52 protein-coding genes and 6 pseudogenes (2 of these 58 running past the window's edge) are annotated in these 56,040 nt (G+C 60.0%); 38 read left to right on the top strand and 20 right to left on the bottom strand.

Annotated elements, in window-relative coordinates:
- Nucleotides 1-685, bottom strand: partial view of a 6-phosphogluconolactonase gene (locus KX729_RS22690; RefSeq protein WP_219744766.1) — the 5' portion only. It extends 104 nt beyond the left edge of the window; the window shows 685 of its 789 coding nt (coding positions 1-685); its start codon is at nucleotides 683-685; the stop codon falls past the left edge of the window.
- A 217-nt stretch (nucleotides 686-902) separates the two neighbouring features.
- Between KX729_RS22690 and KX729_RS22685 the strand changes: the two genes are divergently transcribed.
- The 3 genes and pseudogenes from KX729_RS22685 to KX729_RS33615 all read left to right on the top strand — a co-directional run.
- The gene (locus KX729_RS22685; RefSeq protein WP_219744898.1) at nucleotides 903-1,892 is read left to right on the top strand and encodes a LacI family DNA-binding transcriptional regulator; all 990 of its coding nucleotides are present in this window, start codon (nucleotides 903-905) and stop codon (nucleotides 1,890-1,892) included.
- 172 nt (nucleotides 1,893-2,064) lie between these two features.
- On the top strand, nucleotides 2,065-2,685 hold the full coding sequence (locus KX729_RS22680; protein WP_219744765.1) for a hypothetical protein: 621 nt from the start codon (nucleotides 2,065-2,067) through the stop codon (nucleotides 2,683-2,685).
- Between the two features lie 48 nt (nucleotides 2,686-2,733).
- Nucleotides 2,734-2,843 (top strand): annotated as a pseudogene (locus tag KX729_RS33615) (PepSY domain-containing protein); the annotation flags it as partial.
- 175 nt (nucleotides 2,844-3,018) lie between these two features.
- On the opposite strand, the gene KX729_RS22675 reads toward KX729_RS33615, so the two are convergent.
- Nucleotides 3,019-3,786 carry an alpha/beta fold hydrolase gene (locus tag KX729_RS22675; protein WP_219744764.1) on the bottom strand — a complete coding sequence of 256 codons (768 nt, stop codon included), beginning with the start codon at nucleotides 3,784-3,786 and terminating at the stop codon, nucleotides 3,019-3,021.
- Nucleotides 3,787-3,933: 147 nt separating this feature from the next.
- Between KX729_RS22675 and KX729_RS22670 the strand changes: the two genes are divergently transcribed.
- Nucleotides 3,934-4,389 carry a MarR family winged helix-turn-helix transcriptional regulator gene (locus KX729_RS22670; RefSeq protein WP_219744763.1) on the top strand — a complete coding sequence of 152 codons (456 nt, stop codon included), beginning with the start codon at nucleotides 3,934-3,936 and terminating at the stop codon, nucleotides 4,387-4,389.
- A gap of 65 nt (nucleotides 4,390-4,454) precedes the next feature.
- Here KX729_RS22670 and KX729_RS22665 read toward each other — a convergent pair whose 3' ends face one another.
- The 3 genes from KX729_RS22665 to KX729_RS22655 all read right to left on the bottom strand — a co-directional run bounded on the left by KX729_RS22665 (nucleotide 4,455) and on the right by KX729_RS22655 (nucleotide 10,254).
- Nucleotides 4,455-7,658 carry an efflux RND transporter permease subunit gene (locus KX729_RS22665; RefSeq protein ID WP_219744762.1) on the bottom strand — a complete coding sequence of 1,068 codons (3,204 nt, stop codon included), beginning with the start codon at nucleotides 7,656-7,658 and terminating at the stop codon, nucleotides 4,455-4,457.
- Entirely contained in the window at nucleotides 7,655-8,830 is a 1,176-nt protein-coding gene (locus KX729_RS22660; RefSeq protein ID WP_219744761.1) for an efflux RND transporter periplasmic adaptor subunit, read from the bottom strand. Before KX729_RS22660 ends, KX729_RS22665 begins: the two co-directional genes overlap by 4 nt.
- 1,001 nt (nucleotides 8,831-9,831) lie before the next feature.
- Complete coding sequence (locus KX729_RS22655; protein WP_219744760.1) at nucleotides 9,832-10,254, bottom strand: NUDIX domain-containing protein; 423 nt, start codon at nucleotides 10,252-10,254, stop codon at nucleotides 9,832-9,834.
- Nucleotides 10,255-10,314: 60 nt separating this feature from the next.
- Here KX729_RS22655 and KX729_RS22650 point away from each other — a divergent pair, with 60 nt between their 5' ends.
- The gene (locus tag KX729_RS22650; RefSeq protein WP_246617775.1) at nucleotides 10,315-11,100 is read left to right on the top strand and encodes an MOSC domain-containing protein; all 786 of its coding nucleotides are present in this window, start codon (nucleotides 10,315-10,317) and stop codon (nucleotides 11,098-11,100) included.
- Here the strand turns inward: KX729_RS22650 and KX729_RS22645 are convergent.
- Both KX729_RS22645 and KX729_RS22640 read right to left on the bottom strand, forming a co-directional pair.
- A complete protein-coding gene (locus KX729_RS22645; protein WP_219744759.1) occupies nucleotides 11,076-12,761 on the bottom strand; it encodes an FAD/NAD(P)-binding protein in 1,686 nt (561 codons plus the stop codon). The two genes, KX729_RS22650 and KX729_RS22645, sit on opposite strands and share 25 nt — an antisense overlap.
- A gap of 401 nt (nucleotides 12,762-13,162) precedes the next feature.
- Nucleotides 13,163-13,463 (bottom strand): annotated as a pseudogene (locus KX729_RS22640) (hypothetical protein).
- A gap of 163 nt (nucleotides 13,464-13,626) precedes the next feature.
- Between KX729_RS22640 and dinB the strand changes: the two are divergent.
- Both dinB and KX729_RS22630 read left to right on the top strand, forming a co-directional pair.
- Nucleotides 13,627-14,715, top strand: a complete 1,089-nt coding sequence (gene dinB, locus KX729_RS22635; RefSeq protein WP_219744896.1) for a DNA polymerase IV — start codon at nucleotides 13,627-13,629, stop codon at nucleotides 14,713-14,715.
- Entirely contained in the window at nucleotides 14,712-15,512 is an 801-nt protein-coding gene (locus tag KX729_RS22630; protein ID WP_246617773.1) for a DNA polymerase III subunit epsilon, read from the top strand. The genes dinB and KX729_RS22630 overlap by 4 nt, the downstream gene beginning before the upstream one ends.
- Before the next feature lie 485 nt (nucleotides 15,513-15,997).
- Here the strand turns inward: KX729_RS22630 and KX729_RS34430 are convergent.
- Nucleotides 15,998-16,150, bottom strand: a pseudogene (locus KX729_RS34430) (glycerophosphodiester phosphodiesterase family protein); the annotation flags it as partial.
- Nucleotides 16,151-16,173: 23 nt separating this feature from the next.
- On the opposite strand from KX729_RS34430, the gene KX729_RS33605 reads away from it, so the two are divergent.
- Together KX729_RS33605 and KX729_RS33600 are read left to right on the top strand one after the other, a co-directional pair.
- Nucleotides 16,174-16,332 carry a hypothetical protein gene (locus KX729_RS33605; protein ID WP_246617772.1) on the top strand — a complete coding sequence of 53 codons (159 nt, stop codon included), beginning with the start codon at nucleotides 16,174-16,176 and terminating at the stop codon, nucleotides 16,330-16,332.
- Nucleotides 16,326-16,469 (top strand): hypothetical protein, encoded by a 144-nt coding sequence (locus tag KX729_RS33600; RefSeq protein ID WP_246617771.1) that lies wholly within the window; start codon nucleotides 16,326-16,328, stop codon nucleotides 16,467-16,469. The genes KX729_RS33605 and KX729_RS33600 overlap by 7 nt, the downstream gene beginning before the upstream one ends.
- A 76-nt stretch (nucleotides 16,470-16,545) precedes the next feature.
- Here the strand turns inward: KX729_RS33600 and KX729_RS22615 are convergent, their stop codons facing one another.
- The gene (locus KX729_RS22615) at nucleotides 16,546-16,989 is read right to left on the bottom strand and encodes an SRPBCC family protein (protein ID WP_219744758.1); all 444 of its coding nucleotides are present in this window, start codon (nucleotides 16,987-16,989) and stop codon (nucleotides 16,546-16,548) included.
- Between the two features lie 225 nt (nucleotides 16,990-17,214).
- Here KX729_RS22615 and KX729_RS22610 point away from each other — a divergent pair, with 225 nt between their 5' ends.
- The 8 genes and pseudogenes from KX729_RS22610 (at nucleotide 17,215) to KX729_RS22575 (ending at nucleotide 23,774) form a co-directional block, all read left to right on the top strand.
- Nucleotides 17,215-18,474, top strand: a complete 1,260-nt coding sequence (locus KX729_RS22610; protein ID WP_219744757.1) for an ABC transporter substrate-binding protein — start codon at nucleotides 17,215-17,217, stop codon at nucleotides 18,472-18,474.
- Between the two features lie 62 nt (nucleotides 18,475-18,536).
- Nucleotides 18,537-19,406 carry a carbohydrate ABC transporter permease gene (locus KX729_RS22605; RefSeq protein ID WP_219744756.1) on the top strand — a complete coding sequence of 290 codons (870 nt, stop codon included), beginning with the start codon at nucleotides 18,537-18,539 and terminating at the stop codon, nucleotides 19,404-19,406.
- Complete coding sequence (locus KX729_RS22600) at nucleotides 19,396-20,205, top strand: carbohydrate ABC transporter permease (RefSeq protein WP_219744755.1); 810 nt, start codon at nucleotides 19,396-19,398, stop codon at nucleotides 20,203-20,205. The genes KX729_RS22605 and KX729_RS22600 overlap by 11 nt, the downstream gene beginning before the upstream one ends.
- 21 nt (nucleotides 20,206-20,226) lie before the next feature.
- Nucleotides 20,227-20,976, top strand: a complete 750-nt coding sequence (locus KX729_RS22595) for a glycerophosphodiester phosphodiesterase family protein (RefSeq protein ID WP_219744754.1) — start codon at nucleotides 20,227-20,229, stop codon at nucleotides 20,974-20,976.
- The gene (locus tag KX729_RS22590; RefSeq protein ID WP_219744753.1) at nucleotides 20,973-22,058 is read left to right on the top strand and encodes an ABC transporter ATP-binding protein; all 1,086 of its coding nucleotides are present in this window, start codon (nucleotides 20,973-20,975) and stop codon (nucleotides 22,056-22,058) included. Before KX729_RS22595 ends, KX729_RS22590 begins: the two co-directional genes overlap by 4 nt.
- A 3-nt stretch (nucleotides 22,059-22,061) precedes the next feature.
- Nucleotides 22,062-22,949: a MurR/RpiR family transcriptional regulator gene (locus KX729_RS22585; RefSeq protein ID WP_219744752.1), complete on the top strand. Its 888-nt coding sequence runs from the start codon at nucleotides 22,062-22,064 to the stop codon at nucleotides 22,947-22,949.
- A 392-nt stretch (nucleotides 22,950-23,341) separates the two neighbouring features.
- Nucleotides 23,342-23,537 (top strand): annotated as a pseudogene (locus tag KX729_RS22580) (IS6 family transposase); the annotation flags it as partial.
- 81 nt (nucleotides 23,538-23,618) lie between these two features.
- A complete protein-coding gene (locus KX729_RS22575) occupies nucleotides 23,619-23,774 on the top strand; it encodes a DUF892 family protein (protein ID WP_376776048.1) in 156 nt (51 codons plus the stop codon).
- A 75-nt stretch (nucleotides 23,775-23,849) separates the two neighbouring features.
- Here the strand turns inward: KX729_RS22575 and KX729_RS22570 are convergent.
- Nucleotides 23,850-24,105, bottom strand: a pseudogene (locus KX729_RS22570) (IS3 family transposase); the annotation flags it as partial.
- A gap of 272 nt (nucleotides 24,106-24,377) precedes the next feature.
- On the opposite strand from KX729_RS22570, the gene KX729_RS22565 reads away from it, so the two are divergent.
- The 3 genes from KX729_RS22565 (at nucleotide 24,378) to KX729_RS22555 (ending at nucleotide 27,021) form a co-directional block, all read left to right on the top strand.
- Entirely contained in the window at nucleotides 24,378-25,856 is a 1,479-nt protein-coding gene (locus KX729_RS22565; RefSeq protein WP_219744750.1) for a sensor histidine kinase, read from the top strand.
- Nucleotides 25,853-26,434 (top strand): response regulator transcription factor, encoded by a 582-nt coding sequence (locus tag KX729_RS22560; RefSeq protein ID WP_219744749.1) that lies wholly within the window; start codon nucleotides 25,853-25,855, stop codon nucleotides 26,432-26,434. The genes KX729_RS22565 and KX729_RS22560 overlap by 4 nt, the downstream gene beginning before the upstream one ends.
- A gap of 98 nt (nucleotides 26,435-26,532) precedes the next feature.
- Nucleotides 26,533-27,021: a GlcG/HbpS family heme-binding protein gene (locus KX729_RS22555; RefSeq protein WP_219744748.1), complete on the top strand. Its 489-nt coding sequence runs from the start codon at nucleotides 26,533-26,535 to the stop codon at nucleotides 27,019-27,021.
- An 86-nt stretch (nucleotides 27,022-27,107) separates the two neighbouring features.
- Here the strand turns inward: KX729_RS22555 and puuE are convergent, their stop codons facing one another.
- Nucleotides 27,108-28,022 carry an allantoinase PuuE gene (gene puuE, locus KX729_RS22550; RefSeq protein ID WP_219744747.1) on the bottom strand — a complete coding sequence of 305 codons (915 nt, stop codon included), beginning with the start codon at nucleotides 28,020-28,022 and terminating at the stop codon, nucleotides 27,108-27,110.
- 69 nt (nucleotides 28,023-28,091) lie between these two features.
- Nucleotides 28,092-29,570, bottom strand: coding sequence for an amidohydrolase family protein (locus KX729_RS22545; RefSeq protein WP_219744746.1), 1,479 nt, complete (start codon nucleotides 29,568-29,570; stop codon nucleotides 28,092-28,094).
- Between the two features lie 176 nt (nucleotides 29,571-29,746).
- On the opposite strand from KX729_RS22545, the gene KX729_RS22540 reads away from it, so the two are divergent.
- From KX729_RS22540 to KX729_RS22510, 7 genes are all read left to right on the top strand, one after another.
- Nucleotides 29,747-31,312 (top strand): ABC transporter substrate-binding protein, encoded by a 1,566-nt coding sequence (locus KX729_RS22540; protein ID WP_219744745.1) that lies wholly within the window; start codon nucleotides 29,747-29,749, stop codon nucleotides 31,310-31,312.
- A gap of 415 nt (nucleotides 31,313-31,727) precedes the next feature.
- Nucleotides 31,728-32,696, top strand: a complete 969-nt coding sequence (locus KX729_RS22535; protein ID WP_219744744.1) for an ABC transporter permease — start codon at nucleotides 31,728-31,730, stop codon at nucleotides 32,694-32,696.
- 17 nt (nucleotides 32,697-32,713) lie between these two features.
- On the top strand, nucleotides 32,714-33,676 hold the full coding sequence (locus KX729_RS22530) for an ABC transporter permease (RefSeq protein ID WP_219744743.1): 963 nt from the start codon (nucleotides 32,714-32,716) through the stop codon (nucleotides 33,674-33,676).
- 4 nt (nucleotides 33,677-33,680) lie between these two features.
- On the top strand, nucleotides 33,681-34,874 hold the full coding sequence (locus KX729_RS22525; protein WP_219744742.1) for an amidohydrolase family protein: 1,194 nt from the start codon (nucleotides 33,681-33,683) through the stop codon (nucleotides 34,872-34,874).
- Nucleotides 34,874-36,364 (top strand): amidohydrolase family protein, encoded by a 1,491-nt coding sequence (locus KX729_RS22520; protein WP_219744741.1) that lies wholly within the window; start codon nucleotides 34,874-34,876, stop codon nucleotides 36,362-36,364. The genes KX729_RS22525 and KX729_RS22520 overlap by 1 nt, the downstream gene beginning before the upstream one ends.
- Complete coding sequence (locus KX729_RS22515) at nucleotides 36,357-37,343, top strand: ABC transporter ATP-binding protein (protein WP_219744740.1); 987 nt, start codon at nucleotides 36,357-36,359, stop codon at nucleotides 37,341-37,343. Before KX729_RS22520 ends, KX729_RS22515 begins: the two co-directional genes overlap by 8 nt.
- On the top strand, nucleotides 37,340-38,368 hold the full coding sequence (locus KX729_RS22510) for an ABC transporter ATP-binding protein (RefSeq protein WP_219744739.1): 1,029 nt from the start codon (nucleotides 37,340-37,342) through the stop codon (nucleotides 38,366-38,368). The genes KX729_RS22515 and KX729_RS22510 overlap by 4 nt, the downstream gene beginning before the upstream one ends.
- Here KX729_RS22510 and KX729_RS22505 read toward each other — a convergent pair.
- Nucleotides 38,341-39,018, bottom strand: a complete 678-nt coding sequence (locus tag KX729_RS22505) for a GntR family transcriptional regulator (RefSeq protein WP_219744738.1) — start codon at nucleotides 39,016-39,018, stop codon at nucleotides 38,341-38,343. The genes KX729_RS22510 and KX729_RS22505 overlap by 28 nt on opposite strands.
- A 128-nt stretch (nucleotides 39,019-39,146) precedes the next feature.
- Between KX729_RS22505 and KX729_RS22500 the strand changes: the two genes are divergently transcribed.
- Both KX729_RS22500 and KX729_RS22495 read left to right on the top strand, forming a co-directional pair.
- Nucleotides 39,147-39,776, top strand: a complete 630-nt coding sequence (locus KX729_RS22500; protein ID WP_219744737.1) for a flavin reductase family protein — start codon at nucleotides 39,147-39,149, stop codon at nucleotides 39,774-39,776.
- Nucleotides 39,777-39,798: 22 nt separating this feature from the next.
- Nucleotides 39,799-40,524, top strand: a complete 726-nt coding sequence (locus tag KX729_RS22495; RefSeq protein WP_219744736.1) for an aspartate/glutamate racemase family protein — start codon at nucleotides 39,799-39,801, stop codon at nucleotides 40,522-40,524.
- 179 nt (nucleotides 40,525-40,703) lie between these two features.
- Here the strand turns inward: KX729_RS22495 and KX729_RS22490 are convergent.
- Nucleotides 40,704-40,959 (bottom strand): annotated as a pseudogene (locus tag KX729_RS22490) (hypothetical protein); the annotation flags it as partial.
- 90 nt (nucleotides 40,960-41,049) lie between these two features.
- Between KX729_RS22490 and KX729_RS34575 the strand changes: the two are divergent.
- Both KX729_RS34575 and mctP read left to right on the top strand, forming a co-directional pair.
- Complete coding sequence (locus KX729_RS34575) at nucleotides 41,050-41,265, top strand: DUF3311 domain-containing protein (protein WP_219744735.1); 216 nt, start codon at nucleotides 41,050-41,052, stop codon at nucleotides 41,263-41,265.
- Nucleotides 41,262-42,806: a monocarboxylate uptake permease MctP gene (gene mctP, locus KX729_RS22480; RefSeq protein WP_219744734.1), complete on the top strand. Its 1,545-nt coding sequence runs from the start codon at nucleotides 41,262-41,264 to the stop codon at nucleotides 42,804-42,806. The genes KX729_RS34575 and mctP overlap by 4 nt, the downstream gene beginning before the upstream one ends.
- A gap of 8 nt (nucleotides 42,807-42,814) precedes the next feature.
- Here mctP and KX729_RS22475 read toward each other — a convergent pair whose 3' ends face one another.
- Genes KX729_RS22475 through KX729_RS22465 form a run of 3 tightly spaced genes read right to left on the bottom strand, consistent with a single transcriptional unit; the run spans nucleotide 42,815 to nucleotide 45,205 of the window.
- Nucleotides 42,815-43,606, bottom strand: coding sequence for an SDR family NAD(P)-dependent oxidoreductase (locus KX729_RS22475; RefSeq protein ID WP_219744733.1), 792 nt, complete (start codon nucleotides 43,604-43,606; stop codon nucleotides 42,815-42,817).
- A 10-nt stretch (nucleotides 43,607-43,616) separates the two neighbouring features.
- On the bottom strand, nucleotides 43,617-44,228 hold the full coding sequence (locus KX729_RS22470) for a hydrolase (RefSeq protein WP_219744732.1): 612 nt from the start codon (nucleotides 44,226-44,228) through the stop codon (nucleotides 43,617-43,619).
- A 50-nt stretch (nucleotides 44,229-44,278) separates the two neighbouring features.
- Nucleotides 44,279-45,205: an alpha/beta fold hydrolase gene (locus KX729_RS22465; RefSeq protein WP_219744731.1), complete on the bottom strand. Its 927-nt coding sequence runs from the start codon at nucleotides 45,203-45,205 to the stop codon at nucleotides 44,279-44,281.
- 258 nt (nucleotides 45,206-45,463) lie between these two features.
- Here KX729_RS22465 and KX729_RS22460 point away from each other — a divergent pair, with 258 nt between their 5' ends.
- From KX729_RS22460 to KX729_RS22430, 7 genes are all read left to right on the top strand, one after another.
- Complete coding sequence (locus KX729_RS22460) at nucleotides 45,464-46,384, top strand: helix-turn-helix domain-containing protein (protein WP_219744730.1); 921 nt, start codon at nucleotides 45,464-45,466, stop codon at nucleotides 46,382-46,384.
- Nucleotides 46,385-46,411: 27 nt separating this feature from the next.
- Entirely contained in the window at nucleotides 46,412-47,314 is a 903-nt protein-coding gene (locus KX729_RS34425; protein ID WP_219744729.1) for a helix-turn-helix transcriptional regulator, read from the top strand.
- Between the two features lie 164 nt (nucleotides 47,315-47,478).
- A complete protein-coding gene (locus tag KX729_RS22450) occupies nucleotides 47,479-47,685 on the top strand; it encodes a hypothetical protein (protein WP_219744728.1) in 207 nt (68 codons plus the stop codon).
- A 291-nt stretch (nucleotides 47,686-47,976) separates the two neighbouring features.
- Nucleotides 47,977-48,975, top strand: a complete 999-nt coding sequence (locus KX729_RS22445) for an aliphatic sulfonate ABC transporter substrate-binding protein (protein WP_219744727.1) — start codon at nucleotides 47,977-47,979, stop codon at nucleotides 48,973-48,975.
- A complete protein-coding gene (locus KX729_RS22440; RefSeq protein ID WP_219744726.1) occupies nucleotides 48,972-49,841 on the top strand; it encodes an ABC transporter permease in 870 nt (289 codons plus the stop codon). The genes KX729_RS22445 and KX729_RS22440 overlap by 4 nt, the downstream gene beginning before the upstream one ends.
- On the top strand, nucleotides 49,838-50,572 hold the full coding sequence (locus KX729_RS22435; protein WP_219744725.1) for an ABC transporter ATP-binding protein: 735 nt from the start codon (nucleotides 49,838-49,840) through the stop codon (nucleotides 50,570-50,572). The genes KX729_RS22440 and KX729_RS22435 overlap by 4 nt, the downstream gene beginning before the upstream one ends.
- 75 nt (nucleotides 50,573-50,647) lie before the next feature.
- A complete protein-coding gene (locus KX729_RS22430) occupies nucleotides 50,648-52,096 on the top strand; it encodes an FAD/NAD(P)-binding protein (RefSeq protein WP_219744724.1) in 1,449 nt (482 codons plus the stop codon).
- 158 nt (nucleotides 52,097-52,254) lie between these two features.
- Here the strand turns inward: KX729_RS22430 and KX729_RS22425 are convergent, their stop codons facing one another.
- The 3 genes in view from KX729_RS22425 to KX729_RS22415 are tightly spaced (at most 2 nt apart) and all read right to left on the bottom strand, a layout consistent with a single transcriptional unit that may run on beyond the window.
- Complete coding sequence (locus tag KX729_RS22425; RefSeq protein ID WP_219744723.1) at nucleotides 52,255-53,736, bottom strand: HAL/PAL/TAL family ammonia-lyase; 1,482 nt, start codon at nucleotides 53,734-53,736, stop codon at nucleotides 52,255-52,257.
- A complete protein-coding gene (locus KX729_RS22420; protein WP_219744894.1) occupies nucleotides 53,733-54,734 on the bottom strand; it encodes an ornithine cyclodeaminase family protein in 1,002 nt (333 codons plus the stop codon). The genes KX729_RS22425 and KX729_RS22420 overlap by 4 nt, the downstream gene beginning before the upstream one ends.
- Nucleotides 54,735-54,736: 2 nt before the next feature.
- On the bottom strand, nucleotides 54,737-56,040 hold the 3' portion of the coding sequence (locus KX729_RS22415) for an LLM class flavin-dependent oxidoreductase (protein ID WP_219744722.1). The gene runs 25 nt beyond the window's last position; only the last 1,304 of its 1,329 coding nucleotides appear in the window; its start codon lies beyond the right edge, outside the window — the gene reads right to left on this strand; the stop codon is at nucleotides 54,737-54,739.

Genomic DNA, 56,040 nt, shown 5'->3' with positions numbered 1-56,040 from the left:
TATGAACGGCATCACGCTTGATCGCGCCCGGAACGACGCAGAAAAGACGATCGGCACGCATCAATCGAGGGACGGTCAGCGTTACCGCGTGATGAGGCACCGAAGCCAGATCCGGGAAGCAGTCGTCATCGACCTGCTGCTGCCGGCAGATATCATCCAGTTCGACGATTTTCACGTCCAGCGGATCGCTGAAGTCCGCGACCGGTGGGTCGTTGAAGGCGATGTGCCCGTTCACGCCGATGCCAAGGCAGATAAAATCGATCGGCGCCTCGTTCATGAGTGCCGCATAACGAGCGACTTCGGCTTCGGCATCCGGCTCCGGCGTCATGCGATGCACGGCTGCGAACGGCAGTTTTTTAAAGACATGCGCATCGAGCCAGTTCGCAAACCGCGCAGGCGACGCGGCGTCGAGACCGATATATTCATCCATATGAAAGGCAGTGACCCGGCTCCAATCGAGACCTGGCATGGCAGCGAGTGCTGCCAGCATATCTGCCTGGCTCGGAGCCGCTGCAAAGACCATGCGAACGTGAGGCCGTGTCGCCAGTCGCTCTGCGAGAGCCGCTGCGACATCTGCTGCCGCTGCCGCCCCCATTTCAGCCCGCGAGGCAAAGCTTTCGACGACGAGCCGGTCAAAAGTCCGCCGGGTATTCGGCGAAGGGCGAAGAGGGGTGGCAAGGCTCATGTGGTCTCCATGTCCGGGGGACTTTCCCATACGGAAACCCTTGGCGCAGAACCATATTGCATGGCCGCATCCGTTGCAGTTCCCCGTGTTCTTGTTAACGAAAGACTTTCATGCAACCGGTTGCATGTCAAGCGGACGAATGCCAGTTTGTGCTTCGATTGATGAGGCGGCGGACTTCATGATAAGCGAAGCCAAGAACCGAGAGTTTTCTGACATCATGATCAAGCGTGCCAAGGGCGTTACCATCAGCCAGGTCGCGGATGCGGCCGGCGTGGCGCGTTCCAGCGTCTCGCGTGCGTTCACCCGTCCCGATATGCTGTTGCCGGAGACTGTCGAACGGATCATGAAGGTTGCGGAAGCGCTGGGCTACGTTCCCAATTATACCGCCCGCGCGCTGAGTACCGGCCGCCATGGCAATATCGGGCTCATCGTGCCCGATATTGCCAACCCGTTCTTCCCACCTCTTATCCAGGCTGCCCAGCTTGAAGCGGATCGTTCGGACTTTTGCATCTTCCTTGGAAACACAGAGGAAAATCCGAAACAGGAGGATAAGCTTGTCGGTCGTTTCGCCGGTCAGGTTGAAGGTCTGGTTCTCGCCTCATCCCGCCTTTCCGACGAGCGTATCCGTGCCCATGCCGGGCAAATGCCATTGATCCTGATCAACCGCGATATCGATGGCATTCCCCGTGTGCTGATCGATAGCGGATCCGGTGTGCGGCAAGCGGTCGAGCATCTTGCCAAGCTCGGCCACCGTAAAATTGTCTATATCAGCGGTCCTTCGAATTCCTGGTCGAACAAGCAGCGGCGGACCGCGATACGCAGTGCCGCTGCCGGGTTCGAGGTGACTGTCGAAACGGTGCCTGCGGTGACGGCGAGCTACAATTCCGGTCGAACTGCCGTTGGTGCGATCCTTGCAACGGGCGCAACGGCTGCGGTTGCTTTCGACGATCTGACAGCACAGGGCGTGCTAGCGGGCCTCGCGGAGAAAAATGTCTCCGTACCTGGCGCCTTCAGTCTGGTTGGCTGCGACGATGTTCTCGGTGCGGTGACCTATCCCGCACTGACATCCGTGTCCAACCGCTCAACGGAAGCCGGCCGGGTCGCTGTTTCCTTGTTGCTTGAGATGATGCAGTCGCGGGCGGTACGGGATGTCCGTTACGTGCTTGAAACGCATCTCGTGGTGCGTCAGTCCACCGGCCATTCGTGAACCTCGTGGGTGGGCCAGTTCGGAGAATAACAGCATTCAGATGCGGCCATCTTCCAGCTGAAACGCCAGCACCTATAGTGCAGGTTTGCGTAAGCGTTCGGCCAAACGTGAGACGGCGTGAGTCCGTCGCTTTCCTGTTGAAGCATCCGGTTACCCGACCCATTTGAGGGCCATGGCAAAAAAAGCGATGAGCAGTATTGAGCTTCTGAAGACTTGGATCCTCCCGCCCGAAGCTACGCTCGGGTCATCCGTGCGGGCAAAGCGCATATTGCTTGAGATTCGCGCCAGGCTACCGATAGACTCCAGGAAATCGCTTGAACTCGATGCAGTTGAATTGACTTTGGCTATGCCTGCCGAAGAGAAAGCCGAGTTTAAAGCAGCGTCCGCGATCGTCACAATCGTCCTTCAGGACATTGAACGCTTGCCGATCATACCGCACGAAATCGAAGACATTCTGTCGATCAAGGCAAGCGAGCGCCACCGTTGGTTGGGCGATGGTCGCCTTCCGAGCGCGGGGACGCGGACCGTCAACCTTCGAGGGCGCGCCAAGAAGATCACGTTTCACGTCTACGATCCCAAGGTAGTCGTCGACCTACTCGATCGAGGTTCCGCAGACTTATGGCGGGAAGAGGATGCAGCAACAAAGGTGGAGAACCGAAGGCGGGCAGCTCACAAGGCAAAGCTGGCTCGATCATTGAAACAGGCGAGTACCGTCAAACCTGAGCGGACTGCTGACGCCGCCACGAAATTGCGCGGCTGGGACGATTTCGACATCGATGGTCTGCTCAGATAGGAGCGCCCCAAACTGCCTTCTGCGTATTGTGCTGACGCGGCTCGCGCGGTGACGGGTCTCAAGCTAGACGACAAGGGTGTCTGGCAGGCAACCGACACGAAGGACGGTAAACAGGTTGCCACCTCACCCATTACCAAGGCAACACTGTCGCCAAATAAGCAGCATCTCCGCTCCTTTTCCGCGAATGTGCAACAGCTACCGATGTCACCAAAATCCTGGTTGAAATCGAAGATTCAAGGCACAAAGCGGCGCAAATAGGAGAAGTAAACTCTTCAAACCGTTGAGCTAAGGCCGCCACCCTTTCAAGCGGCGGCCTTTAGCGGATATCAGCCTTTACTTCGCAGCCTCTTCAATCAGGTTCGCGACGGCCTGGGGCTGGGAGACCATGACGACATGGGATGCCCCCTCGACCACGACCGTGTGTTTAGAGCCTGCTCGTTCGGCCATGAAGCCCAGCGCCTGTGCGGGGATGTTCTTATCGCCGTCGCCGTAGATGAAGTAGGAGGGCAGCGTCTTCCAGGCCGGAGCGCCCGCCTTTTCCGTCAAGGCTGCCTCTGTGATAGGACGCTGGCCGGCGGCCATCAACGCGGCATCATCGACCGACACGTCGTGCGCAAACTGGTCGTGAAACTTCGCCTGGTCGATGGAGAGATCGACACCGCCATTTGCCAGCTTGACCGGCGCAGCGAGCGCCTGACCGAGTGTGCCGCCCGGGAACTTGCCGGCGAGATCGGCGGCGGCTTCGCCAGCTTCCGGAGCAAAGGCTGCAACATAGACAAGCGACTTGATATGGTCCTTGCCATTGGTGACAGCCGAGATCACCTGACCACCATAGGAATGGCCGACCAGAACGACCGGTCCTTTGATGCTGGAGACGATGTCGGAGACATAGGCCGCATCGCCGGCAACGCTGCGGAGCGGATTGGCAGCGGCGACGACGGTGTAGCCGTCCTTCTGCAGGATCTTCGTGACGCCATTCCAGCTGGAGGAATCGGCAAAGGCGCCATGGACGAGGACGACGGTGGGCTTTGCGGGCTGGGCAATTGCAGTGCCGGACAGCAGAGCGGCGGCAAAGGCGACGGCGGTAGCAAACTTGAGCATTTCAATATCCTCTCGTGGTTGGGTTGGCAGGCGCCAATCATTTGTTGGCGATTAATTTGTACACAACACATATGAGCGTGAGATCACATTGTCAACCGCTTGCAAATAGATCGCGCACAAATTATTTTAAGGAGGAAGGAGATTGTGATGAAGAAGCCAGACGATAATTTCGGAGTCGACGGAATGCTCTGCTTTTCCCTCTATTCCGCGAGCCATGCATTCACCCAGCTTTACCGACCCCTGCTTGACAAGCTCGGCCTCACCTACCCGCAATATCTGGTCATGGTGTCGCTCTGGAACCGCGATGGTCAAAACGTCAAGGAACTGGGGAAGACACTCTTTCTGGATTCCAGCACGCTGACACCTTTGCTCAAGCGACTGAACGCTGCCGAGCTGATCACCAGAACACGCAACCCGCAGGACGAACGCGAGGTGCTTCTGCATTTGACGGAAAAAGGCCGCGCCCTCCAAAAACAGGCGGGCGACGTCATGCAATGTATCGGCGAAGCGGCTGCGCTGGATGCAAAGACCCTCGACAACCTGAGATCAACAATCGACAGCTTGCGCGGCAGGCTTCATGTCGCTGCACGTAGTGAGATGTAATTCGGCACTGAAGTTTGCCCCCTTTAGGCGTTGAAGGGCAACTCCCGGGCCTGCTCATGCTGACATCATATTTTGTCGCCGTATTTACTGAACGACTTCTCGGGCTGCGACGGCGTTGCATCGACCGGCACCGCCTTGTTGCGGTAGCGAGCGCGCAACAGCACGTAGAAGACTGGCGTCAGGAACAAGCCGAAGATCGTCACACCCAGCATGCCTGAGAAGACGGCCGTACCGAGCGACTGGCGCATTTCCGCGCCGGGGCCGGTCGCGATCATCAGCGGCACGACGCCGAAAATAAACGCGAAGGCGGTCATTAGGATCGGCCGCAGACGCAGGTGGCTGGCCTCGATGGCAGCCTCGATCGCCGTCTTGCCTTCCTCCTCCGCCTGTCTGGCGAACTCGACGATCAGGATGGCGTTCTTGGCCGCCAGGCCGATCAGCACGATCAGGCCGATCTGCGTCAGGATATTGTTGTCCATTCCACGCAGATGCACTCCGGTGAGCGCGGCGAGGATGGCGAGCGGGACGATCAGGATGATCGCCAGCGGCAGCACCCAGCTTTCATACTGGGCCGAAAGCGCGAGGAACACGAAGATCACCGAGAGCGCAAAGATATAGATCGCCGTGTTGCCGGTGTTCTTTTCCTGGAAAGCGAGTTCGGTCCATTCGAAGGTGGTGCCCGCGGGAAGGATGCTCTTGGCCACACCCTCCATGGTGTTGAGGGCACTGCCGGTCGAGACGCCGGGGGCGGCATTGCCCTGCAGCGGCACCGAGACATACATATTATAATGCTGGACGAGCGAGGGGCCTGACGTGTCCTTGATCTCGACCAGCGTGCCGAGCGGCACCAGTGCCCCGGTCGCAGAGCGAACCTTCAGAGCCAGAATGTTGTCACGCTCGACGCGGTATTGCTGATCAGCCTGCGCGCGGACCTGATAGACGCGGCCGAAGGCGTTGAAGTCGTTGACGTAGGACGTACCGAGGTTGATCGATAGTGTATCGAAGATATTGGGGATCGGTACGTTGAGGGCGCGCGCCTTGTCGCGGTCGATCTCCAGGAAATATTGTGGGCTGGAGGCTGAAAAGGTCGTGAAGACACCGGTAAGTCCTGCTGTCTGGTTGGCCTTGCCCATGATCTGGTAGGCGGCACCAAGAACCCGGCGCATGTCCGAGCCCTCACGGTCCACCAGCTGCATTTTAAAGCCGCCGGCATTGCCGATGCCTGAGATCGGCGGCGGCGGGATGGCGATGATGAAGGCCTCCTGGATGCTCTGCAGGCCGCCATAGAGCTGGCCAATGATCTGGCCTGCATTCTGGTGATGCTCCAGGCGGTTCTCGAATGTGTCGAATGCGGCGAAGACCACGCCGGCATTCGAGGCATTAGTGAAGGTCGCGCCGCTAAAGCCGGAGAAGGCAACGGCGTTCTTGACACCAGGCGTGTTGCGGATGATCTCGGAGGCACGCTGCACGACGGCATCGGTGCGGGCAAGTGAGGCACCGTCAGGCAGCTGCACAACGACGATCGCATAGCCCTGATCCAGGACCGGCACGAAGCCGCGCGGCACGATATTGCCCATGTAATAAGTGAGGCCCAGCAATCCGGCGAAGATGAAGAGGGCGACACCTATCGCAGTCCAGGTGCGGACCAGGCGGCTGACCACCCAGGAATAGCCGGCGCTCATCTTGTCGAAGCCACGGTTAAAGCCGTTGGCGAGCGCATTGCCGACACGCGAGACAGGGTTTCTAGGCCTGTGATGTGCGTCATGCGGTTTCAGCACGATGGCAGCAAGCGCCGGCGACAGGGTCAGCGAGTTCAAGGCCGAGATTGCCGTTGCCACCGAGATGGTGACGGCGAATTGCCGGTAGAACTGGCCGGAAATGCCCGGAATGAAGGCTGTCGGCACGAAGACGGCGATCAGCACCAGCGAGATGGCAAGGACGGCGGTTCCGACTTCGTCCATCGTCACATGCGCCGCCTCGCGCGGGCTCATGCCTCTGGCGAGGTTTCGCTCGACGTTCTCAACCACGACAATCGCGTCGTCGACCACGATGCCGATCGCCAGCACCAGGCCGAATAGCGTCAGCATATTGAGTGAGAAGCCGAAGGCGAGCAGGAAGGCGAAGGTGCCGATCAGCGAGACCGGAATGGCAACGATCGGGATGATCGCGGTACGCCAGGACTGCAGGAAGATCAACACGACGAGGGCAACCAGGATCGCTGCTTCGGCAATCGTCTTGTAAACCTCGTTGATCGATTCCGCGATGAACTCCGTCGGATTGTAGACGATGTCGTAGGAGAGGCCGTCCGGGAAATCCTGCTTGGCGGTCTCCATCGCCTGTTTGATCGAGGCCGCCGCCGCCAGCGCATTGGTGCCGGGGCGGGAGAAGATGCCGAGCGCGACGGCAGGCTTGCCGTTCAGGTAGCTGTTGGTGACGTAGTCTTTGGCGCCGAGCTCGATGCGGGCAATATCCTGCAGCTGCACGAGGCGCCCGCTGTCCGTCGCCTTGACGATGACGTAGCGGAACTGACGGGCATCGGAGAAACGGCCTTCGGTCGTGACCGTATATTGGAAGGCATTGGTGCCCGAGGTTGGCGGCCCGCCGATCGAGCCGCCGGAAACCTGAACGTTTTGATCGCGTAGCGCCTGGACGACATCGCTTGACGTCATGCCGTAGGCCGAGAGCTTTTCCGGATCGAGCCAGATGCGCAGCGAATATTCGCGTTCGCCGAAGATAATGACGTCGCCGACGCCATCAAGACGCACCAGCGTATCGCGGATGCGGCTGCGGGCGTAATTGGAGACGTAGAGCTGGTCGTAACGCGAATTCGGCGACAGGAGGTGCACGACCATCATCAGGTCGGGCGAGCTCTTCGCCGTAGTAATGCCGATACGGCGCACTTCCTCGGGAAGCCGCGGTTCGGCGATTGCCACGCGGTTCTGGACGAGGACCTGCGCCTTGTCGAGGTCGGTGCCGAGCTTGAAGGTGATGGTCAGCGCCATCGAGCCGTCGGCGGTTGAGTAAGAAGACATGTAGAGCATGTCTTCGACGCCGTTGATTTCCTGCTCGATCGGCGTCGCCACAGTCGTCGCGATCGTCTCGGCATCGGCGCCCGGATACGCAGTACGCACAACGATTGTCGGCGGGGCGATCTCCGGATATTGCGCGGCGGGAAGCTGGAAATATGCGAGCCCGCCGACGATGAGCAACACGATGGATAGGACCGATGCGAAGATCGGCCGGTCTACAAAGAAATGAGCGAACCTCATTGCGCCATCTCCAAGCCAGCGGCCTCCGGCGCTATATCTTCACGGCTTTGAGGCAGCTCGGTTATCTGCGGCGAGATCTTCGAGCCCGGGCGGGCGCGCATCAGGCCGTTGACGACGATCGTTTCAGTGCCGGTCAGGCCTTCGCGGATTGCTCTATAGCCATAAAGCCGCGGTCCGGTTCTCACCGGCTTGGTCGAGACCGTGCCGTCGGCGCCGACGACGTAGACAACGCGCTGGTTCTGGTCGTAGCCGATCGCCTCGTCAGGTACGAGGATTGCCTTGTAGGTATTCGAGGCCTCAACCTGAACGCGGCCAAACAAGCCGGGTTGCAGAATTAGTTCACGATTATCAAAGCGGGCGCGCATGCGAATAGTGCCGGACGCATTGTCGACGCGGTTTTCGGCGAAGTTCAGCCTACCAATGAAGGGTTTCTGCGTCGAATCGGTGATGCGGACACGAACGGGCACGCCACCACCGCCCTGTTGAAGATCGCTGCCGCGCGAGCGCGCTGCGTCTGCGAAGTTCAGAAGGCGGCGCTCGTCGACGTCAAAGTAAAAATCGATCGGATTGAGCGAAACGATGGTCGTCAGCACCGACTGGTCAGCCTGAACGAGGTTACCTGCCGAAAGTAGGCGACGATCAATGCGGCCGCTGATCGGCGCAGTGACCCTCGTATATTCGAGGTCAAGGGCGGCGCGATCCGCACCCGCCTGCGCGCCTCGAACGCTGGCCTGCGCCGAGACCCACTCTCGGCGGCGGTCATCGAGGGTTGACACCGACTGGCTGCCGTTATTAGCCAAGGCTTCGGCACGCTTGAACTGCGCCTCCGCATACCCCAGGGTAGCCTTTGCAACCTCAAGAGCGGCAGTCGCCTCGTTGACGGCAGTCACGAAGGGACGCTGATCGACGACAAACAGCAAGTCGCCCTGCTTGACCATCGCACCATCGGTGAAATGCACTTCCTGCAGATAGCCGCCGACCCGCGCGCGGACGGAAACTGCGTCGACCGCTTCGAAGCGGCCGATGAACTCGTCATTATCGACGACGTCGCGGACAATGGGCTTTGCAACGGTAACGGGAGGCGGGGCCGCCGCCTGCTGAGCCTTGGCGGCGAGCGGCGCGAAAATGAATATGGCGCCGAGCGCAATGGCGGTGCGAAGAGAGTAAGGCATAGCGATCCCCTTCTGGGCAGGCCTGTACGGCGCCCTACTTCATATTGAAATGATGCGTCTCATCCACTTCTTCGAACGCGGTGGGGCGTTCGCAACTTTTGATTCCATGCTTCGCAGCAGGTCGGCGGCCCTCGCCGCGCCAACCCAATAAAGCCGCACTATAATCGTCACGCTGAAAGAATTGCAACGACGATGGAGTACAACAGCGCATGGCCTTGAAAAGCTGCCCCTGTGTCGAGGGCTCGTGTGCGATCGAGACAGGCGCTGCTCTCACTGCACTTATGGATTTCGCACGAATGCTCTTACCGCCCTGCCCGCCTTGGAGGTTGGCTAATTATAGCCACCATGATGCCGTGCTTCGCGGAGCTTGTGCAACTTGGACACTTTAAGACAGGATCCTCACGGGTACGCCGAGGCGCGGGTTCGTTGACCCACTATAGCGATCCTGCAGCATAGGATTGATTATGAGCTTGGGCTGGCAGCCTGACATATCGCGATGTACGAAATAGCGCCGGTTTCTAGGCCGGACTCGCGCACTGTTTCACCCGAAAGCCCTAGCAGGTCGTTATCCAAAAGCGATGTCGTTGCTCTGCGGCAACATTTTTTCCGAAATTCGGCCGCGTCCTAACAGGCGTTGTTCCGTCGCTTAGCCGGATGTGGAAGGTCTAGAATAAATCAACCACTGAACATGATACTGCTCTTCAAACGCTACTCGGCAGCGCCGTTGCAACCGGCGTAATTCACCTCGACGCAAGCCATGCTGTTAGCGTCATAGTCGAACAAAATGGGCCGTCACCGACCTCTGATTTCCATTTGGAAAATCCTGTAATTTTTCGGAGGTTCCGTCATGCAAGAACGTCAGAATGGCAGCGTTCCGCATATGATCCCGGGAAGTGCCATCATCAGTACGACCTTAATCCAGTCGCGCCAGCTCTCCGCAACTTCTTGCCTAGAGGGAGCGCTGTTAAAGCTGCTTCTTCACCCAATCGAGTCCTTCTGCTCTATGAGGGAGACCGCGTTTGGTACTGGGAACTCAGCGCCTGCATGACGACATTCCGGTATTCATCCAGCGCGAGATCTATCTCGGCGATCTCGGCCGGCTTGAACCAGGCAAGCTCGGAATGCTCGGTCCCGAGCAGTTTTGGGGATCCACCGGCCCATGTCGGGATTGCGTAGATATGGAAGGGAGACTTCCGGTCACGGTCGTCGTCTTCGAACCTCGTCGCCAGATGATTGAAGGCAAGTGGCGTCAATCCAACCTCTTCCAGGCATTCGCGCACGAGTGCGACGTCGATTGCTTCACCTTTATCGACGTGCCCGCCGACTAGATCCCAAAGACCTGCTCCCCATTTACGATGTGGTGCGCGCCTGACGAATAGGACCTGGTCCTGCTTGATAAATGCTGCACAAACGATCTCTGCCAAACCTTGCTCTCCGTACGGCTTTTGAAATGAGGAACCCCGATCCGGCTCACGAGTTCCCGCTTGGATTTTTGCCGGGAGATAATATTGGTACCAGTTGGTTGGGTTGCGGAAATTTGGCGTTATCCGGTAAGTTCGCTTGGCGGCGAACGGCTTGCCTCGGTCGATCTGATCGCGACCGGTGTTCCCGGAGACCGGGCCTGGGCGGTTGTCGATGCGCAGACCGGCAAGCCTGCTGCGCCTGAAAAAGAACCGCGATGGCGGTCGGCACTTTTTCTCTCATCGAGATTGCGGCATGACATACCGGAGATCGGCTTTCCCGACCGCGAATGGATTCCAGTCGACGCGCTGGATATGGACAAACGCCTTAGCCATCATTTTGGCTTCGACGTGTCAGTACGCCCTTATGAGCTGTCAGCTTGGGGTACTTTCGTTGCGAGTGCCGTCGCGGAAAGTCGCTACGCTCTCAGCCCCCTTCATCTCGTCACATCGAGCTCGATGGAGTGGCTTGCAAACCTGCTTGGAACAGACGAGATCGATTGCAGGCGCTTCCGGCCCAATATCGTTCTGAACACCTCGGGGATGGTAGGGCTTCCAGAAACAGCATGGCTCGGCTGCTGCTTGAAGATGGGAAGTGCCACCATGCTGGCGACGGAGGAAACGAAAAGGTGCGGCATGACACTGATCGCCCAACCGGGCCTCTCCGAAAATCCGGATATCCTGCGCTCGATCCTGCGCCAAAACCGTCGCAATTTTGGAATTTACGGATTTGTCGGTACTGAAGGCGCAATCTCCGTCGGCGATGCCGCCATTCTTGTTCGCGATCAGACCAAAGCCATGCTCGGATGAATGAGATCGCTGTTCGAAGCCTCCTCGACGATGGCCTGGGCAATGATTTCACCGATCTCCCGAGCGCTGGTGATGCCTTGCACGAAGGGCAGCTTGTGGAGAAGAAACGAGATCGACCCGCAATAGAGACAGTTCGAGAGATTGTCCTCGAAGATCGGACGGAACTTGTTGTCGAGGTCAATGCCACCCGTGCGAACAATGCCATCGTCGGCTCCGCCCAATGATCCGGCAGCTTTTGTGGCGGCTTTCTTCAAAACCCCCTGCGCCTTGAGGGTTGGAAATGGAATATCGCGCGCTGACAAGGCGTGTTGACCGGTCGCGTCGATGAAGGCGTCGAACGCAAAGCTTTCGCCATCGAAGCGCACGATAGCCCCGCGCTCCACCTCAGCATCGTCGATCTCGCTGTCATTGCCAAGCGCGAGGATATCGAGCTTGCCGACACGATGGAGCGCCAAAAGGCGACGGATCGATTCATGCGGGACGGTTGCGTAGTCGTCGACAAACACCGTCTTGAAATGCTTGTGGAAGCGCTCAAGGTCTTTCTCGTCGAGATGCGGGATTGCGCGCGCGATGACCTCGTGCATCCGAAGAATGGCGTACCGCCATTCGACCGTGTGTCTGCGCTTCTTGTTCGTCTCGGCCTCCGCGAGGCTTCGAGCTGCCCACGTGAAGGGATCCGCCTCTTCCCGCGCCCTGAAATAGGCCGGCGCAATCGTCTCGACGGTCAGCAGCCCCAGCCCTATGCGTGCCGCATAATCCGGATCGCAGGCGACGAGCTCGGATCTGAAGAGGTCGAAGATAGCATTGAGGAGCCCGAGGCTGCCGGCCGCGATCAGTTGACCCATGGCATTGGGCGTGCAGATCGCGAGTGGTCGGTACGGTATCTCGCAGTAGAAATCAGCCTCGGGCAACACGCCCTTGCGCGACATCATCGTTGCGTGAAAAGCGTCGGTGTCAGGCAAAGGCTGATATTGGAGATCGCCGTGCTCATCGAGAAGAAAGGCTCCGTATTTTGTCGCCACCGTGATCAGCGCGTCGATGCCGCTCAAGGACGTGCCGAGAATGCCGAGCTTTGACGGCGGGATGCTTTTCAGAACGGGCGCCGGCCAAGGTGATATGAAATAACCGGGTTTGACCTCAGTCGTTTCCGGCCAGTCATGGCCGGTCGCCAGGACAACGTGATCGAACAGGTATTGAGTCGCGCGATCGTCTGCCGATCGAACTGTCAAGCTGATCTGTTGCCGCTGGAGTTCAATATCGGAGACCCTGTGGGAAGCCTTGACGTCGATGCTGTGACCCTTCGCCAGACCAGCTTCGACCAATTGCAAAAATTGTGACTGCAGATATTCTCCCAATACAACCCGCGGATAAAATTCCCGCTCGCCGATGGTGGTGCGCTCGACACCCAAGAGCTGTAGGTTGCGATCCGACTGCCTATGCAGCCAGCCTGTCAAAGTTTCGCAGATCGCCGGAAGCTCGATGCTGGCGATATTCGAAAGCATGGCACGATCGTTGATGTCGGGGTGGTAAGGAGTTCCCTTGCCAGGTTCTGCTTCTGTCTCGAAGATCGTGATCGCCAATGGCTCGGTCGATTGGATCAGACCCTTCAGGGTATAGATACCGGTCGGGCCGGAGCCCACAATAGCAATCTTCAACGGCATAAAGCGATTTTCCTAAGGGGAAGGCAGTCGAGGTGAGTCTAGAAACTTGCATAGGCCCGTCAGGTTCCAGCATCGGCTGCGATATCGCCAACCAATCACTGCCTGCTGCTTCGGGAACGATCTACCGGCAAATCCCCATCCATTCCAAATCCCGGCCGAACGACCGCCAGTTCGCAACGTGTCCTGCTGGAGACCAACAACACGTGAATGACTTCCTAGAGATCGAATCGTGCAAGATGCAAAACTTTCCAGTCGACGATCGATATGTCGCGGCAGCGTCCACTCCGATGTGGTCAACGCGCCGCACAGCTATTTATCTTTAGGCCTGCCGCCGGCCCGCATATCATTTCGATGCCAACTCCCCACCTAATACGAGAACCCAGTTCAACCGGCTCCTCCTTTCAGCGGCCTGAAACGCGGATTGCGTCAAGGTCTCCAAAGGCGCGTTGGACTGCAGCGATTCTGCTAATATTAATGTCGGCCGAGACCTCAATTTCCCCGTCCAAAGGCGCGTCGGTTCGCACATCGCCCCTGCTCCAGCATGTCACCGCCAGTGCCGACCGAATTATTGGAAGCGACCGGCTGCACGAAAATGTCCGGCCGAGAGATCCCATGCTGCTGGACAAGGTGTTCGACCGCCAGATCAGCTGCCGCACGCGTTTTGAAGGTCGCGCGGAGCGTTGTGGTACTATCATCGGCCATGGGGTTTCTCCTTCTAAATTGTCCATGCAGCCCAAACGTCGCTGAAGTCGTCTTATTTCGCCCGTCTTTTTTAAAACTGATCTCGTCGGGTTGGATTTGCGCCGCCAGGCTGTTATGTTCTCTTTTTGTTTCCGCTAGCCACCGAACGAAATTCACAAATGTCATGGTAGCCTTATCCATCCGTAAGATCATTCACGTCGACATGGATGCCTTTTACGCTTCCGTAGAGCAGCGGGACAATCCCGAACTGCGAGGTAAGCCTGTGGCGGTGGGTGGGGCTGCCGCCCGCGGTGTGGTCGCAGCGGCGAGCTATGAGGCACGAGAGTTTGGCGTTCGTTCGGCTATGCCCTCGGTGACGGCCGCTCGAAAATGCCCGGGTCTGATTTTCGTTCCGCCCCGCTTCGATGTCTACAAAGCGGTGTCCCAGCAGATCCGCGCTGTCTTTGCCGAATATACATCGATGATTGAGCCACTTTCGTTGGACGAGGCCTATCTCGACGTTACAGAAAACTTGAAGGGAATGGAGATCGCCACGGAAATTGCGCTCGAAATCCGAGCCAAGATCAAACAGGTGACTGGCCTCAACGCCTCGGCCGGTATTTCTTATAACAAGTTCCTCGCCAAAATGGCCTCCGACCTCAACAAGCCGAACGGTCAGGCCGTCATCACGCCGAAGAATGGGCCACGCTTCATCGAGCAGCTTCCCATCAAGAAATTCCATGGCGTCGGCCCGGCCACGGCCGAGAAAATGCTGCGGCTCGGCATTGAGACCGGCGCGGATCTCAAATCCAGGTCGTTGCAGTTTCTGGTAGAGCATTTCGGCAAATCAGGGCCCTATTTCTATGGGATTGCCCGCGGTACCGACGAGCGGCAGGTGCGTCCCGATCGGATCCGCAAATCGGTGGGCGCCGAGGATACGTTCAGCGTGGATATCAATGACCTTGATCTGGCGACTGCCGAATTGAGACCGCTGGCAGAAAAGGTCTGGCGCTACTGCGAGGCACAGCGCGTCACCGGCAAGACAGTGACGATTAAGGTGAAATATTCGGATTTCACCCAGGCGACACGTAGCCGCACAAGTACGCTGCCTGTCGCCGGTGTGGCGCAAATCCTAGAGGCCGCCTCGGCATTACTTGGGGCGGTCTATCCTTTCCGTCGATCGGTCAGGCTGCTTGGAGTGACACTTTCGTCGCTCACCAACGACCAGAGCGTCGACGACGAGGAACAACCGCAGCTCGATCTCGCTTTATGATCGGGCAAACGAAACAAGGCACGCCGATCGAAACTCTTCCGATAGACACCTCACCGCCAAGAGTTCGCGTTATCGACCTTGAGACTGGCGGCAATGGACTGAACGATGTCTGCGAGATCGGCTGGCAAGACGTCGTTCTCGATGATGATCGCCAATGGCAGCTGACGGAGGAGCGCGGCGCGCTGCTGGTCAATCCCGGTCGACCGATGACACCGGACACAATCGCGGTACACCACATTCTCGACGTCCATGTCACCGACGCGCCCTTCTGGAAGGAGATTGCCGCGAGCGTGCTTCGTCCGCCTGGCCGCCTTGATGCATTAGCCGCTCATCGCGCAGGTTTCGAACAGCGATATTGCACGCCACGTTTCAATGGAGGAACGCCATGGATCTGCACCTGGAAATCCGCTTTACGCGTCTGGCCGGAGATGCCACGTTTTTCCAACCAGATGCTCCGTTATCAGCGCATGCCAAAAGGTCTCATTCATGAGATTGGCCTGCCCGCGCACCGTGCCATGCCGGACGCTTATGTCACCGCTCACCATCTTCGCGACCTTTTGAACGAAACATCGCTTGAACAGCTATTGGACTGGAGCCGAGAGCCCGGCCTGTTGCCGCGCATACCATCCGGGCCCGACCGCGGCAAAGGCTGGGATCGGCTATCCGATGAGAAGCTTCAGGAATTCGCTCGAGATCGCGATATCGATCTCCGTTTCAGCGCCGAGACCGAAATCCGGCGACGCGGCGACAATCCCAAACCGGAATCGATCGAACCGGCACAGCGGACCCTGCTATGATACGGAGGCGCGGACGAAGGTGTAGCGCGGCATTGCGACGGAAGGGTAACGTTCGATCGCTGAAGACGCTTCTGCCACTCAGCCTTACCGCACACGTCGCCGCGATGACATCGAACCGTTCAAACGCCTGCAACAGGAACACCTCCCACACGCTCGCAATTTCCTTCGAGCACATTCGACGATATTTCACCAATTGGGAGGCGAATACTCCAAGCGGATCAATAACGAGTTGCGGCTTACGAGCAACGGTTATCACCTAGATGGCCTAAGCAACGCTAGACTTCGAATAGTGCGGGAGCAACTTCCTTCCAGCAAGTTTCATTGGGCGCAGTCAGCAAATGACCCCTCGTCATCGCCGGCCGATACGTCTCACCACCCACGACAACCGCATATCCGCCAGCCACCGATGCATCTTCCGGGACCGCCTCCTCGCCTACGATGGCAATGCTCGGGAAACGCGCGTTCAGCCGCTCGCTGAGGACCATGCGCAGAAGCGTGTCGTCATGCATCAGGAAGAGTTCGCCATCGGCGCTCTTGCGTACATCGAGTTCGACGATATTGACGCCGATTGCGATCGCCCTTTCGATTGCCGCCAGGCTGTTTTCCGGCGCGCCGTGCCAGGCGCCGCGATGGGCAAGTCAATGTTCCCTCGATCCACTACATGCGCCGGCACTTCGACCCGAAATTGCCGGGCGTTCTGGAATGGGTGGAAGAGGTGACCCCGGCCTATAACCGCCTCGTCAACGCGATCCGTGCCGCGATCGATCCGCAGGGGATCGTCTTCGGCGGCCAGATCCGGCCGGTCTTGCCCAGATGCTGATCGACCGGACACAGATATTCGACCGCCCGCGCTACGGCATTCACCGCGCCAGCCCGAAGCTGATCATATCCGAGATATCCAGCGACGCGCCGGCCATGGGCGCGGCGGTCATGCCCTTCCGCTGGACGTTCTATTGAGTGCCAATCGGCAAGGAAAAGCGGCCTGAAGCGCGTGACTTCATGGCCGCCTTGAACCTGCGATATTGCGGACTGCTTACTGGTTGATCTCCGGCTCGACGAGCTTTGCTAGATTGATCAGCGATTCCTGCCAGCCGAGATAGCAGGCTTCGGCCGGAATAGCGTCGGGAATGCCCGCCTGGGTGATGTTGACCTCGGTACCGACGGACACCTTCTTGAGCACGACCGTCACGACGATCTCGCCCGGCAGGTTCGGATCGTCGAACCGATCCGTATAGACAAGGCGTTCGCCCTGAACGAGTTCACGATACTCGCCGCCGAAGGAATGGCTATGGCCGGTGGTGAAGTTGTGGAAAGACATCCGGAACTTGCCGCCGACGGTCGCATCGAGATCGTGCACGGTGCAGGTAAAGCCGTTCGGCGGCAGCCATTTCGCAAGCGCATCGACCTCGGTGAATGCGCGGTAGACCTTGTCCGGGCTCGTTGTGAAAACCCGGTGCAACTGGATAGTGCTTGGCATTGTCGTGATCCTTCCTGATCATGGGCTTAGACCACCCAAGGACGAGACGGGGCGCTGCCATCCTACAGCAATCGCGAAAAATCGGTCCTTTTATCGACTAGGCCAGGTTTCGAGTCTGCAACAGAACAGTCATCCAAAATTCACATAGCCTTTACGAAACTGTCTCGACCTCCGGCTAAACGTCGACAAAACGGCATGCAATTTTTTTTGCAAAGGAGAGACTATATGTCATTTAAATTGCAGAACGCAGTTCTTGCAGGTGCTGTTGCCCTGTTCTCCATGGTCGGTTCGGCGGAAGCCGCAACGACCGTGAAATTCTGGCACAGCTTCAACAAGGCATCCGGCGAAGCACTCAACAAGATCATCGCCGATTTCAAAACCGCAAATCCGGGCATCGACGTGCAGGCCGAATTCATCGGCGACTACAATGATATCGTCGCCAAGCTGCAGGCCGCCATTCCGGCCAACCGCGCTCCCGACGCCGTCATCCTCGAAGTCACCCGCTACGGCCTCTTTGCCGAACGCGGCGCCCTGATCGACCTGACGCCCTATTTCGACACCGACCCGCTGAAGGCCGACCTTTACGATTATGCCCGCGAAGTGGGCGTCTACAAGGGCAAGAACTATATCGTTCCCTTCAACTCCTCGACGCCGGTCCTCTATTACAACAAGGACATCATGGCGCGCGCCGGCATTACCGGCGAACCGGCTTTGAAGACCTTTGCCGATATCCTCGCCACCTCCAAAACGATCACCGAAAAGCTCGGCAAGGATGGCATTACCGGCATCGCCGCCCCTGGCCAGTTCGCCCGCTGGGGCGTCGTCATGGCCAATGACAGTGAGCTGATCGACCGCAAGACCAATAACATCCTGCTGGACTCGCCGAACACGATCGAAGCCTATCAGTGGATGGCGTCGCTGGTCTCCAAGGAAAAGGTCGCCTCGCCGGACGGCGTGACCGAAGAAGACAATGGCCGTGACGCGTTCCTCGCCGGCAAGGTCGGCATCATGATGAACTCGACCGGTAATTATACCGGCTCTAAAAAGGCGCTCGGCGACAAGCTGGAAGTCCGCCCGATGCCCTGCAACAAGGTCTGCTCGGTTCCGATCGGCGGCGCCGGCATCGGCATCCTCGCCTCCTCCTCAAAGGAAGTTCAGGACGCCGCATACAAATTCGTCAGCTACGCCGCGTCGCCGGAAGCGAATGCCACTTGGTTCGCCGCCACCGGCTACCTGCCGATCAACAAAAAGAGCGCGGCTCTTCCGGTCGCTGCCAAGGCGCTCGCCACCCAGCCGGGCATCGATACCGCCATCAAGAGCCTCGACTATGCCTATGGCCGCGCCCGCCCGCCGGTCGTCACCTGGATGCGCACCACCGAATACAAGATGTGGGAAGCCATGGCACTCGGCCAACGTCCGGTCGATGAGACCATGAAGGACTTCGCCGCCCAGACCCGCGCCGAAGCCAAGCGCGCCGGCAACTGAGCCTTGTGACAATCCAAGACGGCGGGTCGGTTACGACCCGTCGTTCAACCGTATCAAAGCCCATGTTCCGTGCCCTGACCCCATATCTGCTTGTTGCGCCGCTGATCATCTTCATCGAGGTCTTCACCTATGTTCCGATCCTGTCGAGCCTCAATCTCAGCGTCCGGCACTGGGATTTCCTGTCGCCGACCATGCCATTCGTCGGGTTGGAGAATTACGAAACACTGCTTTCGTCGCGCGATTTCTGGAATTCGCTGAAGGTCACGACGATCTTTGCCGTGCTGTCGGTGCCGCTGCGTTTGGCGCTGGCACTGGCGGTCGCAAGCTATCTCGTGCGCGAAACACTACCCTCGCGGCTCCTGCGCGCCGCATTCTTCCTGCCGTCCGTCACGTCCGCCGTCTCGATCGCCGTCGTTTTCTCCTGGGTGTTTTCCACCGACTACGGCATGGTCAATGCTGCGCTGGCCACGCTTGGCTTCGGAAAGGTTCCGTGGCTGCAGGACCCAAGCCTTGCACTGTGGGTGCTGATCTTCGTCAACACCTGGAAACAGCTCGGTTATGACGTCGTCATCTATATTGCCGGCCTGCAGGCCGTGCCGCAGGAACTCTACGATGCCGCAGCCGTCGATGGCGGGCGCAAGCTCCACGTCTTCCGGCGCGTCACCGTGCCGCTCGTCATGCCGACCACCTATTTCCTGCTGGTGATCTCGGTGATCGAAGCCTTCCAGGTCTTCACCATCGTCAACATCATGACCAAGGGCGGCCCGGCGGGTGCAACCGACATGCTGGTCAACCTGCTCTACCGCGTCGGCTTCACGCTTTTCGATATCGGCCAGGGCTCGGCGCTTGCCGTCCTGTTGTTCGTCTTCCTGATCGTGCTGTCGCTGATCAAATCCCGTGTCATCGGCCGGAAGGTGCATTATGAAGCGTGAGAACCCGTTCATGGTCGGGCTGGCACTTGTCGTTGGCCTGCTCTTCCTGTCGCCGGTCCTTTATTCCATCTGGATATCGTTCGAGACGGCACAGGCCTATTACACCGGCAGTCCCGAATTTACGCTGGACAACTACGTCCGTGCTGTCTCGGAATACAATTTCGCCCGTTATCTCATGAACAGCATCATCGTCTCAGGCCTCGTGACGCTGCTCGGCATCACCATCGCCACCATGGCCGCCTTCGCCTTCGCACGCTTCCAGTTCCGCGGCGGCGATCTGCTGTTTGGAGCAACCGTCGCAACGCTGATGATCCCGAGCCATATCAGCCTCATCCCGAATTACCTGACGCTCGCCAAGGCCGGCCTGCTCGATACCTATGCGGGGCTGATCCTGCCTGCCGTGTCGAACGGTTTCGCGGCCTTCTTCCTGCGCCAGTACATCCGCGGCATTCCGAAGGCGCTTGACGAGGCCGCCTATATGGACGGCGCGACGCCGATGCAGGTGCTGTGGCGGGTGATCGTGCCGATCGCGCGGCCGGCGATTTTCTCGATGGGGCTCTACATCTTCATCACCGAATGGAACAACTACATCTGGCCGCTGATCGCCGTCGGCAAGGACGACCTCTTCACGCTGCAGATCGGGCTCGCGCGTCTTTATCGCATCAATCCCGGCGAAGGCCTGGTCGACTGGCCGCTGGTCATGGCCGCCTCGACCATCACCATCCTGCCGGTGCTCGCCGGTTTCCTGCTCGTGGAACGCCACCTCGTGCGCGGCATCACCATGGGCGCGATCAAGTAAATCCTGAAAGGCATGACAAGCATGACACGCATAGCATCACATCGGGGCGGCACGCTGGAATTCGGCGACAGCACGCCCAGAGGTTTTTCCGCCACGGCGCAGATGCCGCTGGAGGAAGTGGAATTCGACGTTCACCCAACGATCGACGGCGCCATCATGGTGCATCACGACGCTACGCTCGAAGGCACGACCGACCGCAGCGGTGCGATCGCCACGCTGACGGAGGCTGAAGTCCGCTCCGCCGTGATCAATTACGGCGCCGGCGGCAACCCAATCTCGCTCGACGAACTTTGCGCCATCCATGCCGAAAGCATGGTCGATTTCCGCTGCGAGATCAAACCGGGCGCCGATGGCCGGCCGTATCCTGATTTCGTGCCGCGCGTTGTGGACCTGCTCACCCGTCACGACATGCTGGAGCGGACGACATTCTCCTCCTTCCTGGTCGAGTCTCTCGATGCGATCGCCGCTGCGACCGACCGGCCGATGCTCTGGCTGGTCAGTCCGCCGGTGCTGCGCCAGGTTGGGCCTGCCGCCGTCATCGAACTCTGCAAGAGCCACGAAATCTCGGAAATCGGCGTTCATGTGGACACTGCCGATGCGGCGCTGATGGCGCAGGTGCAGGATGCCGGGCTCGATTTCGGATGCTGGTCGGCGCATACCGCGACACAGATCGAAAAGGTGCTGACGCTTGGCGTCAAGGTCTTCACCACGGACCGGCCGACGCTCGCCATCGCCATCCGCACCCGTTGGCGCGAAGGAGCGACACGATGAGCGGCATCACCCTTCGCGATATCCGCAAGTCCTATCCGAACGGGCCGGAAATCCTGCATGGCGTCTCGATGGACATCAAACCCGGCGAGTTCATCGTCATCGTCGGCCCCTCCGGCTGCGGCAAGTCCACGTTGCTGCGCCTGATTGCAGGGCTGGAGCGCTGCGAACAGGGCGATATCGAGATCGGCGGCAAGCGGGCCAACAATCTTGCCCCGCAGAATCGCGACATCGCGATGATCTTCCAAAACTATGCGCTTTATCCGCATATGACGGTGCGCGAAAACATCGCCTTCGGGCTGGAACTGCGCGGCATGCCTAAAGCCGAGCGCAATGCGCGGGCGGAAAGCGTCGCGAAGACCCTGCAGCTCGACCCTTATCTCGACCGCAAACCCGGCGCGCTTTCCGGCGGCCAGCGGCAGCGCGTCGCGATGGGCCGCGCCATGGCGCGCAACACCTCGATCTTCTTGATGGACGAGCCGTTGTCGAACCTCGACAATTCGTTGCGTGTCACCATGCGCACCGAGATCAAGGAGCTGCACCGTCAGCTCGGTGCCACGATCGTCTACGTCACTCACGACCAGACGGAGGCGCTGTCGCTCGCCGACCGGATCGCGGTCATGAAGGACGGCGACCTCCTGCAGTTCGATACGCCCGAGGCGATCTACGATCGGCCGAACAACCGTTTCGTCGCCGGCTTCCTCGGCGTGCCGCCGATGAATTTCCTGCCCGTCGCGCAACTGCCGGGCTGGCAGGGCCGCCAAGACCTGATGGTCGGCCTGCGCCCCGAAGCCATGTCCGTCCATCTCGACCAGCCGCGGGAGGCGGCACTTCCGGTCCGTCTTGTGTTGTCTGAAATGACCGGCTCCGACCTGATCCTGCATTGCGACAGCGCTGCCGGCCGGATCACGCTGACCAGCGGTCGCAAGGATAGGCCGCGCGACACGAGCAACTTCTGGGTGAGCTACGATCTTGACCAGGCGGTTTTTTTCGATAACCACAGCGGCACCCGGGTTGATCTCGCATCTGCGATCGGCCCGTCCAAGCGGTGCGCTGAATTTCGGAACGGGTCATCCCGGCAGTGAATGATGGACAAGACTAGCGATATCCCACAGCCTCTCGGCGACCTGATAAGCCGCCATTCGACACGGCTCACCGATGCCGATACGCGGCTTCTCGACGTGCTGATGCAGGACCCGATCCGCGCCGCGATGGAAAACGGCACGGAGGTCTCGTTTCGCGCCGGCGTCCACCCGGCTTCGGCGGTGCGGCTCGCCCGCCGTCTCGGCTTCAAAGGTTATCCGGAATTCAGAACCTTCCTTCAAAGCAATCTGATGGAAGGCGGCAGCGATTTCGAAAGCCCGGCCGCCCGCATGGCCGCCCGTCTGGTCAAGGCCGAAGAAGGCGGGCTGCTCGACTCTGTCATCGAAAGCGAGATCACCGCCCTTCGACAGGCGCGCAACGGCGTCTCCGACGGCGATGTCCGCGCGTTCGCCGAACGAATCCGCGACTGCCGGCGAGTCTTCGTTTTCGGCCGCGGTCATTTCGCAGCGCTCTCCGCGCTGATCGCGCTGCGCCTCAACCGGTCGGGTTACGAAGCCATCGATCTTGCCAGTCAGGTCCATCAACTGGCCGAGGTGTTGAAGACGATGACATCCGATGATGTCGTCTTGCTCCTGGCGTTTCGCCGACTGCCGGCGTTGATGCAGGAAGTGCGCGAGATCGCCGCCGGATGCGGCGCCACGACGCTCGCCATCACCGATATCGGCGGCGCGCGCATCGATCCGGCTCCCGATCACCAAATCCTTGTTTCCCGCGGCGATCCCGGCGAATCCCAGTCGCTGGTCGTGCCGATGACGATCTCCAACGCCGTCATCCTCGACCTCGCCGCCATCGACGATGGCCGGTCGCTCCGGTCGCTCGGCGCGTTCAAGGCTTTCCGGGCGACAAGCGGCCTGTCACAGGTGCTTCTGTAGGTCAGTTCGGCCAGTCCCCGAATTTGCATCGAGCTTGGGGGTATAGTCAGGCCTGTGCTTGTGCAGCACGGCCGGCATCTTTTCCCGCAAGCGTTCCTTTACGTGACTGGGGTCAGCCTTTCGGCGCCGATGGTAGGGTCAACGCTACGCCGGAACACAGCGATCTCGCCGGCATTCTGATGATAGCCGTAGAACGCAAAATCCCTACGAAGGGCTTTGTTGGGATTGCAAGTAAAAATGGTTTCGGGGCAGGATTTGTCCCGTTCGCGCAGCTCACCCTTGAGGTTATGGTCCGCAGGACGAGGAGCTACGATCGGCAGGAGAAGCGAAGCTTTTCCGCCAGACGAACTCGCCGACGATCAGTTACAAGAACCCACCGCTTTCCACAGCAGATCATCGCCCATGGTCTGGCTGTATTTCAGGTTTCCTTTGAGAATTCGGCTGGTGAAGGGAATGCTGTTGGAGCGCGGCATTGTCGTGTCTTACGAAACGATCAGGCGGTGGGGCCGGAAGTTCGGAGCGACTTACGCCAAACAGTTGCGCAGAAAGAAGCCGCCGCGAAAAGATATCTGGCATATGGACGAGGTGGCATACGAAACCTCGACGCACATTAAACAACGCCAATCCGTTGAATCTAAGTAATGAAATAAGTTCAAGGGTTCACCGACGCTGGACGCCGGGCTCGTCGCGTCTGGCCAGGCGGTCGAGCACTACGAGATCGCCCGGTATAGAACGCTGAAGAGCCGGGCCGGCCAGCGCTGCCTGGAGGAGGCGGTTGCCCTCCTGACGCGAATTTGCAGGAAGAGATCAAGGCTGACAGGCTGATGACCCAGCTTGGCGAGGCCTCTGCCAATCCAAAAGGCAAGAAGGCCGCTTAACCAGCGCCTCCAGGCGTGGCTAGCCCAATGCTCTCATTGTTGAAGAGATCCAGCGATGGTGAGGGGCCGTATTGCTCAAGCGTAGCCTGCTTCTGGGCCTCGGAAAACTTCGGCGCGCGAGCCACAGAATGGATGCGCAGATCTCGATGCAGCTCGTATCGCGGGTACCAGTTCCTCAGCGCATTCTTGGCCGGATAATCTAATTGGCGAATCCTCGCCTTATCCCGCTTGCCTATATACAGCTCGACCACGCAAATTCTGTCTGCATGGGAATACATGAACCACCTCTTGGTGGTACGAATCTTCGTCCATATCCCTTTATGCCTAACCGGGTCAGCTCCGCGTGGAACCGACAGTGTTCACGACCTGTTGAGGTTTGCCACGCACCGTTTCAAAATTCATATACAACCTAGTGGCCGGGTTTCCCCGGGATGCATTAGCACGCTAGTGGCGATGCTATCTTGAATAGAGATTCGCCAACTGAAAATCGCTAAGAACTAAGCAGCCGCTATTCATGATGAAACATCTTTCGATCGTGCCGATGACCTTAATGAGGCCACTCGTAACCTGGCTCGTCGCAAGCGTGCTTGCCGTCGCCTTGTTGGCAGCCTTTCAGTACAGGGCGGGCCTATCAGAGCTTTCGAACTGGGCGCGGCAGACCGATACGTTGCTTGCCGAAAAGCTGGCGCAACATGATGCACATATGACTGCACTTGCCGCAGTGATCCGCATGGCGCCGGACGAACCGTCAGCCAGCGTGCAGGGCCTCGCGGAGTCAGTCATCACATTTTACCCGCGCATTACCGATATCGCGACCCTGCGTATCGATGGCGATGTCGCGCACGTCACCACTTATGGAAAATCCACCGGACCGGCCTTCGAGGAGAATCGGGTTGCAAGTGAATTGCCCCGGTTAGGCAAGCCGGGTGATACCGCAACCCGCCCTACAGCCGGACAGTATACCTATGACATCTACAAACTGGTCGAGGCCGGCCGATTCTTGCGGCTACGCATCAACGCCGCCGGATTGCTGGACTTTGATCGAGTTCCTCCGGAATATTCGATCGACCTATCGCTCGGCGACGCAGTGCTCTTCACGCGTACTGCCGACGATACGCCGATCCTTTCAGCAACGACCAGCTTTTCGGTCAGCAATCCGGGACAGCCGCTACATCTGAGGATCAGACGTGGCATCAGCCTCGGTGAACTGCTGCCCTGGCGTCTCATCCTGCCCCTTCTCATTGGCCTGGCGGCGGTGGTCTGGCTTCTCGAACAATATCGGAATGCAAGCCGCGAACGGCGGCGGCAGGAACGGCGGGCGGCGTTGCTCGAACAGGAGGCGCAGCTTGCGCATGCCGGCCGGGTCAATGCGCTTGGCGAAATGGCATCCGGCATCGCCCACGAGCTTGCCCAACCGGTCGCCGCGATGCTGAGCCAGAGCCAGGCGGCGCGGCGCGCGCTGACGATCAACCGCCACGATATTCTCGAACAGGCGCTGGACGCCAATATCCGCGAGGCAAAGCGGGCAGGCGATATTCTTGGCCGTATGCGGGCCTATATTTCCGGGGCCGAAGCACGGATCGAAAAAGTGCCCCTGGCCGAAGCTCTGGCCGGCGCCCTTCGGCTTGTCGAAACGGATCTGGCGCAACGTGGCATCGCGCTGGAGACCACCATTTCGGATCGACCGTGTATCGTGGCGATAGACATCATTTCCTTCCAACAGGTCATCCATAACCTGATCCGCAATGCAGCAGACGCATTGGCAGGCCGAGCCGAGCCGCGTATCCGTCTCGCCGCCCGGCCGGAAGGCTATGGAACCGTCATTACCATCGCCGACAATGGCCCGGGAATCGAACCCGCCGCGCTCGACCGCATCTTCGAACCGTTCTTCTCCACCAAGAGGGACGGCATGGGTCTCGGCCTACCGCTCTCGGCACGGCTGATCGAGAAGATGGACGGCACTCTTGAGGCGCGCAACGATGGCGGCGCCTGCTTCACCATCCGCCTGCCGTCCGGAGGAGACGCATGATCTATCTCATCGACGACGACGCCTCGGTGCGCGAGGCACTGACGCTGCTGCTCTCCACCTACGGCAAGGACGTGACGACCTTTCCCGATGCCGCGCATCTTCTGGCGCATCTCAACAAGGCGAAACCCGGCATTCTGATCCTCGACCTGCGCATGCCGGCGACCAGCGGCCTGCAACTCTTGAAGAAACTTGCCGACATGGAAATCGGCTGGCCGGCGATCATGATCACCGGCCATGGCGAGGTCGAAGCCTGCCGCCGCGCCTTCAAGGCGGGCGTCGCCGACTTCCTCGTCAAACCGGTCGACGAACATGTGCTGATGGAAGCAATCACCGCCTGCGAAGCCGAGCTTGCGGAACTGCTCGCGCGCCAGGAGACCGGCCGCCTGCTGGATCACCTCACCGCCCGCGAGCGTGAGGTCATCGAACTCGTCTCGAAAGGTCTTGGCAGCAAGGAGATTGCCACGGCGCTCGACGTCTCCGTCCGCACCGTCGACAGCCACCGTGCAAGCATCGCCTTGAAGCTCGGCACGCCGGCCGTGGCTGAGCAGACGCGTATCTGGCTCGCCGCGCATCGGTAATCCTACCGATATGCCTCGGTGACGGTGCGAATTTCGGCAGGCCGCAGCTGCAGCTAGATATGTCTCCAGGAAACACGAACACCCTGGAGGTTCCGCACATGAAAAACGCACTGCTCTCGATCGTTCTCGCTACCGCTTTCGCCGCCCCGGCTTTTGCCGAAAACACCGTCAAGCAGACCAGCCTCGGCACCGCGCTAGCGGTCGACCTCGCCCAGGCCGCCGTCACCGCCTGCGCCGCCGATGGTTATAACGTCGCCGCTGCCGTGACCGATCGCTCCGGCATCTTGCTGGCGCTTGTCCGCGCCGAAAATGCCGGCGCCCATACGGCAAATGCCGCGACCGCCAAGGCCTATACCTCCGCCTCCTCGCGCAACCCGACAAGCGGCATGGCCGAAACCGTGCAGAAAAACCCGGCCGCGGCCGGCCTCGTCGATATCCCCGGCTTCCTGGTTCTCGCCGGCGGCGTGCCGGTCAAGGTCGGCAAGGATACGGTCGGCGCGATCGGTGTCGGCGGCGCTCCGGGCGGCAATCTCGACGAAGCCTGCGCCGTCAAGGCTCTCGACAAGTTCGCCGATCGCCTGAAATAAGTCTCACGGCAAACGTCTGGAAGCGCCTGCGCAACGAACGCAGGCGCTTCCCCTTTCGTTGAGCCACTGCAGCGGCAGATTATCGGTCAAGGCTTATGGTGCTCATGCCAGTGCCTTGCGATCTCGATGCGCTGCGGCACCCAGACCTTGTCATGCGACAGCACATATTCGATGAAACGGCGCAAGGCCGCCGCACGGCCCGGACGCCCGACAAGGCGGCAATGCAGCCCGACCGACATCATCTTCGGACTGCCCTCCTGGCCTTCCCGGTAAAGCGTGTCGAACGCATCCTTGAGAAAGGTGAAGAACTGGTCGCCGGAGTTGAAACCCTGCGGCGTGGCAAACCGCATGTCGTTGGTTTCAAGCGTATAGGGAATGATCAGGAAAGGCTTGCGGTCGATACCCGGCACCCAATAGGGCAGATCGTCGGCGTAACTGTCGGAGGAATAGAGAAACCCGCCCTCTTCCATGACCAGCCGCAGCGTGTTGTCGGACGGTTTGCCTTGGTACATGCCATAGGGTCGCTCGCCGACCAATTCGGCATGCAGCCGCACCGCCTCGCGGATATGCTCGCGTTCCTTCGCCTCGGAAAAGTCCTTATATTCCAGCCAGCGATACCCGTGGCTGGCGATTTCCCAGCCCGCCTCTTTCATTGCCGCAACCGCTTCCGGGTTGCGCGCCATGGCAAGCGTCACGCCGTAGACGGTCGCCTGCAGCTTGAGTTCGGTAAACATGCGCCACAGGCGCCAGAAGCCGGCCCGGGAGCCGTATTCGTAGATCGACTCTATGTTGAGGTTGCGCTGGCCGGGCCAGGCTGCCGCCCCGACGATTTCCGACAGCAGGTTTTCGGACGCCGGATCGCCGTCGAGGATCGAGCTTTCGCCGCCCTCCTCGTAATTGATCACGAACTGCACGGCGACATGCGCGCCGCCGGGCCATTGCGGATCGGGAGGATTGCGGCCGTAGCCGACGAGGTTGCGCGGTGTGGAAATAGGGATCATCGAGCGGCCTTTCGCGATCTGGCAGAACTGGGCGTATGGAAACGTCGGGGAAGGAAATCGGGCATTCGGTTATCCGATGGCAGGCGGAACAGGGGGAGCGATCGGTTCGGAGAAAGTCCTCAAGAGCTTGCCCCAGCCCGGATCATGCATATGCGCTTCGAGACCTGCCCGCTTCACCAGCGCCAAGGCCTCCTCTTGCCCGAACGCCAATGCGGCATCGACATCGCCGCGCAGAACCCGTCCTTCCTCCATCAGCAGTTCGCCATCGACGATCACCGTATCCACGTCGCTGCCGAGAACCTGATGAACGAGCCGATGAACCGGCATCCAGTTGGGCATCAGATGCGGCTTGCGCATGTCGATGACGGCGATATCGGCTTTCTTGCCGACTTCCAGCGAGCCGATCTCGTCTTCCATGCCAAGCGCATGCGCGGCATCGATGGTGATCATTTCGAGAACCTTGCCCGGCGGCAGAAGGTAGCGATCGTGGTTGTGCAGGAGATGCTGGGTGAACTGCGCCAGCCTGGCGGTCTGCAGCATATCGAAGTGCCGGCTCGGCGCGGCACCGTCGGAGGTGATTGCCACCCTGATACCCTTCGACATCATTTCCAGAACCGGCGTGGAACGGCCCGGCGGCGCATGTGTCACCCTTGTGCCGGTCTCGCCAAGGATATCGATTTCGTCATGCGATATGCCCCAGCAATGCTGCAGGTGAACATCGGGCCCCAGAAGCGCGTTCTCCCGGTCCTGATGCGCCATGCGGATCTGTCCGGCAAAGGCATCCGAATGGATGCGTACACCCCATTTCCGCGCGGTTTCCCGCACCCGCCGGGCCTGCATCCTGTCATCCTTCGTCAGGTTGACGGCCTGGTCCGGCGACGAGGCATTAGAGGGCTCGACCGAAGGCACGATGGTGAAGGGTGTCAGGAAAACCTTGATACGGCCATCGGCCGTTCCGTTGAGCGTTTCGATCACCGCTTCGGAACCTTCGATCATCTCCTCGAAACCGACCTGGCGGCGTTCCGGCGCGCCGCTTTCCCAGCGCGTCACCGGATGCGGCCAGGGAAAGCCGGACGGCCCGACACAGACGATCTGGCGCAGGCCTAGTTCGCGATAGGCGCGGGCGTGATTGAAGGCGAAGACAGGATCGTCGGCACGCGGCATGGAAGTGATGATGCTGGCGCCAGTCGTGACGCCGGCGCGAAGCCGTTCCAGCCCGGAGACCAGACCGTCGGCATACCAGAAGTCGCGGGTGACATAATGATAATAGGTGGGTGTGACGACACGCATCCACATGGAGTTGGTGTCGGCCGCAATGCTGCGGATCAATGCATGCCCCGCATGCCCGTGCGCGTCGATCAGGCCAGGGATGAGGAGCTTGCCGCGGCAGTCGATCACCCGTTTGCCGGCATGCCGGCGCTCAAGTTCATCAGCCGCACCAATGTCTACAATCCTGTCGCCCGAAACCGCCAGTCCGCCATCTTCGATGATGCGACGCTCGCGATCCACCGTGACGATCGTCCCGTGAAGTAGCAGAAAATCACCCATTTCATCCCTCTCCAAAGCCCAAATTGTAGACGACATGCCACAAATTTCGTCATCATTTCTGGCGACGATAATTGTAAACAATGCGGTTGACAATATAAGCGATGGCAACAATACTTTGGTCAACCCACGGGCCTTCGGATCGGGTGGGTCATCAACAATCAATAAGGGGGAACTTAATGTCCCGAATGAAACGCTTCGTCCTGGCCGCGATGACTGCGGCCGCCATCGCTCTTCCGGCTCAGGCAGAAACGCTCCGCTGGGCCGGCCGCGCCGATATCTTCTCGCTGGACCCCTATTCGGTACCGTCGACGTCGAACCTCGCATTCCTCAACCATATCTATGAGGGCCTGGTTCGTTACGGACCGGACTTCAAGATTGAGCCCGCGCTCGCCACGGAATGGAAGCTTGTAGACCCCAAGCACTGGCGCTTTACCCTTCGCAAGGGCGTGAAGTTCCATAACGGCGCCGAATTTAAGGCTGACGACGTCGTCGCCTCGTTCAAGCGCGCCTCCGACGCCACCTCGCCGCTGCGCGGCAACATTCCGCTCTTCGTCGGCGTCCAGAAGGTGGATGACTATACGGTCGACATCGAGGTTTCCGCCCCGACTGCGCTGTTCCTCAACGACATCACCAATATCTTCATCTTCAATGCCCAGTGGCTGAAGGACAATAACAGCGAGAAGCCGACAGATATCGCCTCCAAGGTCGAAGGCTATACGACGCTGAACACCAACGGCACCGGCCCGTTCAAGCTGCAGAGCCGCGTCCCCGACAGCAAGACTGTGCTGGTCGTCAATGACGGCTGGTGGGACCAGAAGAAGCACAACATCGACCGCATCGAATTCGTGCCGATCGCCTCGGCGGCAACGCGCGTCGCGGCACTGCTTTCCGGCGAAATCGATCTCGTCGATTCCGCGCCGATCCAGGACCTTCCGCGCCTGGAAGGCTCTCCGAACATTACCGTCAAGAAGCGCACCGAGCTGCGTACCGTCTTCGTTGCGTTCAATCGCAAGGAAAAGCTGGAGGACGGGCGTCCGAATCCGTTCAATGACCTGCGGGTGCGCCAGGCTTTCGAGGCCTCGATCGATCGAGACCTGATCAACACGAAAGTCATGCGCAAGCTCGCCCGTCCTTCCGGCTCGCTGATCGCACCGGAACTCGCCGGTTACGCCAAGTCGCTCGACACATACCAGCCGGCCGATCCGAAGCTCGCCCAGAAACTTCTGGCGGATGCCGGCATGAAGGAACTCGCCTTCACCTACATGTGCATGAACGATGAAAGCATCAACGAGGAAGACATCTGCTCTGGCATTGCCAACATGCTGACGCGTGGCGGCTTCAAGCCGAATGTCGATATCGCGCCCCGCGCCGTGCAGACGCCGAAGCGCACCAACGGCAAGGCGGACGTCTTTAACCTGAGCTGGGCGAACGAGCCGACCCTGGACGCCTATTCGCTGCTCTCGCAGGTCCTGTCCAGCCGCAAGGGCTCGACCGGTGTCTCGAACTACGGCGGATGGTCCAATCCGGAACTCGACAAGCTGGTCGAGCAGGCGGCCCAGGAGCCGGACAACACCAAGCGTTTTGCTCTGGAAGAAGCAGCACTGAAGATCGCCAAGGACCAGGTCATGCTGGTTCCGCTGCATCAGCAGCCGATCGCCTGGGCGATGCTCGGCACGGTCAAGAGCGTCGACTTCCGCGCCGACAACAAGCCGCGTCACTGGCTGACACAAATGGGCAAGTGACCCCAGCAATAGGCACTATAGAGAAGCGTTTCGCTACCTGCGGAACGCTTCTTTTTCTTTTGCCTCGCGAAGGATTTACCCTCGGTTACTTCAACCGAAATCAATAGCTTGGCGCCAAACTCAACAACCTGAATCCCCACTTTTCTTGGCAATAAATGCAAAAATTGTAGACAATCAGGTTGACAAATTTTCGCATCTGCCGTTAATGGTCTTAACAATAAGAACCAAGGGGAAGTTACCGAAAACAGGATGCCCGGGCAGTCGATGCCCGAGGTGAAATCCCTTTCGGATATCTGTTTGCCAGACGGCCTTGTCGATTGATCGGCACCAACCGCTCCTCCCCTTGCAAGCTGAAGGATTTCCGTATCCGCCCGGGGTCAAGCCCGCCGGACTGGAACGAAGCCGAGAGGTCACCATGCTGGCTTTCATCATCAAGCGCCTTGCCAATGCCCTGCTGGTCATGCTGGCCGTCGCGCTGCTTGCATTCATGATATTCCGGCTTGCCGGCGATCCGGTCGAACTGATGGTCGGGGAACAGACCTCGCAGGAGGATCGCGCGGCGCTGCGCGAACGTCTCGGTTTGAATGATGGCCTCGCCACCCAGTATGTCCGCTTCGTCGTAAACGCGGCGCAAGGCAATTTCGGCGTCTCCTATCGCAACGGCCAGAGCGTCCTGCCGCTCATCGCAGACCGTTTCCCGGCGACACTTGAGCTGGTTCTGGTCGCGACGCTGATCTCGCTGTTCGTCGGGCTTCCGCTGGGTGTTCTGACCGCAATCAAACGCGGCAAATGGTATACGGAGGGCCTGCAATTCCTCTCCATTGTCGGCGTCTCGCTGCCGAGCTTCGTCGTGGGCATCCTGCTGATCCTTGTGTTCGCCGTTGTCATGGGGTTGTTGCCTGCCTTCGGACGCGGCGATGTGGTGCAGATCGGCTGGTGGTCCACCGGCCTGCTGACGCCATCGGGCCGCGCCGCGCTGATCCTGCCTTCGATCGCGCTGTCGCTCTATCAGATCACCCTGGTGATGCGTCTTGTCCGTGCCGAGATGCTGGAAGTGCTGCGCTCGGATTACGTCAAGTTCGCCCGCGCTCGCGGCATTCCCCGCTGGCGCATCTATTTCCGCCATGCGTTGCGCAACTGTCTGATGCCGGTTGTCACCATGACGGCGATGAATGTCGGCTCGCTGATTGCGTTCGCGCTAATCACCGAGACGGTGTTCCAGTGGCCCGGCATGGGCATGCTGTTCATCCAGGCCGTCACCTTCCTCGATATCCCGGTCATGGCGGCTTATCTCTGCATTATTTCCTTCATTTTCGTCATGCTCAACATGCTGGTGGACATCACCTATGCGGTGATCGATCCCCGCCTGCGTGATGCGCGATAAAGAACGGGAGCCAGTTCATGACGATCGAACTTTCCGAAACCGGTCCGGCCAAAGCCAAGGCGAAGCGGCCATCGCTTTTAAAGCGCATCCGCAAAAGCGATCTCTGGTGGTCGTTCATGCACAGCAGGTCGGCCAAGATCAGCGCCGCGCTTTTGGTACTGCTCATCCTGACCGCCGTCTTTGCGCCGTTCATTGCGCCACAGAACCCATATGACGGTGCATCGCTCGACATGTGGAAGGCGGAACTGCCGCCGATCTGGGAAACGGAAGGCGAATGGCCCTATCTGCTCGGCACGGATACGCAGGGCCGCGACATGCTCTCTGCAATCCTCTATGGCACGCGCATTTCCATCGTCATCGGCATCGCCTCGGTTGCTCTCTCGCTGGTCATCGGCATGACGGCCGGGCTCGTCGCCGGTTATTTCCGCGGGTTCATCGACAATCTGCTGATGCGTATCGGCGACATCACCCTGTCCATCCCGACCATTCTCGTGGCGATCCTGGTCTCCACCGTCGTACGCCAGATGCTACCGGAGAACCTGCGGGAAGTCGGCGCCTCTGCCGTGCTGGTCCTGGCGATCGCACTTTCCGCCTGGGTTCAATATGCCAGAACGGTGCGCGCCCAGGCGATCGTTGAAAGCGGCAAGGATTACGTCTCGGCCGCCAAGCTGATCGGCGTGCCCGCCCGCCGCATCATGGCGCTGCATATCCTGCCGAACACGCTGACGCCGATCATGGTTGCCGCGACGCTCAATTTCGGCATGGCGATCCTGACGGAAGCGACGCTCTCCTTCCTTGGTATCGGCATGCCCCCGAGCCAGCCGTCGCTCGGAACACTGATCCGCATCGGCAACCAGTTCCTGTTCTCCGGTTCCTGGTGGATCGTGCTCTTCCCCGTCATCCAGCTCTGCCTGCTCGTCGTCACCGTCAATGTGCTCGGCGATTGGCTGCGCGATGCACTCAACCCGAAGCTGAGGTAAGCCCATGACCGATCTCCTGCTCCGCAATGTCCGACCGATGGCCGGCGAAACCTGCGATATGCTGATCAAGAACGGCAAGATCGCCGGTTTCGGAAAATTCGAAGCCGAGCCGGGCATGCCGGTGGAAGATGGCGGTGATGCGATCGTCACTCCCGGCCTGATCGATGCCCATACCCATCTCGACAAGACGACCTGGGGCATGCCCTGGCATGTCAACAACCGTGCGGCCATCCTGCGCGAGCGCATCGATTTCGAACGTGAAAACCGTCTTGAGATCGGTATCGATCCGCATCGCCAGTCGATGCGACACGCCGTCGGCCTTGCCGCTCATGGCGCGACCCATATCCGCAGCCATGTCGATATCGATCCGACCCATGGCCTGAAGCTGGTCGAAGGCGTTTGGGAGACCCGCGATAAGCTGAAAGGCATTATCGACATCGAAATCGTCGCCTTCCCGCAGTCCGGCGTCATGGTCATGCCGGGCACCGTCGAACTTCTCGATGAAGCGCTGGGCCAAGGCTGCGAAGTGCTCGGCGGCATCGATCCTTGCGGCATCGATCGCGACCCGAAAGGCCAGCTCGATATCCTCTTCTCGCTCGCCACGAAGCATGGCGTGCCGATCGACATCCATCTGCACGAGGCAGCCGATCTCGGTGCCTTTACGATGGAACTGATCTTCGAACGCATCCGCGCCAACGGCATGGAAGGTAAGGTCGCCATCAGCCACGCTTTCGCGCTCGGTATGAACGATTATCTCCGCGTCGGTAAACTGATCGAGCAGATCGCGAAGCTTGATGTCGCGATCCTCACCACCGGCGCCCCCTCTGCAACTGTTCCTTCGATCATGCGACTGAAGGAAGCCGGCGTCCGGGTCGGTGGCGGCTGCGATGGTATCCGCGATACGTGGGGGCCATGGGGTCAGCTGGACATGCTGGATCGCGCTAAGGTCATTGGCATGAAGAACGGTCTGCGCTCGGATATCGAGCTGGCGCATGTCCTGCACGTCGTCTCGCAAGGCGGCGCCGATGTCATGCGCATCGAAGGTTACGGGCTCGATGTCGGTTGCAATGCCGATTTCACGCTGCTGGTCGGCGAGACGCTGGCGCAGGCTGTGGTCAACGTCGCGCCGCGTCCGCTGGTCGTCAAGGGCGGTCGCGTCACGGCCCGCCAGGGCGTTGCCGTGGTGGAGGCGCCTTGATGGCCGACGCGCTGCAAACCCTTCAGCTCGGGCACCGGCCGCAGGGCCGAACCCTTTTGACGGCAAGCTGGGTCGTCGGCCACAAGAACAGTGGCCACACCCTGCTGCGCAACGGGGAGGTGGTGTTCGAGAATGGCGAAATCCTCTTCGTCGGCCACGGTTTTCAGGGCGAGGTCGCGCGCCGCATCGATTTCGGCAATACGCTGATCAGCCCCGGCCTGATCGACCTTGACGCTTTGTCGGACCTCGACACGACCATCCTCGGCATCGACCATCATCCGGGTTGGGCCAAGGGGCGTGTCTGGCCGCGATCCTATGTCGAGGCTGGTCCCTATGAAATGTACAGCCAGGAAGAGCTGGCCTTCCAGAAGCGGTTTGCTTTCTCGCAGCTGTTGCTCAACGGGATCACTACCGCAGCCCCGATCGCCTCGCTTTTCTACCGCGAATGGGGCGAAACTGTCGCCGAGTTCGATGCGGCAGCTGACGCAGCCGGTGAATTGGGCCTGCGCGTCTATCTCAGCCCCGCCTATCGCTCCGGCGGCATGGTTCTGGAAGAACCCGGCCGTATGGTTCCTGTCTTCGACGAGGAACGCGGTTTTCATGGTCTGAAGGACGCTGTTGCCTATATCGAGCGCCAGAACGGCCGCCATGGCGACCTCGTGCGTGGCATGCTTGCACCGGACCGCGTCGAGACCTCGACACTGGCACTTTTGCAACGCACCGATGCCGCCGCCCGCGATCTCGGCTGCAAGTTCCGACTGCACATGGCGCAGGGCGTGATGGAAGTCGAAACCGTGAAGATGCTGCACGGCTCGACGGCGCCGGTCTGGCTCGCCAAAGCCGGACTGCTGAGCGACCGCCTGGTTGCGCCGCATGCCACCAACGCCACGGAGGAAGATCTCCGGCTCTACGTGGAAAACGGTGTCTCCATCGTCCATTGCCCGCTTGTCTCGGGACGCGGCGGCAGCACGCTCAACTCTTTCTCCGCCTGCCGCAGCCGTGGCCTCAACATTGCCATGGGCACGGATACGACCCCGCCGGACATGTTGATGAACCTCCTCGTCGGCCTGATCACCTGCCGTATCAACGATCGCGCGCCGGATCGGGTGCGCTGTGCCCACCTGTTCGACGCGGCGACCCTCGGCGGAGCTCGTGCGCTCGGCCGGTCCGATATCGGCCATCTCTCCGCCGGCGCAAGGGCCGATATCGCGGTCTTCGATCTCGACGACCTGTTCATGGCTCCTTCGATCGACCCGATCACGACGATCGTCACCGGCGGCTCCGGCAAGATCACCCGCGCCGTCTTCGTGGATGGCCGGCTTTCCATGCGAGACCGCCAGGTCGCCGGCCTAGACCTTCAGAAGGCCCGCACCCAGGCGCAGGCCCAATATGACGGCCTGATCGCCAAATACCCCGAACGAAGCTGGGCTAATCCGCCGGTTTCGGAGATTTTCCCGCCCAGCTATCCGATAGAGGTGGCAAATGCTTGAAGCAGCAGCACAGGCGGTCGTCGACGTCCGCAATCTCAAGGTCGAATTCCCGGGCCGCCATGGCACGGTCACGGCCCTTTCCGATATCAGCTTGTCGATCCGACCCGGTGAAATCCTCGGTGTCGTCGGCGAATCCGGCGCCGGCAAATCGATGACGGGTCTGGCGATCCAGGGCCTGCTCGAGCGCCCCGGCCGCATTGCAGGCGGAGAGGTCTGGCTCGGACAGAAGCGCATCGACGCGCTGGACGACCGCGAAATGGAACGCATCCGCGGCCGCGAGATCGGTGCGATCTTCCAGGATCCGCTCACTTCGCTCAATCCGCTTTTCACGGTCGGCGCCCAGCTCGTCGAGACCATCCGCCAGCATCTGCCGCTCGGCAAGGCCGAGGCGCGCGCGCGCGCCGTCCAGCTTCTGCGGGATGTCGGCATCCCCTCCCCGGAGGAGCGGGTCAACAACTATCCGCACCAGTTTTCCGGCGGCATGCGCCAGCGCGTCGTCATCGCACTTGCGCTCGCGGCCTCCCCGAAACTGATCATTGCCGACGAACCGACCACGGCCCTCGACGTCTCGATCCAGGCACAGATCATCTCGCTGCTGCGTCGCCTCTGCAAGGAGAAGCAGACAGCAGTCATGCTGGTCACCCACGACATGGGCGTCATCGCCGAAGCGGCCGACCGCGTCGCGGTTCTCTACGCCGGCAGACTGATCGAGATCGGGCCGGTCGAGCAGGTCCTGCATGCCCCGCGGCATCCCTACACAAAGGGCCTGATGGCCTCGATCCCGTCGCTTGGCGCCCGCGTTGAAAAGCTCAACCAGATCGATGGCTCGATGCCGCGCCTCGATGCCATTCCGCCCGGCTGCGCTTTTAACCCACGTTGCGCTTTCGCCGGCCCGCGCTGTCGGCGCGAACGGCCTGAACTTGTGACGATCGGCGATGGCGCCAATGCCTGCTGGCTCAACGCGGGAGGCACCGCATGACGACCAATTCTCGGAAATCCCCTGCCCTTTCGGTCAAGGGCCTCGTCAAGACATTCGAGGTCTCGGCACCTTGGCTGAACCGCGTTATCGAACGCAAATCGCGCCAGTTCGTCCACGCCGTCAACGACATCGATTTTACTGTGCCGGCCGGCGGCTGTCTCAGCATCGTCGGCGAAAGCGGCTGCGGCAAATCCACGGTCGCGCGCCTTATCACCGGCCTGCACAGGCCGAGCGCCGGCGAGATCCGCTTCGCGCCTGGCCAGAAGGGTGCGACCCTCTCCGCCCAGATGATCTTTCAGGATCCCTATGCCTCGCTCAACCCGCGCTGGCGGGTGAAGAACATCATTGCCGAACCGCTGCGGGAACTGAAGCTGCGCGATACCGCTGAAGCCATCATGGCGCGGGTCGAAGAACTTCTCCTCACCGTCGGCCTTTCGGCGTCAGATGGCGAGAAGTTTCCCCACGAATTCTCCGGTGGTCAGCGTCAGCGCATTTCGATCGCTCGTGCATTGGCCAGTGAACCGGAATTCCTCGTTTGCGACGAGCCAACCTCCGCACTCGACGTTTCAGTGCAGGCGCAGGTCCTGAACCTGATGCGACGGCTGCAGGACGAGCTCGGCCTGACCTATCTCTTCATCAGCCATGACATGAGCGTCGTCCGCCACATGTCGGACCGTATCGCAGTCATGTATCTCGGCCGCATCGTCGAGGAAGGCGATACCGAAGAGCTTTTCGCACGTCCGCGTCATCCCTATACGCAGCTTCTCTTGCAGACCATTCCGGATATCAACGCGCCGAAACGCGATCGCGAACTGGCCGGCGGTGAAGTGCCGAGCCCGCTGAAACTGCCGTCGGGCTGCCCTTTCCACCCGCGCTGCCCGATGGCAACGGCCCGCTGCTCGGTCGACGTTCCGGAAGTCCGCATGCTGACGAATGGTACTCGCGTCGCATGCCATCTCGTCGAAGACGAGGCGGCCGGATCGGACGTTGTGGCGTCCTACGCCAGCGCAGCGCGCAGGTCGTGAGACAGGTCGGGGATTTCGCTAAGGTCGAGCTCGGCTTCGACATGCTCCAGGTGATGGGCCATCAGATGGGTGGCCTTCTCGGCATCCTTCCCGGCGATCGCTTCGACGATATCCGCATGCTCGTCCGGCCCGCAGTTAATGCGGTCGGTATTGCGATAGACGGCGGTGATCAGGGACGAGCGCGAGATTAAATCCCGCATCGTGGTGTAGAGGAAATCCGAGCCGACGGTTTCGGCGAGAAGCAGATGGAACCCGCCGGAAAGCTTAATGATGTCGGTTGTGATGTTCTTGGCGTTGGCCGTGCGCTCAAGCGCGACGTGATCACGCAGACGCTTGAGGTCAGCCTTGGAGACGGTCTTGCAGAGCCGTTCGATGACGCAGCGTTCCACCGTTCGGCGCACGAAGAACACGTCCCGTGCCTCATCGACCGAAGGTTTGGAGATGAAGGCGCCGCGGTTCGGAATGATCCGGACCAGCCCGTCGCGCTCCAGCACCGTCAGCGCTCGGCGGATGCGGGCGCGGCTGACATTGAAGATCGTCGCCAGCTGCGCCTCCTTCAGCTGAACGCCCGTACGCAATCTGCGTTCGGCAATTGAGAGCCAGACTTTTTCGACGATCTGTTCGGTAGAAGGGCCTGATGCTTCAGTCATTTGGTTCACTCCGCAGCAATATTGAGAAGCGTTATGCGGCGAGAAAAGTCAACAGTTATGATCTGATTTTGATTGCAGAATTGTCTACAATATGAAATCATATTGTAAATCATAATACGGAAGCTGTCATGGAATTCGATTTTACCGAACTGGAGCCGCAGAGCCGCTACCGCCTTTTGACGAATTTCATCGGCCCCCGCCCGATCGCCTTGGTGACGACCCGCTCCGAGGCCGGCCATAGCAACGCGGCTCCGATGAGCTTTTTCAACGTCTTCTCTCACGATCCGGCAATCGTCGTTTTGGGGATTCAGCCTCGTTTGAACGGCGAGGAGAAGGATACGGTTGCCAACATGCGGCGCACGCAGGAATTCGCCATCAACATGGTGGATATGCCGCTGTCGCAGCAGATGCTGATCTGCGGTCTGGGTTTCGACAACGAGATCGACGAACTTGCCATGGCGGGGCTGACGGCCAAGGCCTGCAAGCAGATCGACGTAAGTTACGCAGGCGAATCTCCTTGCGTGTTCGAATGCCGGGTCGAGCGCTTCATCGATTACCCGCGTCGCACGCTGGTTCTGGGCGAGGTCGTGCACATGCATGTCCGCAGGGATTGCCTGGATGCGGAAGGCCGATATGTCGATCCCGAACAATACCAGCCGATCGCCCGCCTGCACGCCGACAATTACATCACGTCGGACCGCCAGTTCGTGCTGACGGCCCCTTCCATCAGCGAATTTATCAAGCCGCAGCGCGACTGAGAGCGGTCGAAAGGTTCCCATCATGCATATCCGCCTCATCAATCCCAATTCGACCACGTCCATGACGATGCAGGCTCTGGAAAGCGCTCTGCGGGTCAAGCAGGAGAATACCCAGGTCTCCGCCGTCAACCCGTTGGACACACCTGTCAGCATTGAAGGCGGCGCCGACGAAGCCATGGCGGTGCCGGGCATGCTGGCCGAAATCCGCAAGGGTGAGGCACTCGGCGTCAACGCTTATGTCGTGGCCTGCTTTGACGATCCCGGCCTAAACGCGGCACGCGAGGTGGCAAGCGGTCCGGTTATCGGCATATGCCAGGCGGCCGTGCAGGTGGCGATGACGATCAGCCGCCGCTTCTCCATCATCACCACTCTTCCCCGCTCCATTCCCCTGATCGAGGATCTCGTCGTCGATTACGGAGCGGAACGTCATTGCCGGAACGTACGGGCGATCGATCTCCCGGTCTTGGGTCTGGAAGAAGACCCGGTCCAGGCCGAAAGACTGCTCATCCGCGAAATCGAGGCGGCGAAAAAAGAGGACCGCGCCGAAGCGATCATCCTCGGCTGCGCCGGCATGTCATCCCTGTGCGACAGACTGCGTGACGCCACCGGCGTGCCGGTGATTGATGGCGTCACCGCAGCGATCAAGCTGGCAGAGGCGCTGATCGGCGCGGGATACGCCACATCGAAGGTCAATGCCTACGGCTATCCGCGCGTGAAGGAAAACAGCCTCATGTCGCGTGCGTCGTGATCGCGTTCCGATGAATGCCGACAAGGAAGATTTCCGGACAGAGCTTGGGTGAATTGCCCGGATGTCAGCGCTTGTCCATCGGTCAACGCATTTCAATTCCCGCCTAAACCCGCATGGCGTTGCTACCAAGGTCTTGAGCGGACTTGAACTCCCGGCACCATTTTTGTTTCCACCTCCCATCAAATCAACGGCTTGGCTTTCGAACGGACTAAAGCCCATTCTTCACTCGGAAGTTCAATTTCTTCGCGGTTTCTTTTCTGCGCCATCGAGCAGGACCGTGTTGAGCCGCTCGACGTCTGGTGTCTGAAGCATTCCTGCTCCGGTTCGAATAGCGTCTTGCCAGGCAGGCCCGTGCTCCCATGCTTCGTTGTAGGCAAGCGCCAAGTCGGCAGATCGCCTTGTCTGCTGCAGGGCTTCAAACAGCAGCGCAAGTTCCGCCATCCAAGATTGACACACTCCCTATTTTACGCTTCGAAATCTACTCTAGTATCGTGCGAAATCATCGATGGGGATGCGGGGGATGGCATGGCAGAACGTCGGGGCGATCGCAGAGTAAAATGGCTAACTCTCTTGCTTGTAGTGCCATGTCTGGCGGTCCTTTGCGTGCCGATCTATAACTTCGATAAGCCAAGGATATTCGGGATTCCCTTCTTCTACGCTTGGCAGATAGGCTGGATCGGCGGCGGCGCTCTCATAACATGGCTGGTCTATATCGCCGTTTGGAAGGACCGTGACGTATGAGCGCCGGCCCTGTGACGATCTCGGTCTTTATCACTCTGTTCGCCGCTATATCCTCTCTTGGGTTTCTGGCGACGCGCTGGAAGAAAGCAGACCTTAGCCAGCTTTCTGAATGGGGCCTGGCCGGACGTCGCTTTGGACCGCTGCTGATCTGGTTTCTTCTGGGTGGTGACCTTTACACCGCCTACACATTCGTCGCTCTACCCGCACTGATGATGGGCGCGGGAGCCTTCGGCTTTTTTTCGATCCCGGTTTCAGTAATCAGTTTTGCCCTCGTCTTTGTGGTGTTTCCCAAAGTGTGGACAATATGTGCAGAGGGGGGCTTCACGACGGCGGCCGATCTCGTTGAGGGCCTGTACGGAAGCCGAACGCTCGCGCTTATGATCGCGGTAACGGGTATCCTGGCAACGGTACCCTATATCGCGCTCCAACTCGTGGGTCTCGAAGCTATTTTCGCAGGCATCGGGCTCAATGCGACAGTACATCTCTTCGGGTTCGATATCGAGCTGCCGCTGTTCGTGGCCTTCGCCGTAATGGCGGGTTTCACCTATAACGGAGGGCTGCGCGCTCCGGCGATGGTCGCGATTTTCAAAGACATCCTGGTCTGGATAACGCTGATCGCGGCTGTGATCGTCATCCCCGCCCAACTCGGCGGTTATGGAGCGATCTTCGATGCTGTTCCAGCGGAGAAGCTTCTCATCGCCTCCTCGCCGCCTGACAGCCTTGGACCGCATTTCGCCTACTTCACGCTGGCGCTTGGAAGCGCATTGGGCCTCTTTCTCTATCCCCATACGCTGACGGGCCTACTTGCGGCATCGAGCCGAGACGTGTTGCGACGGAATGCGATCTTCCTGCCGCTCTACTCGATCGCGCTCGCATTCCTCATGCTCCTCGGATTCATGGCGATCGCAGCGGGCGTCAAGGACATGCCGGAGTTCGCGGAGGGCTTCGCCAGGTTCGGTAACGTCTTTGCGGTACCCGCCCTGTTTAATCACATGTTTCCGGAATGGTTCCGTGGCGTGGCGTTCGCCACCATCGCTGTCGGCGCGATAGTCCCGGCCGCCATCATGTCGATCGCGGGAGCCAACCTGTTTTCGAGAAACATCTACAGAGCCTACATCGATCCGAAGTGCAGCGACGGGAAGCAGACCCAGGTGGCGAAGGTGTTCTCGTTATCGATCAAAGTCGGAGCGCTCGGCTTCGTCACCCTGCTACCGAACACCTCGGCGGTCCAGTTCCAGCTCCTTGGCGGGATTTTGATGTGCCAGACCTTGCCTTCGGTAATCGTCGGCATTTACTTGCGGTGGCTTCATCCCGCAGCGCTCATGGTCGGTTGGCTTGCAGGCGTTGCGGCCGGTATCTCGATGGCGGCGTCGACGGGCTTCACGAACTCGCTGTACACCCTCGAGATTCTGGGAATCTCCATACCCTGCTACTCTGCGGTGAGCGCCCTCGGTCTGAACCTGCTTATAACCTTTGCGGCGAGTGCAATGTTGCGGGTTACTTCGAAGGATAGGGAGATCAGGCTCCAAGGCGGAGCCTGATCAATCGTTTAGAGCGTATCGATGACACCGCCATCGACGCGGACTGAAGCGCCCGTTGTCGCCGATGCCAATGGGGATGCCAGATATGTTACTAGGTTGGCTACCTCTTCGACCGTCGCGGCACGCTGGATGATCGAGGTGGAGCGATGCTTTTTCACAAAGGCAGCTGCCACGTCCTCGATCGGCAGTCCCGTATTAGCCTGTTCTTCCGCCAGCATCGCCCCCACCCCTTCGGAAAGTGTCGGGCCAGGCAATACCGAATTGACGGTGACGCCTGTTCCCGCCATTCGCTTCGCCAGCCCTCTGGCGACGGCGACATCGGCGGTTTTGGTGACGCCGTAGTGGATCATGTCCACGGGAATATTGAACCCCGATTCCGAAGCGAGAAAAATGACCCGCCCCCAATCCCGCTCCCGCATTCCGGGCAGATAGGCTCGCGCCAGCCTGACGCCCGACATCACGTTGACCTGCCAGTGGCGGTCCCAGACTTCATCGGCAGCCTCGAAAAAATCAATGGGCTGGAAGACGCCCGCGTTGTTGATGAGGATATCGACGTGTGGAACCTGGTTGACCAATGCAGCACATCCTTCGGCGGTAGAGACGTCCGCGGCCGCTCCCGAAACCTTGTTCGACGCGAGTTCGGCGGCAAGCCGACCGGCCGTCTCTCTGGTCTTGCCTTCGGACCTGCCGTTGACCACCACGGCCGCGCCCGATTTCGCAAGCTGCCGCGCGATCGCGTAGCCTATCCCTTCCGTTGACCCCGTTACGAGAGCCGTCTTACCTGTCAGATCGATTTGCATGTCGGCTCCATTAATGACCGGCGATAGTGAAGAGGATTTCCGAAAAACCGGGTACGGTCTTTTCCCGGTTCCAGTCTCGCTGGAGCTCGCAGATCACCTGGACCCAGGAGACTGGCTTGGCCCCCGCCTGAACGAGCCGTTGCACACCGAGATCGTGGGCTTCGAGCGAGGTTCCGCCGACACAATCGATGACGGGGTACACCTCGAAGCCTTCGCTGATGGCGTCGAGCGCCGGGTGAACAAGGCAGACCTCGGTCCATAAGGCGGCCATGATGAGTTTAGGTCGCTCGGTCGCTTTGACGGCGCGGTTGAAGTCTTCGTCTTCCCAGGCGTTGATCGAGGTCCGGTCGATCGCCTCGACGTCTCGCAAAACGTCCGTGATCTGGTGGATGGTTGGCTGGTTGCGACCGGTCTTGACGTTCACTGTCGAAAGCACCACCGGCATCTCGTAGAGTTTGGCGATCCTGGCGAGGGCGGTGATATTGGCGACGAGCTCACGCTTCGGCCGTGATGCGATCGACGCCACCTGGACAGGCTGGAAATCGATGATGACGACAGCCGCGTTTTGCGGGGTCAGGAGATTGTCTTCGATCGGATCGCGCGGTTTCGAAAATGAAGTCATGGAATCCTCCTTTTGATGTCGCGGCGACCTTGGCAGTCGCCGCCTGATCTTCATTTCTGGGCAGCCGGCTTGTCGAGGAAGGAGCGGATGGCCGAGACAGTCGCCTGAGGCTGCTCCTCCATCAACCAGTGGCCGGAGTTCGGTATGACGACCTCCTGCACGTTGTCCGCGGCAGAGCGCATGACAACAGCCATAGTCGCGCCGAGGGAGTGGTCGCCTCCTATCGCCAGCACCGGCATCTTCAGGCGTTGCTTTGCGACGAATGCCCTGTTGTCGATGACGTCTTGATCGAAAGCGGCAAACTGGAGAAACCCGGCGTGCATGCGCCCGGGCTTCGAGTACATGGACGCGTAGTGCTTACGCGCCGCTTCGGGAAACCCAGTCTTCGTCGCGGCGAACTCGTTCCAGAAGCGATCGAGGTAGATGCGCTCGCGGCCCTTCACAAGCCGTTCCATGTCGGGTCCGCCGAAGCGGAAATGCCAGAGGAGGGGGCTTTTGAGAATTTCATCCCAAGGACCGACACCGGGAACCGGCGCGTCCATCATTACCAGCCGAGTTGCCCGCTCCGGATGTGCCTCGGTAAAGGCGAAAGCGACCATATTGCCGATGTCATGGCCGACAACGTCGACTTGCTTGACGCCGAGGCTGTCCAGGACCCCCGCGATATCTTCAGCCTGGTTCTTCTTGGTGAACCCTTCCATAGCGATGGCGGACAATCCCATGCTGCGGAGGTCGGGTACAATCACGGTGTGGTCGCGGGCAAGCTCGGTCGCGAGCGGTATCCACATGTCTCCGGTGTCGCCGTAACCATGTATCAAAACGACCGCCGGCCCTTTTCCGCCGGACCGGACGTGGATGGTCGTGCCATTGGACTTCACGTCTTGGCTCTTGAATGCCGCCGGAAATTTAAGCTCGACGGCAAATGCTGTGCCGGAAAGCGTTGCAATTGCCGCGAGTGCAAGAAGTAGTCGTTTCATTGAAGGTGCCTCCAGTTTCGACCGCATCCTGTGTGGAGAAGCGTCATTGCGCTTGAATGTTATGAGCGTCGTTGGTCGAAAACGCGCGCGATGCGAACCGTTTGGCATTGTCGGGTTCACGAGACGGAAAAAATAGGCAAAGGACGGCGATATCGTTCAAGTGCGACGCAACGGTCGACCTTTACAGGGCCTACGGCGGCTATACAGTGCAAGCTCGCTGAGCCGATCATTGCGGGGTTAGGACTTGGGAGGAAGAGCTTGCAGTCCGACAATGCCTTTAGGGAGAGCTTCGTCAGCCACTTCAAGGCCGACGCGATTACCCAGCTCGTAACAACAGGGCCCAAAAAGGCGCGTCTTCTTGTCTCGCGCGTACGCAGAGACACCCCCGGCCATGGACCGGCGGTTCGCCCGGCCGAAACCGACAAGACGATCGGAACGACATTCGCCGTCCTTCTGCAGCTGCGCGAGCAGGCCAAGCGTGAACTGCATGTGGACGGCAAATGTGTGCATCGCGGTTCCTACGCAGCCCGCACCACGAGTATCGTCAATCACGCCGAACATCCCGTCGCGAACCTGATGAGCCCGTTCGACAATCTTATCTTCGTCGTGTCTCAGTCCGCCTTGAACGAAATCGCCTACGAGAGGGGATGCGCTCGGGTCAATGAACTCCGCTGCCCCCTGGGCGGTATCTACGACGAGACTGTCTGGCATCTTGGAAACGCGCTCCTTCCCGCGCTGGAACGTCCACACGAAATCAGCGCCATCTATGCGGAGCAAGTCATGCTCGCCGCCAACACCTATTTCGCGCAGACGTTCGGCGGACTTCGTCCCGCCAATGAAAAGCTCGGAATGCTCGCACCTTGGCAACTTCGACGTGCGACGGAAGCCATCGCCGGCATGTCTGAAGAGGAGGTGTCGCTCAAAGACCTGGCATCTCAATGCGGACTTTCGGTAAGCTACTTTGTCCGCGCTTTCAAACAGTCGACCGGCGAGCCTCCCTACCGCTGGATGCTCCGTCATCGGGTAGAGCGATCGAAGTCGATGTTAGCCGATTCCGGCGCTTCCGTAGCGGAGATCGCCATCCTCTGCGGATTTGCAGACCAGAGCCATTTCACCCGAATGTTCAAGGCATTCGTAGGGGTGACGCCGGCCGCCTGGCGGCGGACTGCCAAACTCTGACAAGACGAGTGTCCTGGGAGCACAAACGTGGAAACAGATCATCAATATGCGCGGAGGCAGGTGCGGCAGTTCAAGGCCGACTCCGTTGCGCAGATTGTTGCGCCGGGTCTCGGTCATTCGAAGCTGCTGGTATCAAGAGTTCGACGTGACACCCCGGAACACGGGTTTGCGACACCGACGAGGCCCGACGCGGTGTTCTCCGTTCTTGTCCAACTGCGCCAGCAGGACAGGCGAGAGCTTTATCTCGATGACAAGCTTGTGCACCAGGGCATGTTCCCCGAGCGAACCGTGTCGGTCGTTAATCATTGGCAACGACCGAAGGCAAACCTAATGAGCGCCTTCGACACGGTTATCTTCACCGTTCCACAGTCAGCTCTGAACGAAGTCGCTGCCGATCATCGCCTGCCGTCGGTCGAGCTCCTCACTTGCGAACACGAAGGCCGGATCGACCATGCGGTCTGGAGCCTTACACAGTCGCTGCTTCCGGCGCTCGACCGACCTGAAGAGGTTGGTTCGCTGTATGCCGAACGTCTTCTCCTCGCGAGTACGACTTATTTCGCCCACATCTTCGGAGGGATGCGTCCACCGACAGCCATGTCGCATCGTCTATCTGCAAACGAGAGCGGACACGTGACGGAGATGATGGACGGCAAAGTGCATAGCGACATCTCGCTAGCAGATTTGGCGTCAGAGCTTGGCATGCCCCCTGGGCAGTTTGTCCAGTCATTTCGAAGGACCATCGGAAAAGCTCCTGACGAGTGGATGCAAGGCCGTCGCATCGACCGCGCCCAAACCCTTCTGGCCCGCAAGGTTCCGACCACCGAAGTCGCCGCGTTATGCGGCTTCTCAAGTGTCAGACATTTCATTCGTGACTTCACGTCTTCCGTGGGCATGTCGCCCACGGAATGGATAAAGCATGTCTTCCATTGACGTCCAACCAGCGCGGTCAACGTTTGCGACTGATCGCCTCTATCTCACAGGGTTTCTCTTCTGAGTCATCCTGTGGTACTAACCCGCCATCATCAGCACCCGATTGTGTAGGCTGATGCCTGAGATGTCATACGCGCTCCTGCCTGGCAAACAGGAGGAGTGTAATGCTCTACGTTCCCGATGCCGCCACCACTTCGGACAACCGCGATTTGTTGAAAAGCAGGATGCGGCGCTATGCGGTCCGCTATTACATCACCGGACCGGAACGCGAGGCGCTTGTCGCCCAGAAAATCATCGCGCTCGTCAAAGAACCTGAAGCTCTCTTCGGACACTGCCATTCCGCAGGTTCCGGTATTGCTATCTGTCAATAGAGGAGCAAGCCCCCGACGGCTGCGATGCCAGCAAGATGCGGATTTTTCCCTCGCGAAATCCCTCTCGAAAAAGGTCGCAGGACAATTTGATTCCATAGCAATCGTGCAGTCCCATCGTCTCGAAGCAAAAAGCCGCGTGGAGGATTGTCCTGTCCACGTTTCCCAACACGGGCCGATTTCCTCCGAACCGCGTCAATTATGGGATGGCATTTTGTCCTGTTGAATTGACCCCGATCCGGCTGCGCACCTAAAATAAATTATCTATTAACTCCATAGACTAAGGTGCATTTAATGGCAGGTCGGTTTTCTCGTCGCAACGTTCTCAAATTCGGCGCTGCCGGAGCTCTTCTTTCTTTGCCGCTGAAGGGCGGGGCCGCTTTGGCCCAATCCTCTTCTGATTTTCCGGCAGAGCTGCGACTGGATTGGGGATTTTATTCCTCCCACACCATGCTCATCAAGAACAAGGGTTGGCTGGAAGAGGCATTCAAGGATGTCGGCACTAAGATCACCTGGGTCCAGTCTCGTGGCAGCAACAACTCGCTTGAGTTCCTGAAGGTCGGTTTAACCGATTTTGCCGGGTCCGCGGGCCTCTCTGCATTCCTGTCGCGCGCCAACGGCGTGCCGCTCAAGATCATCTATGTCGCAAGCTGGGGCGGTTCCTCGATCATTCAGGTGAAGCCGGATTCGCCGCTCAAGACCGTGGCGGACTTGAAGGGCAAGACGATCGCTGTGACGAAGGGCACCGGCCCCTATTTCACCCTCGTGCGGGCGCTGGCGCAGTTCAAGCTGTCGATCAACGACCTGAAAGTCGTCAATCTCCAGCATCCGGAAGGTTTCGCCGCCCTCCAGCAGGGCCAGGTCGATGCCTGGGTCGGTATCGACCCGCAGACGGCCCAGGCCGAACTTGCCGGCGATCGGGCAATCTTCGACGAGCGCAGCTGGCGTGACGGCAGCGTCTTCAGCGTCTCGGAAGCGTTTCTCGCCAAGCATCCGAAAGCCGTGGAACGCGTGCTCAATGTCTGGGCGCAAACGCAGAAATGGATTCGCGAGAACAACGATGAATTCATCGCGTTCGTGACCAAGCAGACCGACAGTGACCCGAAGATTACCGAGCTGACGGTCAGGCGGCGCGACTGGAAAGACCCTGTGCCCGGCGAAGAGCTGCTGGCTTCGATCCGCACCGTCACGCCGCTGCTGGGCGAAGACGTGCTGCGCCCCGGCACGAATGTCGAAAACGTTCTGGCCCAGCTTCTCGATCCCGTTCCGGCCAAGAAGGTTCTCGGCGCATGAGCCTCTCGTCTCGGGAGATCGACACCGAGCCTCATGTGACCGGGCGCGAAACGCGGTCACCAGGGCTCCTGTCGAAACTGCGCAGCAGGCTTCTCCGCATCGATCTGCGCGGGGCGATCGTGCCGGTCGGTGCGCTGGTCCTACTCGAACTGTTCGTGCGGATGGGCTGGATCAGCCCTTATGTCATCCCCGCGCCTTCCGAGCTCTATCAGACATTTCTGCGCCTGGCGGAAGGGACGCTCTGGACGAATATTGCCGCGAGCAGCCTTCGCGTTCTCGCCGGCTTCGTCATCGGTTCGCTGCTTGCGGTCGTCGTAGGGTCGATCGTCGGGATGTGGTTTACGGCCGAGCGCTATCTCGAGCCGACCTTCCAGGCCTTAAGAGCGGTTCCGAGCCTTGCCTGGGTTCCGCTTCTAATGATCTGGTTCGGGATCGGAGAGACGTCGAAGATCGTGCTGATTGCCAAGAGTGCGTTCTTCCCGGTCTACCTCAACCTGTTCTCCGGCATCCGCAATGTCGACCGCAAATTGGTGGAGGTCGGCGAGATGTACCAGCAGTCGCTTCCGGTCCTTGTCTGGCGCATCTTCATTCCGGCTTCGTTGCCGCATCTTTTTACCGGTCTTCGTTACGGCCTGTCGCTCGCCTGGCTGAGCGTCGTAGCTGCCGAGCTCCTGGCTGCCTCCGAAGGCATCGGCTACATGCTCTCCGACGGACGTGAGCTTTCCCGTCCCGATCTGGTGTTGATTGCGATCTTCTGCCTTGCCGTGCTCGGCAAGATTTCCGACAGCATCTTCAAGATCGTTGAGGATCGCTGCCTGAAATGGCGTGACACCTATTCCGTCTCGTTCACGGGGCGTACGTCATGAGCATTCTCGATATCGATGTACGCAACAAGTCGTTCGGCGACATCACGGTCCTACACGACGTTCATCTCGCCCTGCATGACGGGGAAGCCGCGGTGCTGCTGGGCCCGAGCGGATGCGGGAAAAGCACGCTTTTGCGAATTGCCGCCGGCCTTGACAAACGGTTTACCGGCAATGTCTTGGTCAACGTAAACGAACCGGGCAGGCGCTCGGCTTCCCCCGCGATCGCCTTCGTTTTCCAGGAGCCGCGGCTGATGCCCTGGCTCACCGTCGCGCAAAACATCGGTTATGCCGACGGGCCGCGGTTCAACGCAGCCCGGGTCGAGCGGTTGATCGCCGATGTGGGATTGAACGGTCACGCCCGGACCTTGCCGAAGGCATTGTCGGGCGGCATGGCGCAGCGCGTCGCGATCGCCCGGGCGCTTTATACCGAACCACGCATCCTGCTTCTCGATGAGCCGTTCAGCGCCGTCGACGCCTTTACCCGCATGAAGCTTCAGGACCTTGTCCTGCAGCTCATCGAGCGCCGCGGCATCTCCTTCCTCCTCGTCACCCATGATATCGACGAGGCGCTTTATCTCGGCGACCGCATCTACATGATGGGTGCTCGGGACGGGGGCATTCAGCATGATCTGATGGTTGACGTACCCCGCCCGAGGGACCGGCGCGCGCCGCGGCTGGCGGAACTGAAGAACGAGGTGCTGACCGCGCTGCAGGCAGCGCATGTCATCTGATGGCCGAGCTGCCTTGGGCTGAGCTCGGCTCCTCCCTTGCCTTCGCCGAGTAGCGACTTCCAGTAAAGAATAGACATGCGAACACCAAACGGCATTCCTCTCATTCTCATCATCGGTGGCGGTTACGCGGGCGCTGCTCTCACCATCCGACTGCTGGAGACATGCCGGCAGCCGTTGCATGTGGTCATCGCCGAACCGCGCGCAGAACTTGGTCGTGGCGAGGCGTACAGCACCTCGGAAACCGCGCAGCTGATGAACGGCCCGGCCGGCAATTTTTCGATCCACCTCCAAAATCTGTCGCATCTTGCCGAGTGGGTGGAACGCACAGGCCACGACACAGGCATCCAAATCCCTCCAGAGGGCGCGGCGAATATCTTCATTCCCCGCAACGTCTTCGGCCGCTATGTCGGCGAAGAACTGCAACGCGCGATCGATCGTGCCGGTGCAGGAACGCGTGTCTCTCACTGGCAGTCGGACGTGGTGCGATTACGGCGCGACAATGACGGGACTTTAAAAGCCGAATTCAGCGATGGCCGCCACCTGCGCGCCGATATCGCGGTTCTGGCGACAGGCGTTTTCCCGCTCGCGGAAGATCCGGCACTCGCGCCGCTCGCCGGCGACTGGCGCCTTGCGAAACCCTGGCAATCCGACAGGCTGGACCGCTTGAGCCGCCTGCAGGATATCCTGATCGTCGGTGCGAGCCTTAGCATGGTCGATACGGTCGCGAGCCTCGAAACACGGGGTTATCGCGGGCGATACCATGTGATCTCTCGCCGCGGCCATCTCATCCAGGCCGTGCGTCCAGCGGGCGAGCCTGTGCCGATCCTCGATCCCGATGCGCTGCCCCAGACGACACGCGAACTCCTGGCGACCGTGATCCGGACGCGCCGCACGATCCTTTCGGAAGATCGGGATTGGCAGGTTCTGCCGCTCAGTCTCCGGCCCTTCATCCTGCCTTTGTGGCTTGGCGCTTCGACGGCGGAGCGACTGCGCTTCGCGCGACATCTGCGTGCATTATGGGATGTGACAGCACATCGCGCGGCGCCGCCTTCCTACGCGAGGATCGAAGCCGCAAAGGCAGAAGGGCGATTCAGCGCCGGCGCGGCACGCCTCGTCTCAGCCGAACGGGCAGGCGATCTGGTGCGCGTGATCGTGCGTCCACGAGGTGAAAGACAGACCCGCGAGGTTCTCGTCAATGCCATCGTCGATGCTCGCGGCCATCAGGAACATGACTGGAGCAGGATCAAGGCGCCATTGGTGAAGGACCTGCTGAGCATCGGTATCGTCCGGCGGCACCAGACGGGTTTCGGGATAGATGCGGCAGCGGATGGTGCCGTCATCGGCATGGACGGTGCCACGCATCGCGACCTCTTTGCCATCGGTCATCCCCTGCGCGGCGTCGCCTGGGAATCCAGTTCGTTGACGGAATTGCGTGCCCAGGCTGCGGCTCTGGCCGAAAGATTGTCGAACGCTCTGAACGCCTCGAAGGTCATCCAATTGCGCGAGATTGAGACTGTGGCTTGAAGGCCACGGATTGCAGCCGCCTTGTGTCTAATCGGCTTGATGGATCGAGGCGTCGGCTCTCCGGCCAGATTTTCGCGAAGGAACGATCAGGGCCGGACGTGACTTAGGCACGCAGCTGAGGCGTGGCATGTATCGCAAAGCTGGCTAGATACATGTCCCTACTCCACGCTCTTATCCAGCACGTTGCGGGCGATCGCCATCACATCTTCTCCCAACGGCCGATCGTCGACCATTGTCGGAGCAAGCCTTCGAACGAAGGCATGGACGGCATCCGTCTCTTGCCCGCAGCGATGTCCAGGACGTTGGTCGACGGCCTGCGCTGCGGCCAGCATCTCGCAAGCGATCAGCAGGCGCCAGAGTTCCAGCATCTCGCCGAGTTTGCGGACAGCGAGGGCGGATTGCGTCGCATGATCCTCAACGCCTTCCGACACCGAAAGGAAATCGAGCATCACAGGGTTGGCCTTGTGGCGAATGTCGGCCATGAGCGCCGCAACGGTCTTCTGCAAGGGAACGAACCCGGCCGACGCCATGCCGACCGGCGAAAGATAGCGCGGCAGACCGTTGCGGCCGGCACCTGTCATCTGAATGAAGCGCGCTGCCGACGCAGCAGCCGCCTGCGCCACGGCAAGGCCGAGCGTCTCGAAAGCCAGAGATAGCGCCGGTGTCTGGAAATTGCCAGACGACAGGACCTGCCGTTCATCCAGGAGGACGACCGGATTATCGGCGGCGGCATTCAGCTCCAGCTCGACGATCTCAACCGCCCTCGACAATGCATCGGCAAGCGCACCGTGGATCGGTGCCAGACAGCGGAGGCTGAGTGGGTCCTGAAGGGGCGCCCCCGGTCCAAAGAGCGTCGAACCCTGCAGCATCTCTAGCAGCCGGCTCGCTTCCTCGGCCTGCCCTGGCGCGGGTCGCGCCCGCTGGATGGTGGGCGACAAGATGAGCGGATTGCCGGCCATGCCTTCGAAACTCAAGGCCGCCGCGCGGCGCTGGGCATCGAGCATCTTTACCGCATCAAAGAGAACGAGCGCACCGGAGCCACAGGAAACGGCCGATGCGTTGAGAAGCGATATTCCATCCTTCGGCTCAAGTCTTGCAGGCGCAAGACCGGCAAGCTTCAGCGCCGCGCCCGCCGGATAGCTATTGCCCCTATATTCGGCCTTTCCTTCTCCGACAAGTGTCAGGGCCATGGCAGACAGAAGCACCAGATCGCCTGCGCCGATCGAGCCGATCGACGGCATGACCGGATGGACGCCGGCATTCAGCATGGCAAGCAGAGCCTGAAAGGTGGGCAATGAAATACCCGATCCGCCGACCGCCAGCATCGAGAGCCTTGAGGCGATGACCGCGCGGACAACGTCACGCGAAAGCGGATCGCCGACGGCTACACCACGGCCGCGGATCAATTGCAGCTGGAACGCCTCGATATCGCCGGTCACCGACGTTTTCAGGTTGGCGCCGAGTCCGGTGTTCATTCCGTAGATCTGCTGGCCGGCCGCAGCTGCGTCTTCCAGAATGCGGCGAGCCGTGATCAACCGATCGCGGACCGATCGGTCGATCTCGACCACCGCATCTCGACGAGCGATCGCCGCGATGTCGGTGATCGAGGTTCCCGAACCGGTCATCAGAATGCGGGTCATGCGAAACGCAGCCTCTGGCCGATACCGTTTTTACGCGCCTTCGTCAGCAGCGCATGGCCGAGCGCGATATCGCTGAGCGACAGGCCCCGATGCCAGAGAAGGATCGTTTCGTCTTCGCTCTGGCGCCCTGGCTTCAGACCGGCAACCACCTGACCAAGTTCGGCATGCAATGTCTGTTCCGACAGCCGGCCCGTCTCCACGTGGGCGCGCAGCGAACCGAACTTGCCGGTTTTGCACTGGCCCCAGTCATCGACGACCAGCTTATCCATGATATCGGTCAGCGACAGTTCGATCGCGCTCATCGTGCCGTAAGGGACGACGAAAGCGCCCTTCTTGATCCATTCCGTCTTGAGCAGCGGCTCAGGCTCGGAAAGGCGCGAGGCCTCGACGACGATATCGGCACCTTCGACACAGTCGCGCCAGTTGTCCGTGACGGTGATCTTCTTGCCGAGATCCTGTTCAAGCTTGGCGCCGAAGGCATCCCGGCTTTCCGGCCGTCGGGAATGCACGCGGATCTCGTCGAAATCATAGAGATGGTCGAGCAGGCGAACGTTCCAATAGGCCGTCCCGCGGGCGCCGATATGGCCAAGGACTTTCGATCCTTTGCGGGCAAGGTGGCGCGCACCGAGCGCCGTCACCGCGCCGGTGCGCATGTCGGTTATGACCGTCGCGTCGAGGATCGCCTTCGGCACGCCGGTGCGCGGATCGAAGAGGTTAAGCACGCCGAATTCGGAAGGATAACCGAGCTTGTAGTTGTCGACATAGTCGCCGACCACTTTCACGCCCGCGAGACCGATCGGCGCGACGTAGCCGCGCAGCACGTTGAAATGGCCGTGGAAGCTCGCATCCGGCTCAAGGTGAACACGCGGCTCGATGACCGTCTCGCCCCTGCCCTGCGCGCCGAGCGACGTTTCGATGGCGGCGAGGATTTCATCATTGCTGAGATCGAGTGCCTCGATATCGAAGGCGTTCAGGTAGTCGATATAGATGGGATCCATTGTCATCCGGCTTTCTTGTGGAGTGGAGCGGAGAGACCGAGATTCTGGCGCAGCGTGCGTCCTTCGTAGTCTTCACGAAAGAGGCCGCGGCGGCGCAGTTCCGGAACCACATGCGTGACGAAATCCTCGAGGCCGGAGGGAAACAGTGGCGCCATGACGTTGAAGCCGTCAGCTGCGCCTTCTGTAAATCGCTCTTCCATGGCATCGGCAATCTGTTCGGGCGTGCCGGCAACCTGCCAGTGGCCACGGGCGCCGGCGAAATGACGCGCCAGTTCTCGGATTGACAGTTTTTCGCGCTTGCCGAGATCGATGATCAGTTGCTGCCGGCTCTGGATGAGATTGGTTTGCGGCATATCGGGCAGCGGTCCGTCGAGCGGATAGGCCGACAGATCTTGGATGCTGAGATAGCTTGCGAGCAAGGCGACGCCGACGGCATCGGGGATCAGCTCCTGCAGCGCGCGATACTTGGCCTTGGCTTCCGCCTCCGTGGCGCCGACGATCGGCGAAATGCCGGGCATGATCTTGATGTCGTCGGGCTGACGTCCGTATTTGGCCAGTCGCGATTTCAGATCGGCGTAATAGGCCTGCGCCTCGCCTAATGTTTGCGAAGCTGCGAACACGACGTCGGCGGTACGTGCCGCCAGCTCCTTGCCGACATCGGACGCACCGGCCTGCACCATGATCGGCCGCCTCTGCACCGAGCACTGGCCTTCAAGCACGCCATCGACCGCGAAATGTTTGCCGTGGCGATGGACGGGATGCAGTTTGGTTCGATCGGCAAAGCTGCCCGCATCCTGCAGCAGATATGCGCCGTCGTCCACGGCATCCCACAGCGCGAGCGCAGCATCAGCGAACTCATCGGCTCGCTCATAGCGCTCCGAATGCGGCCGCAGACCGCTGCTTGCAAAATTTTCGGCTTCGAGTTCGCTTGCCGACGTGACGAGATTCCAGCCAGCCCTGCCGCCGCTCAACTGGTCGAGCGAGGCAAATGTACGGGCAAGTCCATAGGGCTCGTTGTAACTTGTCGAGGCCGTCGCCACGAGGCCGATATGCGATGTGTTGACGGCAAGTGCTGCAAGCAGGCTCAGCGGCTCGAAACCCGTCGACCTCGCGGCCTGGCTCGCCATTTCAGGATTGCGCTCGCGGATGGCGGCGGCATCCTCCACGAATAGCATGTCGAACTTGCCTTTCTCGGCGATCTGGGCAAGCGCGATGAAGTGGTCGATATCGACGCCGGCCGACGCATAGGCATCCGGATGCCGCCACGCCGCGATATGATGGCCGCCCGCCATCAGGAAGGCGCCAA

Source organism: Neorhizobium populisoli (assembly GCF_019430945.1).
In the GTDB taxonomy this organism is placed as follows: Bacteria; Pseudomonadota; Alphaproteobacteria; order Rhizobiales; family Rhizobiaceae; genus Neorhizobium; species Neorhizobium populisoli.
This window is presented reverse-complemented; position numbering and strand designations above follow the sequence as displayed.

Coding starts and splice junctions, on each gene's coding strand:
- KX729_RS22685 (WP_219744898.1), top strand. CDS start 903: ATGATCAAGCGTGCCAAGGGCGTTACCATCAGCCAGGTCGCGGATGCG.
- KX729_RS22680 (WP_219744765.1), top strand. CDS start 2,065: ATGGCAAAAAAAGCGATGAGCAGTATTGAGCTTCTGAAGACTTGGATC.
- KX729_RS22675 (WP_219744764.1), bottom strand. CDS start 3,786: ATGCTCAAGTTTGCTACCGCCGTCGCCTTTGCCGCCGCTCTGCTGTCC.
- KX729_RS22670 (WP_219744763.1), top strand. CDS start 3,934: ATGAAGAAGCCAGACGATAATTTCGGAGTCGACGGAATGCTCTGCTTT.
- KX729_RS22665 (WP_219744762.1), bottom strand. CDS start 7,658: ATGAGGTTCGCTCATTTCTTTGTAGACCGGCCGATCTTCGCATCGGTC.
- KX729_RS22660 (WP_219744761.1), bottom strand. CDS start 8,830: ATGCCTTACTCTCTTCGCACCGCCATTGCGCTCGGCGCCATATTCATT.
- KX729_RS22645 (WP_219744759.1), bottom strand. CDS start 12,761: ATGCCGTTGAAGATTGCTATTGTGGGCTCCGGCCCGACCGGTATCTAT.
- dinB (WP_219744896.1), top strand. CDS start 13,627: ATGGTAGCCTTATCCATCCGTAAGATCATTCACGTCGACATGGATGCC.
- KX729_RS22630 (WP_246617773.1), top strand. CDS start 14,712: ATGATCGGGCAAACGAAACAAGGCACGCCGATCGAAACTCTTCCGATA.
- KX729_RS33605 (WP_246617772.1), top strand. CDS start 16,174: ATGCGCCGGCACTTCGACCCGAAATTGCCGGGCGTTCTGGAATGGGTG.
- KX729_RS33600 (WP_246617771.1), top strand. CDS start 16,326: ATGCTGATCGACCGGACACAGATATTCGACCGCCCGCGCTACGGCATT.
- KX729_RS22615 (WP_219744758.1), bottom strand. CDS start 16,989: ATGCCAAGCACTATCCAGTTGCACCGGGTTTTCACAACGAGCCCGGAC.
- KX729_RS22610 (WP_219744757.1), top strand. CDS start 17,215: ATGTCATTTAAATTGCAGAACGCAGTTCTTGCAGGTGCTGTTGCCCTG.
- KX729_RS22605 (WP_219744756.1), top strand. CDS start 18,537: ATGTTCCGTGCCCTGACCCCATATCTGCTTGTTGCGCCGCTGATCATC.
- KX729_RS22600 (WP_219744755.1), top strand. CDS start 19,396: ATGAAGCGTGAGAACCCGTTCATGGTCGGGCTGGCACTTGTCGTTGGC.
- KX729_RS22595 (WP_219744754.1), top strand. CDS start 20,227: ATGACACGCATAGCATCACATCGGGGCGGCACGCTGGAATTCGGCGAC.
- KX729_RS22590 (WP_219744753.1), top strand. CDS start 20,973: ATGAGCGGCATCACCCTTCGCGATATCCGCAAGTCCTATCCGAACGGG.
- KX729_RS22585 (WP_219744752.1), top strand. CDS start 22,062: ATGGACAAGACTAGCGATATCCCACAGCCTCTCGGCGACCTGATAAGC.
- KX729_RS22565 (WP_219744750.1), top strand. CDS start 24,378: ATGAGGCCACTCGTAACCTGGCTCGTCGCAAGCGTGCTTGCCGTCGCC.
- KX729_RS22560 (WP_219744749.1), top strand. CDS start 25,853: ATGATCTATCTCATCGACGACGACGCCTCGGTGCGCGAGGCACTGACG.
- KX729_RS22555 (WP_219744748.1), top strand. CDS start 26,533: ATGAAAAACGCACTGCTCTCGATCGTTCTCGCTACCGCTTTCGCCGCC.
- puuE (WP_219744747.1), bottom strand. CDS start 28,022: ATGATCCCTATTTCCACACCGCGCAACCTCGTCGGCTACGGCCGCAAT.
- KX729_RS22545 (WP_219744746.1), bottom strand. CDS start 29,570: ATGGGTGATTTTCTGCTACTTCACGGGACGATCGTCACGGTGGATCGC.
- KX729_RS22540 (WP_219744745.1), top strand. CDS start 29,747: ATGTCCCGAATGAAACGCTTCGTCCTGGCCGCGATGACTGCGGCCGCC.
- KX729_RS22535 (WP_219744744.1), top strand. CDS start 31,728: ATGCTGGCTTTCATCATCAAGCGCCTTGCCAATGCCCTGCTGGTCATG.
- KX729_RS22530 (WP_219744743.1), top strand. CDS start 32,714: ATGACGATCGAACTTTCCGAAACCGGTCCGGCCAAAGCCAAGGCGAAG.
- KX729_RS22525 (WP_219744742.1), top strand. CDS start 33,681: ATGACCGATCTCCTGCTCCGCAATGTCCGACCGATGGCCGGCGAAACC.
- KX729_RS22520 (WP_219744741.1), top strand. CDS start 34,874: ATGGCCGACGCGCTGCAAACCCTTCAGCTCGGGCACCGGCCGCAGGGC.
- KX729_RS22515 (WP_219744740.1), top strand. CDS start 36,357: ATGCTTGAAGCAGCAGCACAGGCGGTCGTCGACGTCCGCAATCTCAAG.
- KX729_RS22510 (WP_219744739.1), top strand. CDS start 37,340: ATGACGACCAATTCTCGGAAATCCCCTGCCCTTTCGGTCAAGGGCCTC.
- KX729_RS22505 (WP_219744738.1), bottom strand. CDS start 39,018: ATGACTGAAGCATCAGGCCCTTCTACCGAACAGATCGTCGAAAAAGTC.
- KX729_RS22500 (WP_219744737.1), top strand. CDS start 39,147: ATGGAATTCGATTTTACCGAACTGGAGCCGCAGAGCCGCTACCGCCTT.
- KX729_RS22495 (WP_219744736.1), top strand. CDS start 39,799: ATGCATATCCGCCTCATCAATCCCAATTCGACCACGTCCATGACGATG.
- KX729_RS34575 (WP_219744735.1), top strand. CDS start 41,050: ATGGCAGAACGTCGGGGCGATCGCAGAGTAAAATGGCTAACTCTCTTG.
- mctP (WP_219744734.1), top strand. CDS start 41,262: ATGAGCGCCGGCCCTGTGACGATCTCGGTCTTTATCACTCTGTTCGCC.
- KX729_RS22475 (WP_219744733.1), bottom strand. CDS start 43,606: ATGCAAATCGATCTGACAGGTAAGACGGCTCTCGTAACGGGGTCAACG.
- KX729_RS22470 (WP_219744732.1), bottom strand. CDS start 44,228: ATGACTTCATTTTCGAAACCGCGCGATCCGATCGAAGACAATCTCCTG.
- KX729_RS22465 (WP_219744731.1), bottom strand. CDS start 45,205: ATGAAACGACTACTTCTTGCACTCGCGGCAATTGCAACGCTTTCCGGC.
- KX729_RS22450 (WP_219744728.1), top strand. CDS start 47,479: ATGCTCTACGTTCCCGATGCCGCCACCACTTCGGACAACCGCGATTTG.
- KX729_RS22445 (WP_219744727.1), top strand. CDS start 47,977: ATGGCAGGTCGGTTTTCTCGTCGCAACGTTCTCAAATTCGGCGCTGCC.
- KX729_RS22440 (WP_219744726.1), top strand. CDS start 48,972: ATGAGCCTCTCGTCTCGGGAGATCGACACCGAGCCTCATGTGACCGGG.
- KX729_RS22435 (WP_219744725.1), top strand. CDS start 49,838: ATGAGCATTCTCGATATCGATGTACGCAACAAGTCGTTCGGCGACATC.
- KX729_RS22430 (WP_219744724.1), top strand. CDS start 50,648: ATGCGAACACCAAACGGCATTCCTCTCATTCTCATCATCGGTGGCGGT.
- KX729_RS22425 (WP_219744723.1), bottom strand. CDS start 53,736: ATGACCCGCATTCTGATGACCGGTTCGGGAACCTCGATCACCGACATC.
- KX729_RS22420 (WP_219744894.1), bottom strand. CDS start 54,734: ATGGATCCCATCTATATCGACTACCTGAACGCCTTCGATATCGAGGCA.